This is a genomic window from Streptomyces sp. NPDC002309 (assembly GCF_053593375.1).
In genome coordinates this window covers 1-57,552 of the sequence record NZ_JBSFCI010000011.1, presented here as the reverse complement: position 1 = coordinate 57,552, position 57,552 = coordinate 1, and the positions used below count along the sequence as shown (strand labels likewise).

Annotated in this window: 48 protein-coding genes, 2 pseudogenes and 2 riboswitches; of the genes and pseudogenes, 11 read left to right on the top strand and 39 right to left on the bottom strand. The window is 71.3% G+C overall.

Annotation, left to right across the window (positions count from 1 at the left end; translation table 11 throughout):
* Nucleotides 1–225: 225 nt before the first annotated feature.
* A pseudogene (locus tag ACWCPM_RS12005) lies at nt 226–348 on the top strand (GNAT family N-acetyltransferase); the annotation flags it as partial.
* A gap of 77 nt (nt 349–425) precedes the next feature.
* Here ACWCPM_RS12005 and pruA read toward each other — a convergent pair.
* Nucleotides 426–2,057: an L-glutamate gamma-semialdehyde dehydrogenase gene (pruA, locus tag ACWCPM_RS12000; protein WP_450976022.1), complete on the bottom strand. Its 1,632-nt coding sequence runs from the start codon at nt 2,055–2,057 to the stop codon at nt 426–428.
* A gap of 249 nt (nt 2,058–2,306) precedes the next feature.
* Nucleotides 2,307–3,233, bottom strand: coding sequence for a proline dehydrogenase family protein (locus ACWCPM_RS11995; RefSeq protein ID WP_450976021.1), 927 nt, complete (start codon nt 3,231–3,233; stop codon nt 2,307–2,309).
* 165 nt (nt 3,234–3,398) lie between these two features.
* Between ACWCPM_RS11995 and ACWCPM_RS11990 the strand changes: the two genes are divergently transcribed.
* Nucleotides 3,399–4,577 (top strand): PucR family transcriptional regulator, encoded by a 1,179-nt coding sequence (locus ACWCPM_RS11990; protein ID WP_450976020.1) that lies wholly within the window; start codon nt 3,399–3,401, stop codon nt 4,575–4,577.
* Between the two features lie 30 nt (nt 4,578–4,607).
* On the opposite strand, the pseudogene ACWCPM_RS11985 reads toward ACWCPM_RS11990, so the two are convergent.
* From ACWCPM_RS11985 to ACWCPM_RS11955, 7 genes and pseudogenes are all read right to left on the bottom strand, one after another.
* Nucleotides 4,608–4,985: pseudogene (locus ACWCPM_RS11985) on the bottom strand (TetR/AcrR family transcriptional regulator); the annotation flags it as partial.
* Nucleotides 4,986–5,158: 173 nt separating this feature from the next.
* The gene (gene serA, locus ACWCPM_RS11980) at nt 5,159–6,748 is read right to left on the bottom strand and encodes a phosphoglycerate dehydrogenase (protein ID WP_450976019.1); all 1,590 of its coding nucleotides are present in this window, start codon (nt 6,746–6,748) and stop codon (nt 5,159–5,161) included.
* Between the two features lie 281 nt (nt 6,749–7,029).
* The gene (ilvC, locus tag ACWCPM_RS11975; protein ID WP_450976018.1) at nt 7,030–8,028 is read right to left on the bottom strand and encodes a ketol-acid reductoisomerase; all 999 of its coding nucleotides are present in this window, start codon (nt 8,026–8,028) and stop codon (nt 7,030–7,032) included.
* A gap of 119 nt (nt 8,029–8,147) precedes the next feature.
* Complete coding sequence (gene ilvN / locus ACWCPM_RS11970; protein WP_450976017.1) at nt 8,148–8,672, bottom strand: acetolactate synthase small subunit; 525 nt, start codon at nt 8,670–8,672, stop codon at nt 8,148–8,150.
* A gap of 21 nt (nt 8,673–8,693) precedes the next feature.
* Nucleotides 8,694–10,544 carry an acetolactate synthase large subunit gene (locus tag ACWCPM_RS11965; RefSeq protein WP_450976016.1) on the bottom strand — a complete coding sequence of 617 codons (1,851 nt, stop codon included), beginning with the start codon at nt 10,542–10,544 and terminating at the stop codon, nt 8,694–8,696.
* A gap of 238 nt (nt 10,545–10,782) precedes the next feature.
* On the bottom strand, nt 10,783–13,902 hold the full coding sequence (locus tag ACWCPM_RS11960) for a putative bifunctional diguanylate cyclase/phosphodiesterase (RefSeq protein WP_450976015.1): 3,120 nt from the start codon (nt 13,900–13,902) through the stop codon (nt 10,783–10,785).
* A 359-nt stretch (nt 13,903–14,261) separates the two neighbouring features.
* Nucleotides 14,262–15,212: a 2-hydroxyacid dehydrogenase gene (locus tag ACWCPM_RS11955; RefSeq protein ID WP_450976014.1), complete on the bottom strand. Its 951-nt coding sequence runs from the start codon at nt 15,210–15,212 to the stop codon at nt 14,262–14,264.
* 76 nt (nt 15,213–15,288) lie between these two features.
* Between ACWCPM_RS11955 and ACWCPM_RS11950 the strand changes: the two genes are divergently transcribed.
* Together ACWCPM_RS11950 and ACWCPM_RS11945 are read left to right on the top strand one after the other, a co-directional pair.
* Nucleotides 15,289–16,287 carry an aldo/keto reductase gene (locus ACWCPM_RS11950; RefSeq protein WP_450976013.1) on the top strand — a complete coding sequence of 333 codons (999 nt, stop codon included), beginning with the start codon at nt 15,289–15,291 and terminating at the stop codon, nt 16,285–16,287.
* 109 nt (nt 16,288–16,396) lie between these two features.
* Nucleotides 16,397–17,599, top strand: a complete 1,203-nt coding sequence (locus ACWCPM_RS11945; protein ID WP_450976012.1) for a PQQ-dependent sugar dehydrogenase — start codon at nt 16,397–16,399, stop codon at nt 17,597–17,599.
* A gap of 3 nt (nt 17,600–17,602) precedes the next feature.
* On the opposite strand, the gene ACWCPM_RS11940 is transcribed toward ACWCPM_RS11945, so the two are convergent.
* From ACWCPM_RS11940 to ACWCPM_RS11865, 16 genes are all read right to left on the bottom strand, one after another.
* Nucleotides 17,603–17,803, bottom strand: a complete 201-nt coding sequence (locus ACWCPM_RS11940; protein ID WP_450976011.1) for a DUF6191 domain-containing protein — start codon at nt 17,801–17,803, stop codon at nt 17,603–17,605.
* 25 nt (nt 17,804–17,828) lie between these two features.
* Complete coding sequence (locus ACWCPM_RS11935; RefSeq protein WP_450976115.1) at nt 17,829–20,891, bottom strand: helix-turn-helix transcriptional regulator; 3,063 nt, start codon at nt 20,889–20,891, stop codon at nt 17,829–17,831.
* Between the two features lie 191 nt (nt 20,892–21,082).
* On the bottom strand, nt 21,083–21,268 hold the full coding sequence (locus tag ACWCPM_RS11930) for a hypothetical protein (RefSeq protein WP_450976010.1): 186 nt from the start codon (nt 21,266–21,268) through the stop codon (nt 21,083–21,085).
* Nucleotides 21,269–21,758: 490 nt separating this feature from the next.
* Nucleotides 21,759–22,352, bottom strand: a complete 594-nt coding sequence (locus tag ACWCPM_RS11925) for a hypothetical protein (protein WP_450976009.1) — start codon at nt 22,350–22,352, stop codon at nt 21,759–21,761.
* Nucleotides 22,353–22,387: 35 nt separating this feature from the next.
* Nucleotides 22,388–22,963, bottom strand: coding sequence for a GNAT family N-acetyltransferase (locus tag ACWCPM_RS11920; RefSeq protein WP_450976008.1), 576 nt, complete (start codon nt 22,961–22,963; stop codon nt 22,388–22,390).
* Nucleotides 22,941–25,199 (bottom strand): MMPL family transporter, encoded by a 2,259-nt coding sequence (locus ACWCPM_RS11915; RefSeq protein WP_450976007.1) that lies wholly within the window; start codon nt 25,197–25,199, stop codon nt 22,941–22,943. The genes ACWCPM_RS11920 and ACWCPM_RS11915 overlap by 23 nt, the downstream gene beginning before the upstream one ends.
* Nucleotides 25,200–25,392: 193 nt before the next feature.
* On the bottom strand, nt 25,393–25,920 hold the full coding sequence (locus tag ACWCPM_RS11910; protein WP_450976006.1) for a hypothetical protein: 528 nt from the start codon (nt 25,918–25,920) through the stop codon (nt 25,393–25,395).
* An 85-nt stretch (nt 25,921–26,005) separates the two neighbouring features.
* Entirely contained in the window at nt 26,006–27,520 is a 1,515-nt protein-coding gene (gene gatB, locus ACWCPM_RS11905) for an Asp-tRNA(Asn)/Glu-tRNA(Gln) amidotransferase subunit GatB (RefSeq protein WP_450976005.1), read from the bottom strand.
* Nucleotides 27,521–27,536: 16 nt separating this feature from the next.
* Nucleotides 27,537–27,776, bottom strand: a complete 240-nt coding sequence (locus ACWCPM_RS11900; protein WP_450976004.1) for a hypothetical protein — start codon at nt 27,774–27,776, stop codon at nt 27,537–27,539.
* Complete coding sequence (gene gatA, locus ACWCPM_RS11895; RefSeq protein WP_450976003.1) at nt 27,773–29,269, bottom strand: Asp-tRNA(Asn)/Glu-tRNA(Gln) amidotransferase subunit GatA; 1,497 nt, start codon at nt 29,267–29,269, stop codon at nt 27,773–27,775. Before gatA ends, ACWCPM_RS11900 begins: the two co-directional genes overlap by 4 nt.
* 5 nt (nt 29,270–29,274) lie before the next feature.
* Nucleotides 29,275–29,571 (bottom strand): Asp-tRNA(Asn)/Glu-tRNA(Gln) amidotransferase subunit GatC, encoded by a 297-nt coding sequence (gene gatC / locus ACWCPM_RS11890; protein WP_004925108.1) that lies wholly within the window; start codon nt 29,569–29,571, stop codon nt 29,275–29,277.
* Between the two features lie 118 nt (nt 29,572–29,689).
* Nucleotides 29,690–31,945: a putative bifunctional diguanylate cyclase/phosphodiesterase gene (locus tag ACWCPM_RS11885; protein ID WP_450976002.1), complete on the bottom strand. Its 2,256-nt coding sequence runs from the start codon at nt 31,943–31,945 to the stop codon at nt 29,690–29,692.
* Nucleotides 31,946–32,205: 260 nt separating this feature from the next.
* Nucleotides 32,206–34,401, bottom strand: coding sequence for an NAD-dependent DNA ligase LigA (gene ligA, locus ACWCPM_RS11880; RefSeq protein WP_450976001.1), 2,196 nt, complete (start codon nt 34,399–34,401; stop codon nt 32,206–32,208).
* Nucleotides 34,402–34,416: 15 nt separating this feature from the next.
* Entirely contained in the window at nt 34,417–35,424 is a 1,008-nt protein-coding gene (locus ACWCPM_RS11875; protein WP_450976000.1) for a methionine synthase, read from the bottom strand.
* Between the two features lie 32 nt (nt 35,425–35,456).
* Nucleotides 35,457–36,155, bottom strand: a complete 699-nt coding sequence (locus ACWCPM_RS11870) for an SDR family oxidoreductase (protein WP_450975999.1) — start codon at nt 36,153–36,155, stop codon at nt 35,457–35,459.
* An 18-nt stretch (nt 36,156–36,173) separates the two neighbouring features.
* Entirely contained in the window at nt 36,174–36,713 is a 540-nt protein-coding gene (locus ACWCPM_RS11865; RefSeq protein WP_450975998.1) for an LOG family protein, read from the bottom strand.
* Nucleotides 36,714–36,774: 61 nt separating this feature from the next.
* Between ACWCPM_RS11865 and ACWCPM_RS11860 the strand changes: the two genes are divergently transcribed.
* Nucleotides 36,775–37,122: a DUF427 domain-containing protein gene (locus ACWCPM_RS11860; RefSeq protein ID WP_450975997.1), complete on the top strand. Its 348-nt coding sequence runs from the start codon at nt 36,775–36,777 to the stop codon at nt 37,120–37,122.
* Between the two features lie 19 nt (nt 37,123–37,141).
* Here the strand turns inward: ACWCPM_RS11860 and mnmA are convergent, their stop codons facing one another.
* A complete protein-coding gene (mnmA, locus tag ACWCPM_RS11855; protein ID WP_450975996.1) occupies nt 37,142–38,272 on the bottom strand; it encodes a tRNA 2-thiouridine(34) synthase MnmA in 1,131 nt (376 codons plus the stop codon).
* A gap of 60 nt (nt 38,273–38,332) precedes the next feature.
* Between mnmA and ACWCPM_RS11850 the strand changes: the two genes are divergently transcribed.
* The gene (locus ACWCPM_RS11850; protein ID WP_450975995.1) at nt 38,333–39,001 is read left to right on the top strand and encodes an N-acetylmuramoyl-L-alanine amidase; all 669 of its coding nucleotides are present in this window, start codon (nt 38,333–38,335) and stop codon (nt 38,999–39,001) included.
* Between the two features lie 63 nt (nt 39,002–39,064).
* On the opposite strand, the gene ACWCPM_RS11845 is transcribed toward ACWCPM_RS11850, so the two are convergent.
* From ACWCPM_RS11845 to ACWCPM_RS11835, 3 genes are all read right to left on the bottom strand, one after another.
* Entirely contained in the window at nt 39,065–40,228 is a 1,164-nt protein-coding gene (locus ACWCPM_RS11845) for a cysteine desulfurase family protein (RefSeq protein WP_450975994.1), read from the bottom strand.
* 145 nt (nt 40,229–40,373) lie between these two features.
* On the bottom strand, nt 40,374–40,640 hold the full coding sequence (locus ACWCPM_RS11840; RefSeq protein ID WP_450975993.1) for a DUF4190 domain-containing protein: 267 nt from the start codon (nt 40,638–40,640) through the stop codon (nt 40,374–40,376).
* 16 nt (nt 40,641–40,656) lie between these two features.
* Complete coding sequence (locus ACWCPM_RS11835) at nt 40,657–40,821, bottom strand: hypothetical protein (protein ID WP_450975992.1); 165 nt, start codon at nt 40,819–40,821, stop codon at nt 40,657–40,659.
* A 115-nt stretch (nt 40,822–40,936) separates the two neighbouring features.
* Between ACWCPM_RS11835 and ACWCPM_RS11830 the strand changes: the two genes are divergently transcribed.
* The gene (locus ACWCPM_RS11830) at nt 40,937–41,560 is read left to right on the top strand and encodes a TetR family transcriptional regulator (protein WP_450975991.1); all 624 of its coding nucleotides are present in this window, start codon (nt 40,937–40,939) and stop codon (nt 41,558–41,560) included.
* A 142-nt stretch (nt 41,561–41,702) separates the two neighbouring features.
* On the opposite strand, the gene ACWCPM_RS11825 is transcribed toward ACWCPM_RS11830, so the two are convergent.
* The 10 genes from ACWCPM_RS11825 to ACWCPM_RS11780 form a co-directional block, all read right to left on the bottom strand.
* The gene (locus ACWCPM_RS11825; protein ID WP_450975990.1) at nt 41,703–42,548 is read right to left on the bottom strand and encodes a thioesterase family protein; all 846 of its coding nucleotides are present in this window, start codon (nt 42,546–42,548) and stop codon (nt 41,703–41,705) included.
* Nucleotides 42,549–42,573: 25 nt separating this feature from the next.
* Complete coding sequence (locus ACWCPM_RS11820; RefSeq protein ID WP_450975989.1) at nt 42,574–43,269, bottom strand: trimeric intracellular cation channel family protein; 696 nt, start codon at nt 43,267–43,269, stop codon at nt 42,574–42,576.
* 78 nt (nt 43,270–43,347) lie between these two features.
* Complete coding sequence (locus ACWCPM_RS11815; RefSeq protein ID WP_450975988.1) at nt 43,348–44,829, bottom strand: oligopeptide/dipeptide ABC transporter ATP-binding protein; 1,482 nt, start codon at nt 44,827–44,829, stop codon at nt 43,348–43,350.
* On the bottom strand, nt 44,826–45,830 hold the full coding sequence (locus tag ACWCPM_RS11810; RefSeq protein ID WP_450975987.1) for an ABC transporter ATP-binding protein: 1,005 nt from the start codon (nt 45,828–45,830) through the stop codon (nt 44,826–44,828). Before ACWCPM_RS11810 ends, ACWCPM_RS11815 begins: the two co-directional genes overlap by 4 nt.
* 6 nt (nt 45,831–45,836) lie before the next feature.
* Nucleotides 45,837–46,793 carry an ABC transporter permease gene (locus ACWCPM_RS11805; protein ID WP_450975986.1) on the bottom strand — a complete coding sequence of 319 codons (957 nt, stop codon included), beginning with the start codon at nt 46,791–46,793 and terminating at the stop codon, nt 45,837–45,839.
* A 1-nt stretch (nt 46,794) separates the two neighbouring features.
* Nucleotides 46,795–47,799, bottom strand: coding sequence for an ABC transporter permease (locus ACWCPM_RS11800; protein WP_450975985.1), 1,005 nt, complete (start codon nt 47,797–47,799; stop codon nt 46,795–46,797).
* Nucleotides 47,800–47,906: 107 nt separating this feature from the next.
* Nucleotides 47,907–49,574: an ABC transporter substrate-binding protein gene (locus tag ACWCPM_RS11795; protein ID WP_450975984.1), complete on the bottom strand. Its 1,668-nt coding sequence runs from the start codon at nt 49,572–49,574 to the stop codon at nt 47,907–47,909.
* A 462-nt stretch (nt 49,575–50,036) separates the two neighbouring features.
* On the bottom strand, nt 50,037–50,831 hold the full coding sequence (locus tag ACWCPM_RS11790; RefSeq protein WP_450975983.1) for an enhanced serine sensitivity protein SseB C-terminal domain-containing protein: 795 nt from the start codon (nt 50,829–50,831) through the stop codon (nt 50,037–50,039).
* Nucleotides 50,832–50,989: 158 nt separating this feature from the next.
* Nucleotides 50,990–51,769 carry an enhanced serine sensitivity protein SseB gene (locus ACWCPM_RS11785; RefSeq protein WP_450975982.1) on the bottom strand — a complete coding sequence of 260 codons (780 nt, stop codon included), beginning with the start codon at nt 51,767–51,769 and terminating at the stop codon, nt 50,990–50,992.
* Nucleotides 51,770–51,841: 72 nt separating this feature from the next.
* Nucleotides 51,842–52,510 (bottom strand): AAA family ATPase, encoded by a 669-nt coding sequence (locus ACWCPM_RS11780; RefSeq protein WP_450975981.1) that lies wholly within the window; start codon nt 52,508–52,510, stop codon nt 51,842–51,844.
* Between the two features lie 222 nt (nt 52,511–52,732).
* Nucleotides 52,733–52,832, top strand: a riboswitch (glycine riboswitch).
* Nucleotides 52,833–52,950: riboswitch (glycine riboswitch) on the top strand.
* Nucleotides 52,951–52,984: 34 nt separating this feature from the next.
* Here ACWCPM_RS11780 and gcvT point away from each other — a divergent pair.
* The 4 genes from gcvT (at nt 52,985) to ACWCPM_RS11760 (ending at nt 57,316) form a co-directional block, all read left to right on the top strand.
* Complete coding sequence (gene gcvT / locus ACWCPM_RS11775; RefSeq protein WP_450975980.1) at nt 52,985–54,103, top strand: glycine cleavage system aminomethyltransferase GcvT; 1,119 nt, start codon at nt 52,985–52,987, stop codon at nt 54,101–54,103.
* A gap of 113 nt (nt 54,104–54,216) precedes the next feature.
* On the top strand, nt 54,217–54,594 hold the full coding sequence (gene gcvH / locus ACWCPM_RS11770) for a glycine cleavage system protein GcvH (protein WP_450975979.1): 378 nt from the start codon (nt 54,217–54,219) through the stop codon (nt 54,592–54,594).
* Between the two features lie 14 nt (nt 54,595–54,608).
* A complete protein-coding gene (glyA, locus tag ACWCPM_RS11765) occupies nt 54,609–55,874 on the top strand; it encodes a serine hydroxymethyltransferase (RefSeq protein ID WP_450975978.1) in 1,266 nt (421 codons plus the stop codon).
* A gap of 74 nt (nt 55,875–55,948) precedes the next feature.
* Entirely contained in the window at nt 55,949–57,316 is a 1,368-nt protein-coding gene (locus ACWCPM_RS11760) for an L-serine ammonia-lyase (protein WP_450975977.1), read from the top strand.
* The last annotated feature ends 236 nt before the right edge of the window (nt 57,317–57,552 follow it).

The window sequence follows — 57,552 nt, the reverse complement described above, 5'->3', positions numbered from 1 at the left end:
CTAGGCGAGGACGGCGCATCTGTCTCCACAATTAGTCGGGCTTCCTACTATCTGAGACGGCCGACTGCGTCACACGGCACTGAACTGCCCCTTCTCCCGGAGGACATCGCCACCGCGCCGGTCCGAGCCGGCGAAGTCGGCGGTGCGGACGGTACGCGCGGTCATGGGGCCGGTGTCAGGGGCAATTCGGTGGCCTGCCCCTCCCACGCCCGTCAGGTTGACGCGATGCCCCCACTCAGCACCGCCCGCCTGCTGCTCCGCGAGTGGCGGGAGTCCGACCTCGCGCCCTGGGCCGCGCTCAACGCCGACCCGGAGGTCCGCCGCCATCTGCCCGGCATGCCCACGCGCCCGCGCCGGACGCACGCGGGCCAGGGTGCCTCTCGGGGGAAGAGGCGCCCTGGCCCGGTCATGGGGGCGACGAGATGTCAGCCCATGTGGGGGTAGGTGTACTCGGTCGGCGGGACCAGGGTCTCCTTGATGGCGCGGGTCAGGGTCCAGCGCATCAGGTTCTGCGGGGCACCCGCCTTGTCGTTGGTGCCGGACGCGCGGCCGCCGCCGAAGGGCTGCTGGCCGACGACGGCGCCGGTCGACTTGTCGTTGATGTAGAAGTTGCCGGCCGCGTAGCGCAGCTTGTCCATGGTGTAGGCGGTGGCCGCGCGGTCGCCCGAGATCACCGAGCCGGTCAGCGCGTAGTCCGACGCCGACTCCATCTGCGTGAGCATCTCGTCGTACTTGTCGTCCTCGTAGACGAGCACGGCGAGGATCGGGCCGAAGTACTCGGTCGTGAAGACCTCGTTCTCCGGGTCGGTGCACTCGATGACGGTCGGACGGACGAAGTAGCCGACGGAGTCGTCGTACGAGCCGCCCGCCACGATCGTGCAGCTCGGGTCGGCCTGGGCCCGGTCGATCGCGGCCTTGTTCTTGGCGAAGGCACGCTCGTCGATCACGGCACCGATGAAGTTCGAAAGGTCGGTGACGTCACCCATGGTGATGCCGTCGATCTCGGCCGCGAACTCCTCCTTGAAGCCGGAGTTCCAGATCGAGGCCGGGACGTACGCGCGCGAGGTCGCGGAGCACTTCTGGCCCTGGTACTCGAAGGCACCTCGGGTCAGCGCCGTCTTGAGGACGGCGCGGTCGGCGCTCGGGTGGGCGACGACGAAGTCCTTGCCGCCGGTCTCGCCGACCAGACGCGGGTAGGTGCGGTACTTCTCGATGTTGCTGCCGACCGTCTTCCACAGGTGCTGGAAGGTCCTGGTCGAACCGGTGAAGTGGATGCCGGCGAGGTCACGGTGCTCGAGGGCGACCTTGGAGACCTCGATGCCGTCGCCGGTGACGAGGTTGATGACGCCCTTGGGCAGGCCCGCCTCCTCCAGGATGCGCATCAGCAGCACGGCGGCGTGGGTCTGCGTCGGGCTCGGCTTCCAGACCACGACGTTGCCCATGAGGGCCGGCGCGGTGGGCAGGTTGCCCGCGATCGCCGTGAAGTTGAACGGCGTGATCGCGTAGACGAAGCCCTCCAGCGGGCGGTGGTCGAGACGGTTCCAGACGCCCGGCGAGTTGGCCGGGGGCTGCTCGGCCAGCAGCTGACGGGCGTAGGCGACGTTGAAGCGCCAGAAGTCGACCAGCTCGCAGGGGGTGTCGATCTCGGCCTGCTGGGCCGTCTTCGACTGACCGAGCATGGTGGAGGCGGCCAGCGTCTCGCGCCACGGGCCGGCCAGGAGTTCGGCGGCGCGCAGGATGATCGCCGCGCGGTCGTCGAAGGACATCGCGCGCCAGGCCGGCGCGGCGGCGAGGGCCGCGTCGATCGCGTCCCGCGCGTCCTGCTGGGTGGCGTTGCGGTAGGTGCCGAGCACGGCCTTGTGGTTGTGCGGCTGCACGACCTGGAACGCCTCGCCGCCGCCCATCCGGCGCTCACCGCCGATGGTGCACGTCAGGTCAATGGGGTTCTCGGCCAGCTCCTTGAGCTTGACCTCCAGGCGGGCGCGCTCGGGCGAGCCGGGGGCGTAGCCGTGCACCGGCTCGTTGACGGGGGTGGGGACCTGGGTCACAGCGTCCATGAGTTACCTCTTCCGAGTGATTCTCGGGCTTCAGCCAGGCGAAGCTGAAGCAGTTACGTAAGGTCGACAGCGGTCAGGGCTTGACCGTCACGAACCCGCCTCGGCGGGCTCGTGAGAAGCCCCCTCAGGGGCGGAGTCACGAGTTCCGTAGCTCCTTCACGGAACCGGGTCCGGCTCAGCCGGCCGTGAGGCGGCGGCTGTCGGCCTCCGAACACTCCTCGGAGGCCGACAGCCGCCGCTCATCCAGCCTCACCTCTTGCCGACCATCGAGCGGAGGAAGAACTGCAGGTTGGCGGGCTTCTCGGCGAGCCTGCGCATGAAGTAGCCGTACCAGTCGGTGCCGTACGCGGTGTAGACACGCATCCGGTGGCCCTCGGCGGCGAGCCGGAGGTGCTCCTCGCTCCGGATGCCGTACAGCATCTGGAACTCGTACTCGTCCAGCTTGCGCCCGGCGCGGTGCGCGAGCTCCTGGGCGATGGAGATGAGGCGCGGGTCGTGGGACCCGATCATCGGGAACCCCTCGCCCTCCATCAGGGTGCGCAGGACACGCACGTACGCCTTGTCGATCTCGTGCTTCTGCTGGTAGGCGACCTCGGCTGGCTCCTTGTACGCCCCCTTCACCAGCCGGACGCGGCTGCCGTCCGCGGCGAGGCGGCGGGCGTCGGCCTCGGTGCGGAAGAGGTATGCCTGGATGACGCAGCCCGTCTGCGGGACGTCCTTGCGCAGCTCCTCGTGGATGGCGAACATCGAGTCGAGGGTGGTGTGGTCCTCCGCGTCCAGCGTCACCGTCGTACCGATCTCGGCGGCGGCCTCGACGACGGGGCGGACGTTGGCGAGCGCCAGCTCGTGACCGCCCTCGAGGGCCTGTCCGAACATCGACAGCTTCACGGACATCTCGACCCGCTCGCCCAGTTCCAGCGGCTTGAGCCGGTCGATCAGCTCCAGATAGGCGTCCCGGGCGGCGGTGGCCTGCTCACGGGTGGTGATGTCCTCGCCGACGACGTCCATCGTCAGCTCCAGGCCGCGGCCGGTGAGGCCCTCGATGATCGGGACGACGTCGTCCACCCGCTCACCCGGGATGAAACGGTCGACGACCTGTTTCGTCACCGGGGCCGCCGTCACGAGGCGTCGCATGCGGTCGCTGCGCGACGCGGCCAGAATCACGGGACCCAGCACGGGGCACCTCCAGAACACAACCCAACACAAGGCCGGTACCCGACGGTCCGGGTACGGCACGGAGAACCACCGTGAAAGCTATGGATCCCTTCGATCGTGGGCCATCGACAGCTGTCACGCATCCGTTCCACCGATCTCAGACAGATGTATGAAGACCCCTGGGAAATGGGGGAGAATGCCCGGGTGACAGCCGATTACCGGAATGACTACCAGGAGCTGGTCGACGAGATCTCCGAGCTCCTCGGCGCCCCCGCGACGCTGGAGAACCGCGACTTCGAGCTGATCGCCTTCGGCGCGTACGACAGCGAGGGCGACCTCGATCCGACCGCCCTGGACCCGGTCCGCGCCCGCTCGATCCTGACCCGCCGCTCCACGGCCGCGGTCCGCGCCTGGTTCGAGGGCTTCGGCATCACCCGCGCGACCGGCCCGGTACGGATCCCGCGCACCCCCGAGGCCGGGGTCCACCGTGGCCGCGTCTGCCTTCCGGTGCGCAACAGGGGGGTCGTCCTCGGTTACGTCTGGCTGCTCGACGGCGAGCCCGGCCCCACCGACGCCCAGCTGGCGGCGGCCATGGAGGTGACCGTCCGGATCGGCGCGCTGCTCGCCGACGAGGCGCAGGCGGGCGCCGATCTCACCAGGGAGCTGCGGGCCGTGCTGACCGCGGAGCGCGGCTGGCAGCGCGACATGGCGGTGGCCGCCCTGCGTACGGCCCTCGGCACGCGCGGCGAGGGCCCGCACGCGGTGGTGTGCGTGGCGCCCTGGCCGTCGGCGGACCCGGAGGACGCCCCGTCGGCCCGCGCGGTGCCGCACACGACGGCCCTGTGCACGATCCCGTGGGGTACGACGGGCCAGAGCCTCGCGGCGCTGGTCCGGCTGCGTTCCACGGACGTGCGCACCCCGGCCCTGACGGCGGCGCACCGGCTGCTGCGGGAGGGCGCGCGCGCCGGCGTGGGCGATCCGCTGACCGGTCTCGCCGATCTGGGCACGGCCTGGCAGGAGGCGGCTGCCGCCGCCCGGGCCGCCCTCGCCCAGCCGCACCTCGGTCCGGTCGCCGAGTGGTCCCGCATCGGCCCTTACCGCCTGCTGACCGCCCTTCCCCCGGAGACGGCCCACGACCCCGCGATCGCCCCGCTCCTCTCCCCCACCCACCAGGAACTCGCCCGCACGGCCGAGGTCTACCTGGACTGCGCGGGCCAGGCCGCCCGCACCGCCGCCGAGCTGGGCATCCATCGGCAGACGCTGTACTACCGGCTCTCCCGGGTGGAACAGCTGACGGGACTCGACCTCGACGCCGGGGAGGACCGGCTGCTGCTGCACATGGTGCTGAAGGGGACGCGGCTGTGAGCCTCGCAGGCGCCCGGGCGCGGCCGCTCGGTCCTGCCGCGCGGCCCCGGCGATCACCCGGCGCAGCCCCTCGGTGAGGTGCTCCGCCGTCGGCGCCGTCTTCGCATCGAAGGTCCACAGGGCGATGAGCCCGGTCATCACCGTGCCGTAGAGCGTGCCGAGGGTGTCCACGGCCTCGTCCGGCAGGTCGTCCTCGCGCCCGCCCATGAGCGGGATCAGTCCGCGTCCGGCCTCCCGCCGGGCCCGCGCGAGATGCTCGCGCACCTCGGGAAGCTGATCGCCCCGGACGACGATCTCCATGCTGAGCCGCCCACAGCGAAGCGGGCTCGCGCAGGGTGCCGATCATGTTCGCCCACACCTGCCGAACCGCTCCAGGGAGCCGGGCGCACCGGTGATCGGCTGCTCGCCGGGGCCGTCCTGCCGGCGGGAGCCGCGGTGCTCGCAGCGGTGGGCCTGCGGCCCGTCAGGGGCCGGACGGACGACGACGCCGGACGGGCTGACCAGCTCAGCCCGTCCGGCGTCTGACGGCATGTCCCGAAGCGGGGGTCCGGGGAGGACGGCCCTCGGACCCCTCGCCGGGCTCAGACCAGGTTCACCGACCGGGCCGACGTGGCCCCGATCTCCTCGGCGACCTCGGCGAGGACACCGGAGGGCACCGTGTCGTCGACGGTGAGCACGGCGAGCGCCTCGCCGCCGACCGCCGCGCGCGCCACCTGCATCCCGGCGATGTTGATGCCGGCCTCGCCGATGATCCGCCCGACCGTGCCGACGACACCCGGGCGGTCCTCGTACCGCAGGACGACCATGTGGTCGGCCAGCGCGAGGTCCACGTCGTACTCGCCCACCGCGACGATCTTCTGCAGATGCTTGGGACCGGCGAGCGTGCCGGACACCGAGACCTCCTCGCCGCTGCTGAGCGTGCCGCGCACGGTCACGACGTTGCGGTGGTCGGGCGACTCCGAGCTGGTCGTCAGCCGCACCTCGACGCCACGCTCCTGCGCGAACAGCGGGGCGTTGACGTAGGACACCGTCTCGTCGACGACGTCCTCGAAGACGCCCTTCAGCGCGGAGAGCTCCAGCACCTTCACATCGTGCTGGGTGATCTCGCCGTAGACCTCGACGTCCAGCCGCACGGCCACCTCGCCGGCGAGCGCGGTGAAGATCCGGCCGAGCCGCTCGGCGAGCGGCAGGCCCGGCTTGACGTCCTCGGCGATGACGCCGCCCTGGACGTTCACCGCGTCGGGGACCAGTTCACCGGCGAGGGCGAGCCGCACCGACCGGGCGACCGCGATACCGGCCTTCTCCTGCGCCTCGTCGGTCGAGGCACCCAGGTGGGGGGTGGAGACGACCTGGTCGAACTCGAACAGCGGCGAGTCCGTGCAGGGCTCCTTGGCGTACACGTCGAGACCGGCGCCCGCGACGCGGCCCTCCTTCAGCGCCGAGTACAGCGCCTCCTCGTCCACGATGCCGCCGCGCGCGGCGTTGACGATGCGCACGCTCGGCTTGACCTTGCGCAACGCCTCGGCACCGATCAGGCCGAGGGTCTCCGGGGTCTTGGGCAGGTGGACGGTGATGAAGTCGGAGACCTCCAGCAACTCGTCCAGCGACAGCACCTTGACGCCCATCTGCGCGGCCCGCGCGGGCTGCACGTACGGGTCGTAGGCGACGACCTTCATCCCGAAGGCGGACATCCGCTGGGCGACCAGCGCGCCGATCCGGCCGAGGCCCACCACACCCAGGGTCTTCTCGGCCAGTTCGACGCCGGTGTACTTGCTGCGCTTCCACTCGCCGTTCTTGAGCGCGGCGTTGGCCTGCGGGATGTTGCGCGCGGTCGCCAGCAGCAGGCCGCAGGCCAGCTCGGCGGCGGTCACGATGTTCGAGGTGGGGGCGTTGACGACCATCACGCCGGCCTTGGTGGCGGCGGCGACGTCGACGTTGTCCAGGCCGACGCCGGCTCGTGCGACGACCTTCAGCTTGTGCGCGGCGGCGATGGCCTCGGCGTCGACCTTGGTCGCGGAGCGGATCAGGATCGCGTCGACGTCGGCGAGGGCCGGGAGCAGCTCGGCCCGGTCCCCTCCGTTGCAGTGCCGGATCTCGAAGTCCGGCCCCAGGGCGTCCACGGTGGCGGGCGACAGCTCTTCAGCGATGAGTACGACGGGTTTCGAGCTCACGTGAGTCCTCACAAGTCCCATGCGGACGGCCGTCCCGACGGCCGCTGGCGGTGGAGGGGAGTGACGCCGGACAAGGGCGGTGAGGCACGTGCCCGCACTTCTCCGGTGTCGCTAAGCCGCGTGGAAGACGCACGACGCTGTGGGCCTGACGCGTATGTACACGTCAGTCTAGTGGCGCCGCCCAGGTCGTCCTGCGCCTCGGCGGAAGGATCACCCGTCCGTGGTTCGACGGGTGGGGCGGTGGGGCCGGAGCGGTCCGCTCCGGCCCCGCCGTCCGCGGCTCACGCCTCTTCGTCGACCCAGGACATGAGCTTGCGCAGCTCCTTGCCCGTCGTCTCCAGCAGGTGCTCGGAGTCCTGCTGCTTGTACTCGTTGTACTTCTTCAGACCGCCGTGGTACTCGTCCATCCACGCCTGGGCGAAGGTCCCGTCCTGGATCTCGGCGAGGACCTTCTTCATCTCGGCCTTCGTGGCGTCGGTGATGATCCGCGGACCGGTGACGTAGTCGCCCCACTCGGCGGTCTCGGAGATCGACCAGCGCATCTTCTCCAGGCCGCCCTCGTACATGAGGTCGACGATCAGCTTCAGCTCGTGCAGGCACTCGAAGTACGCGATCTCCGGCTGGTAGCCGGCCTCGGTCAGCGTCTCGAAACCGGCCTTGACCAGGGCGGCCGTACCGCCGCAGAGAACGGCCTGCTCACCGAAGAGGTCGGTCTCGGTCTCCTCGGTGAACGTCGTCTTGATGACGCCGGCGCGGGTGCCGCCGATGCCCTTGGCGTACGACAGGGCCAGCGCGAAGGCGTCGCCCGTGGCGTCCTGCTCGACGGCGGCGATGCAGGGCACGCCGCGCCCCTCCTCGTACTGACGGCGCACCAGGTGGCCCGGGCCCTTGGGGGCGACCATGCAGACGTCGACACCGGCCGGGGGCTTGATGAAGCCGAAGCGGATGTTGAAGCCGTGGCCGAAGAACAGCGCGTCGCCGTCCTTGAGGTTGTCCTTGATGGACTCCTCGTAGACCTGGGCCTGGATCGGGTCCGGGACGAGGATCATGATGACGTCGGCCTCCGCGGCGGCCTCCGCCGGGGTGACCACGCGCAGGCCCTGCTCCTCGGCCTTGGCCTTGGACTTGGAGCCCTCGTGCAGACCGACACGGACGTCGACACCCGAGTCACGCAGCGACAGGGCGTGGGCGTGGCCCTGGCTGCCGTAACCGATGACCGCGACCTTGCGGCCCTGGATGATGGACAGGTCGGCGTCGGCGTCGTAGAACAGCTCGGCCACTTTGGGTCTCTCCTTGGGGTGCAGATGTTGCGTCCCACCGTATGACGGTGGAGGGAGGGGAAGCTTCGGGATCTCGCCATACGGGCGGCCCGTGTCGGCGGGCCACCCGTCTCACATCGTCAGGCCGACCGGTCGAGCGCGCGCAGCGAGCGGTCCGTGATCGAACGCGCCCCGCGGCCGATCGCGATCGTGCCGGACTGGACCAGTTCCTTGATGCCGTACGGCTCCAGCATCTTGAGCATGGCGGACAGCTTGTCGCTGCTGCCGGTGGCCTCGATGGTGACGGCCTCGGGGGAGACGTCGACGGTCTTGGCGCGGAACAACTGGACGATCTCGACGATCTGGGAGCGCGTCTCGTTGTCGGCGCGCACCTTCACCAGGACGAGTTCGCGCTGCACGGCATGGGCCTGCTCCAGCTCGACGATCTTCAGGACGTTGACCAGCTTGTTGAGCTGCTTGGTCACCTGTTCCAGCGGCAGGTCGTCGACGCTCACCACGATCGTGATGCGGGAGATGTCGGGGTGCTCGGTGACGCCGACCGCGAGCGAGTCGATGTTGAAGCCGCGTCGGGAGAACAGGGCGGCGATCCGGGCCAGGATGCCGGGCGTGTTCTCCACCAGGACCGAGAGCGTGTGCTTGGACATGTTCTTGACTCAGCTCTCTCTTCAGTCGTCTTCGCCGTCGCCGAAGTCGGGGCGGACGTCCCGGGCGGCGAGGATCTCGTCGTTGGAGGTGCCGGCGGCGACCATCGGCCACACCATCGCGTCCTCGTGCACGATGAAGTCCACGACGACGGGCCGGTCGTTGATCGAGTTCGCCTCCTCGATCACCTTGTCGAGTTCGGAGGGGTCCTCGCACCGGATGGCGTAGCAGCCCATGGCCTCCGACAGCTTCACGAAGTCGGGGACGCGGGTGCCCCGGGCCTGCGGGTTGACGTCGTCGGGGCCGGAGTGCAGCACGGTGTTGGAGTACCGCTGGTTGTAGAAGAGCGTCTGCCACTGGCGGACCATCCCGAGGGCGCCGTTGTTGATGACGGCGACCTTGATCGGGATGTTGTTCAGTGCGCAGGTGGTGAGCTCCTGGTTGGTCATCTGGAAGCAGCCGTCGCCGTCGACCGCCCAGACGGTGCGGTCGGGTGCGCCGGCCTTCGCGCCCATGGCGGCGGGGACGGCGTACCCCATCGTCCCGGCGCCGCCGGAGTTCAGCCAGGTGGCCGGCTTCTCGTACTGGATGAAGTGCGCGGCCCACATCTGGTGCTGGCCGACACCCGCCGCGAAGATCGTGCCTTCGGGGGCGAGCCGGCCGATGCGCTCGATGACCTGCTGCGGGGAGAGCGAGCCGTCCTCGGGCTGGTCGTAGCCGAGCGGGTAGGTGTCACGCCAGCGGCTGAGGTCCTTCCACCATGCCTCGTAGTCGCCGCGGTGCCCCTCGCTGTGCTCCTTCTGCACGGCCTGGACCAGGTCGGCGATGACCTCGCGCGCGTCCCCGACGATCGGCACGTCGGCCTCGCGGTTCTTGCCGATCTCGGCCGGGTCGATATCGGCGTGCACGATCTTGGCATACGGGGCGAAGCTGTCCAGCTTGCCGGTGACGCGGTCGTCGAAGCGGGCGCCGAGGGCGACGATCAGGTCGGCCTTCTGCAGGGCGGTGACGGCGGAGACCGTGCCGTGCATACCGGGCATGCCCACGTGCAGCGGGTGGCTGTCGGGGAACGCGCCGAGCGCCATCAGGGTGGTGGTGACGGGCGCGCCGGTGAGCTCGGCGAGGACCTTCAGCTCGGCGGTGGCCTTGGCCTTGAGCACGCCGCCGCCGACGTAGAGCACCGGCCGCCTGGCGGAGGTGATCAGCTTGGCGGCCTCGCGGATCTGCTTGGCGTGCGGCTTGGTCACCGGGCGGTAGCCGGGCAGGTCCATGGTGGGCGGCCAGGAGAAGGTCGTCCTCGCCTGGAGGGCGTCCTTGGCGATGTCGACCAGGACCGGTCCGGGGCGGCCGGTGGAGGCGATGTGGAACGCCTGGGCGATCACCCGGGGGATGTCCTCGGCCTTGGTGACAAGGAAGTTGTGCTTGGTGATCGGCATGGTGATGCCGACGATGTCCGCCTCCTGGAAGGCGTCCGTGCCGATCGCCTTGGAGGCGACCTGCCCGGTGATCGCCACCAGCGGCACGGAGTCCATGTGCGCGTCGGCGATCGGCGTGACGAGGTTGGTCGCGCCGGGTCCCGAGGTCGCCATGCAGACGCCGACGCGGCCGGTGGCCTGCGCGTAGCCGGTGGCGGCGTGACCGGCGCCCTGCTCGTGCCGCACCAGCACGTGGCGGACCTTCCCGGAGTCCATCAGCGGGTCGTACGCCGGGAGGATCGCCCCGCCGGGAATGCCGAATACCGTGTCGGCGCCGACCTCCTCGAGAGAGCGGATGAGGGACTGCGCGCCCGTGACGTGCTCGGGAGCGGACTGTCCTCCGGATCGGGGCCGCGGCTGCGGGTGATGGGCCCCGGTGGCCTGCTCGGTCATCGGCATTCTCTTCTCGATGCTGAGGGTTTTTTGCGAGGTTTGTACGGTGTGCGACTGCGGTACGGAAGGTGCCTGTGCAACAAAAAACCCCTCGTGCCGTAAGGCAAGCGAGGGGAGCGCGCCGGTGTGGTCGCCAGGGGTCCCGGATCGTCCTCCGGTTGGTCCCAGCTCAGCCGACGCGCTGTCCAAGTACGAGAATTCGGGTGCGCATGGAACTGACCCTCCCCCCGGCGCGCACCCACTGTCAAGTAGGTGGGACGGGAGTCTCATCATGTGAGCGCAACGGAGTGGCGAGAGGTGTGCCCACTGGTGTGGCCACCGGTGCGCCACCGCCGAAGACGGTGGTCACCCCGGCGCTGTACCCGCCCGTGCCGCCGCCGGCGAAGGCCGGTTCGGCCGGCCCGTGCGGCACCGGACAACGGCCGGAAGTCAGCGCCCGGCGCAGCCGGTACTCGTCGAGGGGGCCGGAGAAGGCCATGCCCTGCCCGTGCGTGCAGCCCATCGTGCGCAGGGCGACGACCTGCTCCGGCAGATCCACTCCGTCCGCCACGGACTGCAGGCCGAGATCGCCCGCGATACGCAGCAGTCCGCTGGTGATCTTGTGCAGCCGCGCGGACTCGACGACGCCCTCGACCAGCCCCCGGTCGAGCTTCAGCACGTCCAGCGGCAGCTTGCGCAGCGCCGTGATGGCCGGGCAGCCACCGCCGAAGCCGTCCATCGCGATCCGGATCCCGAGCCTCCTGAGGGTGCCCAGGCGGCGCTCCAGATCGTCCAGGCAGATCTTGGCATCGATGTCGGACAGTTCGACCACCAGCCCGCCGGACGGCAGCCCGTGCCGGGTCAGCAGCGCCTCGATGGAGCCGAGGGGCATCGACCGGTCCAGCAGCCGGCGGGCGGACATCCGGACGGTGACCGGTACGACGTGGCCGGTCGCGGCGCGTTCGGCGGCCTGCTCCACTGCCTGCTCCAGCACCCAGCGGCCCAGTTCGGCCGTGCGGTCGCTGTCCTCGGCAACCCGCAGGAACTCCGCGGGCGTGAACAGCACCCCTTGGGAGGACCGCCAGCGCGCCTGTGCCGAGACCGACGTGATCCGGCCGTCCTCCAAGCGCACCACCGGCTGGTGCAGCAGCGTGAACTCGCCGTCGTGCAGTGCGGCCCGCAACCGGGTGGCCAGCTCGGCCTTGCGGACGACGTCCTGCTGCATCTGTGGCTTGTACAGCTCGACACGACCCTTGCCGGCCGATTTCGCGCGGTACATCGCCAGGTCGGCGTTGCGCAGCAACTCGCCCGCGCCGAGCCCCGGTTCGGCGAAGGCGACGCCGATGGACGCGGCGACACGGACATCGTTGCCGTCGATGAGGTAGGGCTGGGACAGCGTCACCCTGAGGCGGTCGGCGAGCTCCAGGATGTGCCGTTCACGGGCGGCCCGGTCCCGGGCGCCGTCGCCGACGATCAGGGCCGCGAACTCGTCGCCGCCCAGCCTGGACGCGGTGTCGCCCTTGCGGACCGCCTCCTGGAGTCTGCGCGCGGCCTGGACGAGCAGCTCGTCCCCGGCCTGGTGCCCGATGGTGTCGTTGACGGCCTTGAAGCCGTCCAGGTCGATGAAGAGCACGGCCGTGCCCCGCAGGGCGGCGCCGCGGTCGGTGCTGCGGCGGCCGGACAGGGCCTGCTGGACGCGCCGGGTGAACAGCGCGCGGTTGGGCAGGTCGGTGAGCGGGTCGTGCTCCGCGTTGTGCTGCAGCTGCGCCTGCAGGCGGACCCTCTCGGTGACGTCGCGACTGTTGAAGATCAGTCCGCCGTGGTGCCGGTTGACGGTCGACTCGACGTTCAGCCAGCCTCCCCCGCTCTCCGTCCCGCCCGAACGGGAGGCGCCCCCGTCGCCGGACCGGAAGCGGCACTCGATGCGTGTGGTGGGTTCCTCCTGGGGGCTGGCGGCGAGGAAGCGGCGCACCTCGTGCACCACGCAGCCGAGGTCCTCCGGGTGGATGAGCTCGGCCAGCTCGGTGCCCACCAGGTTCTCCGCCGGGCGTCCGTAGACACCGGCGGCGGCCGGGGAGACGTACCGGAGGATGCCGTTGGGTGCGGCGATCATGATGACGTCGCTGGAGCCCTGCACCAGGGAGCGGAAGTGGTTCTCCTGCTGCGCCAGTTCCTGGGTGAGGTTGATGTTGTCGAGCAGCATGATCCCCTGGCGCACCACCAGCGCGAGCACGACCGTGCCGCCGGTCAGCAGCACGACGCGGTCGACGCTGCGGCCGTTGAGCACGTTGTAGAGGATGCCGAGCGTGCAGACGGCGGCGGCCAGGTACGGCGTGAGGGCGGCGAGCGAGCCGGTGAGCGGCCGGGTCGCCGCATAACGACCGTGCTCGCCCTGCGGCGAGGGCGGGTGCGGTGGGGTGCTCCCCCGCTGTCCGGGCACATGCTCGTGCACCACGCGCGCGGGCGGCTCGTCGCCGGCCTGCACGGGGCGGTTGGTGGCCCAGGGGGCGTAGGCCAGGAGCAGCGAGCCGGCGAACCAGCCCGCGTCCAGCAGCTGACCCGAGTGGTAGTTGTTGTGCAGCAGCGGAGAGGTGAACAGGGCGTCGCACATCACGGTCAGGGCGAGGGCGCCGATCGCCGTGTTCACCGCCGAGCGGTTGGCGCCCGAGCGCCGGAAGTGCAGCGCGAGCACCATGCTGACCAGCGCAATGTCCAGCAGCGGGTACGCCAGCGACAGCGCGGCGTGGGCGACTCCGGAGCCGCCGCCCTTGGCCGCCTGGGCGAGGGCGAGGCTCCACGACAGCGTGATCAGGGAGCCACCGATCAGCCAGGCGTCCAGGGAGAGGCACACCCAGCCCGCCTTGTTCACCGGCCGCTTGGCGAGGACCAGCAGGCCCACGATCGCGGGCGGCGCGAAGCACAGGAAGAACACGTCGGCATAGCTGGGGCTGGGCACGGTCTGTCCCAGGACGACCTCGTACCAGCCCCAGACCCCGTTGCCCAGGGCGGCCATCGCCGAGGAGAGGGCGAACAGCAGCCAGGCCGAGCGGAACCGCACGCGCCGGCTGTGCGCGTAGACGAAGCACGACACCGCGGCAGCGGCGGCAGCGGCACTGAGCCCGAAGTCACCCATCACGAGGGCGAGATGAGGCGAACCCCAGCCGACCGCGGAGCCGACGGCGTAGCCCGCGCAGAGCAGGGCCAGGACGAGTTGCTGGTACACGCTCGACCCGCCGCGGGCGGCCGGCGGCCGGGGCAGCAGAGCGCCCGCCGCGGGGTGCCGCCGCAGCGCCTGGTCGAGGGTGGTCGTGGGCGGCGCGGGCGCGTTCACCGGGGCCTCCCGGTGCGTACCACTCCCCGGTCCCTCGGGTCCCGGGGCGCGCATTGTGCCTGCTTCCTGCGGCTGTTGGGCCTGCGGTGGTGGTTGTGGTGCCCGCCATGGCCGGCGTGCGGGCCGCGCCGTCGCGGGGCCGTGCGCCAGGGGCGCCGTCGGCGGCCCCGCCTCGTCGGATCGCTCGTCCATAGGCCGTGCATCGCCCGTCGCCCCCCTCGCGTCTGAAATGTCCATCCCCGGCGCCGAACGGTGCGCGGCGCAGCCCCTGTCGGGACGATACACCAGTCTCGTCACTCAGGGACATAGCTTCTCTACGCTCCGTGACCACCAGCGAGAACACGGCACGGAACGCGTCCGTACGAACGCGGAGGGTGCCCGCGTCAGGTCACACGTCGCCCACGCCGCCCGTGCTACGCACCCTTCGCGCTCGTCGTAAGGATCACGTTGCGCAACGGCTCGCGGTTCACGAAACGGTGCAACTGGTCCACGAGCAGCCTCTTCGCGCGGGGCAGGAACGCGGACGTGGGGCCGCCGACGTGCGGGCTGATCAGCAGGCCGGGCGCCTGCCACAACGGGTGTCCGGGCGGGAGCGGCTCCGGGTCGGTGACGTCGAGGGCCGCGGTGATCCGGCCGCTCTCGAGCTCGGCGAGCAGCGCCTTGGAGTCCACGACCGGCCCCCGGGCCACGTTCACGAGCAGCGCGCCGTCCTTCATCCGCTCCAGGAACTCGGCGTTCACCAGCCCCCGGCTCGTTTCGGTCAGTGGCGTGGAGAGGATCACGACATCCGCCTTGGTGAGAAGCGCGGGCAGTTCGGTGAGCGGATGCACCGGACCGCGCGCCGTGGTGCGTGCCGAGCGCGCGACGCGCACGACCCGCGCGAGTTCGAAGGGCGTGAGCCGGTCCTCGATGGCCTCCCCGATCGAGCCGTAGCCGACGATGAGCGCGGTCCGGTCGGCGAGCGCCGGCCGGAAACCGCTGCGCCACTCACCCCTGTCCTGCGCCCGGACGAAGTCCGGAATCCCGCGCAGCGAGGCGAGGATCAGAGTGAGGGCGAGCTCCGCGGTGCTCGCCTCGTGCACACCGCGCGCGTTGCACAGCCGCACCCCCGGTGGCAGGTGCGCGAGCCCCGGTTCGACATGATCGATTCCGGCGGAGAGGGTCTGCACCACCTGCACGGAGGTCATCCGGGGCAGGGGCCGTACGCCGACCTCGGATGGCTTCATGTAGGGGACGACGTAGAAGGAGCAGTCGGCGGGGTCCGCGGGGAAGGTCTCGCCCCCGTTCCAGAAGCGGTACGTCGGCCCGTCCGGAAGTCCCTCGACGTCCTCCGGCGGGATGGGCAGCCACACGTCAGCAGTCATGGTCATGAGGCTAAGCGAGGCGCGGTGCCGGACGGAGGTTAGGTTGGGGGGCCAGGAGAGGGAGGGTCACGGGCAGGTGGAGCGCAGGACGATCGGCGCGGCGGCGCTCGCGGTGGGGGCTGTCGGACTGGGATGCATGCCGATGAGCTGGGCGTACAGCACGTCACGCCAGCGGGGCGACGAGTCGCTGCGGGCCGTGCGCACGGCGCTCGACCTGGGCTCGACGCTGCTGGACACGGCCGACATGTACGGACCCTTCACCAACGAGCTGCTGCTGGGGCGGGCGCTGAAGGAACGGCGGTCCGACGCCTTCGTGTCGACGAAGGTGGGGCTGCTGGTGGGCGAGCAGCACATCGTGGCCAACGGCCGTCCCGGGTACGTGAAACGGGCCTGCGACGCCTCGCTGCGGCGGTTGCAGACCGACGTCATCGATCTCTACCAGCTCCACCGGGCGGACCCGGAGGTCCCGGTCGAGGAGACATGGGGCGCGATGGCCGACCTCGTACAGGCCGGGAAGGTGCGGGCGCTCGGGTGGTGCGCGATGGGCGCGCGGGGCGGACGCCGTTCCGGGACGCGGCTGCACGACACGACGATCCGGCAGTTGCAGCGGGCGCAGCAGGTCTTTCCGGTGAGCGCGGTCGAGGCGGAACTGTCGGTGTGGTCGCCGGAGGCGCTGGACGCGCTGCTGCCCTGGTGCGAGGTCCGCGGCATCGGCTTCCTGGCCGCGATGCCGCTCGGCAACGGCTTCCTGACCGGCACGCTGACCCCGGGCGAGGGCTTCGAACCGGACGACCTGCGCGCCCGCCATCCGCGTTTCACGGCGGAGATGATGGCATCCAACCAGCCGATAGTCGCGGGCCTGCGCCGCGTCGCCGCCCGTCACGGCGAGGACGTCACCCCCGCCCAGGTGGCTCTGGCCTGGGTGCTGGCCCAGGGACGGCACGTGGTGCCGGTGCCGGGGGCCAAGCGGGAGCGGTGGGTGACGGAGAACGCCGGGGCGGGGCGAATACGCCTGACGGCCGACGATCTGGCGGAGGTCTCGGGATTGCCGGTGGCCCAGGGGTCCTGGGACTGAGGACCGCTTCACCGAACGCGGTGGGCCGGACACGGGATTCGGGACGCGGCGGGGCTCCGGCCCCGGTTCGGGATCGCGTGATCGGGAACCTGGGAGGCGCGAGCGGTGTATGACAAGGAGAACCCGCCGCGTCGAAGGGACCATGATCGTGCAACGTCGAGCTGTGACGGCCGCTCTGGCCACGGCCACCCTCCTGCTCACGGCCGGCTGCTCCTCCGACGACGGGGCAGGTGGCCCCGCTGACGGGACCGCGACGCCGAGTCGTACCACGGCGCAGTCGTCCCCTCCCGGACAGCCCGCACAGGACGCGCCACCGGCCAAGGGCACGGTCAAGGTCGTGCGTACGGTCGCCGAGGGCCTCGACAGCCCCTGGGGCCTCGCCGCGCTGCCCGACGGCGACCTTCTGGTCTCCTCCCGTGACGAGGGCACGATCACGCGTGTCGACACGGAGACGGGAGAGAAGACCGAACTGGGCGAGGTGCCCGGGGTCTCGCCCGAGGGCGAGGGCGGTCTGCTGGGCATCGCCCTGTCGCCGGACCACGCCTCGGACCACATGCTCTACGCGTACTACACCTCCGCCTCGGACAACCGTGTGGTGCGCATGCTGTTCGACGCCGACAAGCCCCCCGGCCGGCAGCTCGGCGCCCCCGACACGATCTTCCGGGGCATCCCGAAGGGCTTCGTCCACAACGGCGGCCGGATCGCCTTCGGTCCGGACAAGATGCTCTACGCGGGCACCGGCGAGAGCGGCGAGAAGGGCCTGTCCCAGAACAAGAAGTCGCTCGGCGGCAAGATCCTGCGCATGACCCCGGAGGGCGAGCCCGCCCCGGGGAACCCGTTCCCGGACTCGACGGTGTACTCGTACGGCCACCGCAATGTGCAGGGCCTCGCCTGGGACGGCAAGCAGCGCCTGTTCGCCGCGGAGTTCGGCCAGGACACCTGGGACGAGCTGAACGCGATCGAGCTCGGCGCCAACTACGGCTGGCCCGAGGTCGAAGGCGAAACCGACGACTCGCGCTACCGCAACCCGATAGCCCAGTGGAGCACCGACGAGGCGTCCCCCAGCGGCATCGCCTACGCCGAGGGCTCCCTGTGGATGGCGGGCCTCGGCGGCGAGCGGCTGTGGCGCATCCCCCTCGACGGCACGAAGGCGTCCGCCGACCCCCAGTCCTTCCTTGAGGGCGAGCACGGCCGGCTGCGCACGGTCCTCTCGGCGGGCGGCGACAAGCTGTGGCTGGTGACGAGCGAGACCGACGGCCGGGGGTCCCCGGAGGACGGGGACGACCGGATTCTGGAACTGGAGGTGAGCTAGTGGCTAGCACCGCCCCCTCGGCTTCGGTTCCGCGTCCTCGGTGTGCTCCGGGGGCCGGACGACCACCTTCCCGGACGCGAGGTCTATCGGCCCCCGGCCCGGGTCGTTGTCGCCGACGTCCTCCCGGGTCAGTTCCAGTCGGTTCTGCTCGTCCCGGGTGTGCTTGCGGCCGGGTGCGAACAGTTCCTCGAAGAGGTTGAACACGAGGCCTCCCTCGGCCGGGTCGCTTTCAGCGTAAGCCTGAGCCCGCCCTCGGCGTGGTCCGTGAGGTGTGCGTCAGGGACGGGAACAGGCCCAGCCGATGGGCCACCGCCGCGGCCTCGCCGCGGCCGGAGACGCCGAGCTTGGCCAGGATGTTGGAGACGTGGACGCTGGCCGTCTTCGGGGAGATGAACAGTTCCTCGGCGATCTGGCGGTTGGTGCGGCCGTCGGAGACGAGGCGGAGCACATCGCGTTCGCGGGTGGTGAGGCCCAGTGCCTCGGCGGGGTCGGCGACCGGCTTCGGCCCGGGCGCCGGCGCCAGGACGAGATGGGCACGCTGGGCGAGGAGGGTGACGGCGTCCGCCAGGGGGCGGGCGCCCAGGTGGTCGGCGACGGCATGGGCGAGGCGCAGCAGCTCGGTGGCGCGGTCGCCGTGGCCCGCGGCGTCCGTGGCGAGCAGCGCCTCGGCCAGGCGGTGGCGGACGCGGGCGAGGTCGTAGGGGCGTTCCAACTGCTCGAAGGCGGTGACGACCGGGGTCCAGGTGTCGGCGGTGGCGCTGCCCTCGGCACGGTGGAGCTCGGCGCGGACCCACTGCTCGTGGGCGAGCCATATGGGTGCGGTGGTGGTGAGCGTCTTGGCGGCGGTGCGGATGCGGTCGAGCGTCCCGGCGCGGCCCGGCTCGGCGGCGGGCAGGGTGCGGGCGTCGGCCTCGGCGGTGGCGGCGGCCACCAGCAGGGGCCAGCCGTACAGCTGGGTGCCGGGCGGGGAGCCGGCGTCCAGAGCGGCGCCGAGTTCGGCGCGGGCGTCGAGGAGGCGGCCTTCCGACGCGGCGACGCCGACGGCGATGGTGGCCATCGGCAGCCACTGCTGGGGCATGGGGTCGTGCGAGCCGAACGCCGCATGAGCCGCCGCCAGCCGGCGTTTCGCCTCGGCCATGTCACCTCGGTTCAGGGCGAGTTGGGCCAGGCAAATGGCACCCGCGCCCTGGGGCTTGGCGTTGCGTCCGTGCCGGAACACGTTCTGCGCGGCCTGCTCGGCCTCCGGCCAGCGGCCGAGGCTGCTCAGCGACTCGGAGAGGTTGGACCACACCCATGCCTCGCTGTCGAGCAGGCCGTAGCACCGGGCGAAGGCGGCGCCCTCCTCCAGGATCGGCGCGGCCTCCCGGGAGCGGCCGATGGCTTCGAGCGCGGCCGGCAGGTTCACGTAGGCACGTCCGGCGACATAGGGGAAGCCCTCTTCCAGGGCCCGTTCCTTGATCTCGTACATCTCCGCGAGTCCGGCCACGGGGTCGCCCGCGTGGGCGGTGAGGCTGCCGAGGGTGAGGCGGCCGTTGAGCTCTATCTCGCGGGTGCCGACCATGCGCGCGTACTGCACGGCCCGCTCGGCGGCGGCGAGGGCTTCGGGGCCGGGCTGGTGCAGCATCGACCAGTTGGCGACGTTGGTGAGGACCTCGGCGTGCACCTCGGAGGGCGGCAGGCCGCGCAGCAGATCCTGGGCGGTGGCCAGTTCCTGCCGTCCGTCGCCCCGGGCCAGGGCCTGTACGAGCCGGGAGCGCTGGGTCCAGAACCAGGCGGCACGCAGCGGGTCGTCCTCGCCCTCCAGGATGCTCAGCGCCCGCCGGGTGATCTTCAGGGCGCGTTCGCGCTCGCCGCAGAACCGGCCGGCGACGGCGGCCTCCGCCATGAGGTCGAGATAGCGCAGCGGGGTGGTCGCGGGGTCGCAGCCGCAGGGAGGGTAGGACGCCGTGTAGTCGACGGGGCGCAGCCCGGCGCGCACGTCCGCGGGGGCGGCGTCCCAGAGCTCCATCGCGCGTTCCAGCAGTCGCAGTTGTTCCGCGTAGGCGTCGCGGCGGCGGGCGGCGACGGAGGCGGCGAGGACGGCGGGCAGGGCCTTGGCCGCGTCGTTCGCCTGGTACCAGTAGCTGGCCAGGCGGGTCACGCGCTGGTCGGCGGGGACGAGGTTCGGGTCGGCCTCCAGGGCTTCGGCGTAGCGGCGGTTGAGGCGGGAGCGCTCGCCGGGCAGCAGGTCGTCACCGACGGCCTCGCGGACCAGGGAGTGGCGGAAGCGGTAGCCGTCGCCGGAGGGGGCGGCGAGCAGGATGTTGGCGTTCACCGCCGCGCGCAGCGCCTCGATGAGGTCGTCCTCGGCGAGCCCGGCGACGGCCGCCAGCAGCTTGTGCTCGACGGTGGATCCGCCCTCGGCGACGATCCGGGCGACCCGCTGGGCGCTCTCGGGCAGCGCCTCGACTCGGACGAGCAGCAGATCCCGCAGCGAGTCGGTGAGGCCGCCGCAGGAGCCCTCGTGGGCGGCGACGGCGAGTTCCTCGACGAAGAAGGCGTTGCCGTCGGAGCGTTGGAAGATCGCGTCGACCTGGGTGGGTTGGGGTTCGGCGGCGTGGATGCCGGCGATCTGGCGGGCCACCTCCTCGCGGTTGAAGCGGGGCAGCTCCACGCGCCGGACCGTGCGCAGCCGGTCGAGTTCGGCGAGCAGGGGGCGCAGCGGGTGGCGCCGGTGGATGTCGTCGGAGCGGTAGGTGGCGAGGACGACGAGGCGGCCGGTGCGCAGGGTGCGGAAGAGATAGGCGAGCAGATGGCGGGTGGAGGCGTCGGCCCAGTGCAGGTCCTCCAGGGCGACGACGACCGGGCGGCGGGCGGCGACGCGCTCCAGGAGGCGGGCGGTGAGCTCGAAGAGGCGTGCCATGCCCTCCTCTTCGTGACGGCTCGCGCCCGCCTCACCCAACTCGGGCAGCATCCGGGCCAGTTCTTCCTCCTGACCGGCTGCGGCGGCGGTCAGCTCCTCGGGCAGTTCACGGCGCAGGGCGCGCAGCGCGCTGGAGAACGGGGCGAAGGGCAGTCCGTCGGCGCCGATCTCGACACATCCGCCGAGGGCGACGACGGCCCCCTTGCCGACGGCCGCGGCGGCGAACTCCTCGACCAGGCGGGTCTTTCCGACACCGGCCTCACCGCCCAGCAGCACCGCCTGCGGCTCCCCCGCCGCGGCTCGGGCGAGTGCGTCGTTCAGCGTGCCCAATTCCTCGGCGCGGCCGACGAACACCGGACTGACGGACCTGGTCTCCACGCCCCCGAGCATCGCACGGGGGTCCGACAACCCGGCACCGGTTTTCGGCAGGGGGCGCGGCACTCGCCGCCGCCCTTCGCGGACGCCGGTCTCCGCGCGTGCCGCGACCACGGGGCGGCGGGGGCCCGTGGCCCGGTCCTCCGCCGCCCCGTGCCGGTGCGGGCCCCCGTGTCCGGCGGCACTCATGATGCCCGGCCCCCGACTCACGCGGCCCGTGGAGAGCGGTGCCGCCGGGTGCGGCGGGTATGCGACTCGCTCTCCCCGGCACGCGGTTCGGCTTCCTGACGGGCGGCGCGGGCGAGGCGTACGGCCTCGCGGGCCGTACGCTCGTGCTCCGCCCGGCGCAGCAGTTCGGCGGAGCGCGCCTGGGACAGCTCGTACTCGAACATCTCGTCTCCCCTGGAGATCCGGTGGGTGTCATCGCTTGCCGCGATGCCTCCACCTTCGTCTCCCAGAGGGGTCCGCCACATCGGGAGAGTGCCGCATCTTGCGAGGTGGGCGGGGCCTTAGACGCGCGTGAGGGGTCTCAGGGGGCGCGTAAGTGCCTCACGCGCGCCCTAAGACCCCCCAGGAACAGCGGCCGTTCGACCCATGGCGGGCAGTCAGCGGCTCATGGCGAGCAATCACCCGACGGCGGCCATTCGGCCCGTGGCAGCCATTCGGCCCGAGCCGGGCAACCGGCGCGCGGCGCGGGCGGTCAGCTCGTGGCGGGCGGTCAACTCGTGGCGGGCGGTCAACTCGTGCCGCGGAGCCGACTCGTTGCGGGCAGCCAGTCCATACCAGGCAGCCGACTCGGCGCAGGCAGCCAACCCCGTACCGGGCAGCCGGCCCGGCGCGGGCAGACCGGCCCGTACCGGGCGGCCATCTCGGCGCAGGCAGTCAGCTCGTGGCGGGCAGGCCGAGAAGGACGCCGGTGTACTTGAGTACGGCCAGCAGCAGGCCGATCACGGCGAGGGAGACACCGCCCCAGGCGACCGACTTGATCCACGGCGCCTGCGGCCTGCCGGGAACGCCGAACGCGGGCCGGGCCAGGACCACGGCTCCGGCAATCAGCGCGGCCAGCGCGAACACACCGGCCCACAGGGCGTTGGCGGCCCAGGCGTCGCCGTAGCCCTCCTTGACCATGGTGGCGATGTCGGCGGACTGCGAGGTCCGCATCTGTCCGATCAGCGACTCGCGCGCGGAGGCGACGGTGCCGACCCAGCTGCCGGTGAGCGAGACGAGGCCGAGCGCGGCGGAGACGACGGCGCCGGCGCCCTGCGCGACGTCCGTGGGGCCGTCCTGCCCGGCCGGCACCGCGTCGGGATGTTCGTCGCCGTCCTCGGCGGCGGGGGTGGTGCCGTCCTCCGCGGCGGTGGCTCCGTCCGTCCCGGCCTGCTCCTCTTCGGTCTTCGCCACGGTCTCGGCGCCGGTACCCGCGAGGGTCTCGGCGGGGGTCTCGGCGGGGGTCTCGTCCACAGTCTTGGTTCCCATGCCCGGCACCGTACGGACGCTGTCTGAGAGGTTCCTTAACGATCGCCGTGGGCGTCCCGGGCGCGGGTTCCGGCCCACTCCGGTGCCAGTACCGCCCAGATCTCGTAGTCCTGCCGGACGCCCCGCCAGGGATAGCTCTCGCGGAGCACGCCCTCGCGGGTCATGCCGAGCCGTCGCGCCACGTTGAGGCTGGCGGTGTTGCCGGACGCCGCGTGCCATTCCACGCGGTGCATGCCGCGCTCGCCGAACGCCCAGTCGATCAGGACCGTGGACGCGCGCGTGACGAGGCCGCGCCCGGTGGCCGCCGGCTCCAGCCAGCAGCCGATCTCGCAGACGCCGGTGGCGGCGTCGAAGAGCCGGAAGAGGACACCGCCGACGAGCTTGCCGTCCAGCCAGACACCGTGCAGGGAGCCGCTGTCGGTGGCGCGCCTGTCCGCGTACGACTGCAGGAGGCCGCGGGCGGAGTCGAGGTCGGTGACCTTGGAGCCGAACGGGATGTGCTGGGTGATGAAGTCCCGCCCGCGGTCGAGGTGGGCGAGGAACTCCTCGGCGTGCCAGGGCTCCAGGGGGCGCAGCCTGGCTCCGTCGTCACCCAGGGATATCTCGTACATCCGAACGCCGCTCCTTCTCCAGTACGTCCACGACGTCAGTGAGCTTCTCACGTTCGGCCTCGACGTCCGGGAGGTTCTCCTGCGCGGCACGGCACTCGGGCGGCTCGATGCTGATCCTGGGCAGGTACTTGTCGAGCCGGCGGGGCAGCCACCAGTTCGCGCCGCCGAGCAGGTGCATGAGGGCGGGCACCAGCAGGGTGCGGAGCACGAAGGCGTCCAGCGCGACGGCCGCGGCGAGCGCGATGCCGAACATGGCGATCACCCGGTCACCGCTGAGCACGAAGGCGAGGAAGACGGAGATCATGATGACCGCGGCGGAGTTGATCACCCGGCCGGTCTCGGCGAGGCCGATCCGCACGGCCCGCCGGTTGTCACCGGTCTCCAGCCACTCCTCGTACATCCGGCTGACCAGGAAGACCTGGTAGTCCATGGAGAGCCCGAACAGCACCGACACCATGATGACGGGGAGGAAGGGCTCGATCGGGCCCGCGCGGCCGAGGCCGAGCAGATCGCTGCCCCAGCCCCACTGGAAGATCGCGACGACCACACCGAAGGAGGCGGCGACGGCGGCGACGTTCATCGCGGCGGCCTTCAGCGGGATGCCGACGGACCGGAAGGCGAGCAGGAGCAACAGGCAGCCGAGGCCGATGACGACCCCGACGAAGAGCGGCAGCTTGTCGACGATGACGTCCGCGAAGTCGTCGTAGCCGGCGGTGACGCCGCCGACGTGCACGTCGAGCGAGGTGCCGGCCTCGGCGCGCGGCAGCACGTCGGTGCGCAGCCGGTCGACGAGCTCACTGGTGCTCGCCGACTGCGGGGACGACTCGGGGACGACGGTGAGGTAGGCGATGTGGCCGCCGGAGTCGAACATCACCGGGGTCACGGCGGTTACGCCCTCGGTGCCGCGCAGGGCGCTGCCCAGGCCGTCGGCGGCGAGCCGGTCCTCGGCGCCATGGATCCTGGTGACGAGCGTGAGGGGGCCGTTGACTCCGGGTCCGAAACCCTCGGCGAGGAGGTCGTAGGCCTGCCTGGTCGTCGACGACTCGGGGTTGTTGCCCTGGTCGGAGGTGCCGAGGCGGAGGGAGAGGGTGGGCAGGGCGAGCAGGGTGATGACCGTCAGCGCGATGGCACCGAGCTTCTTGGGGTGCCGTTCGACGAAGGCGGACCAGCGGGCGGCGAACCCGCCCGGCAGCTCGGGTTCGGGTCCGCTCTCCTCCAGCCGGCGGCGTTCACGGCGGCTGAGCGCGCGCATCCCGGCGAAGGACAGCAGCGCGGGCAGCAGGGTCACGGAGGCCGCGACGGTGAGCATCACGGTCAGCGAGGCCGCTATGGCCACGCCGTTGAGGAAGCCGAGTCGGAGGATCAGCATCCCCAGCAGCGCGATGCAGACGGTCGCACCGGCGAACACCACCGCCCGGCCCGTGGTGGTGACGGCCGCGGTGGCCGCCTCGCTGACGCTCAGGCCGCGTTTCAGTCCGCGCCGGTGCCGGGTGACGATGAACAGCGCGTAGTCGATGCCCACGCCGAGCCCGATCAGCACGCCGAGCACGGGGGCGAAGTCGGCGACGGTCATGGCGTGCCCGAGCAGCGCGATCCCGGCGTACGCGGTGCCGACGCCGACCAGCGCGGTGGCGATGGGCAGCAGCGAGGCGACGAGCGAGCCGAAGGCGACGAACAGGACGACCGCGGCGACCGCCACTCCGACGATCTCGGCGACATGCCCGCCGGAGGTGTCCACGAGCCCGAGGGCGGTACCGCCGAGCTCCACCTGGAGACCGTCGGCCCTGGCGTCCTCGGCGATGTCCACGAGGGCCCTGGCCTCGGACTCGTCGACGTCCTCGGGCTGGGCGTCGAAGGCGACGGCGGCGTACGCCGTACGGTCGTCCTCGCTGATCTGGGCGGCACCCTGGCCGTCGTAGGGGCTCACCACGGTGGCCACGCCGGGCAGTTGGGATATCGACTGCAGCGCCCGGGTCATCGTCTGCTCGACGTCGGCCGCGCGGACCGACCCGGATCCGGTGTGCCAGACGATCGTGCCGGAGGCCCCGCCCAGGTCGGGGAAGCCCTCCTTCAGCAGCTGCCCTGCCGTGTCCGACTCGGTGCCGGGGACCTGGTAGTCGTTCGAGTAGGCCGTTCCCGCCACGGCGGAGACTGCGGTCACCCCGCCGAAGGCGAGGAGCCACAGGAGAACCGTGGCCAAACGGTTCCGAACACACCACCGTGCTAGGGCTGCCACGAACGTGCTCCCAAGATGCGACTTGTTGGTCTTTGATCGGGAACAGTCGTCCATGTACTGAACAGCCCGCAAAGAACACATGAGCAATGTCTGGCCACTGTTGCAGGGATAAATGATCGTTGGGCGATTTCGTGCGCTTCTTCACAGGGTGCGAGGCGGCTCACAGGGCAGCGGGGGACCCCTCACCCACCCGTCAGTCGAACTGGTCTCCGCACGCCATCACCATCACTCCCCCCACCAGCAGCCACAGGGCCCGGCGGGTCCGCCCCCGCGCCCCGAGGACCGCGGCGCCCGCGCAGACGGCCGCTCCCAGGGCGTAGGCGGCCGGTACGAGTGCCGGCGCGGGACCGATGACCCGCAGCAAGGACGCGGCCGTACCGATGACCGTCAGCAACCCGCCGGTCCCGGCGGCCGTCCAGCGGGCCCGCCGCGCCTCCCCCTCGAAATCGCCGGCGTCCTCGGCGCCCTCGGGATCCTCGCGGTCCTCGCGGTCCTCGACACCGACCGGCTTCCAGGCACTCCCGGCATCCTCGGCACCCTCGAACATCGCGGCACTCCCGGCATCCTCGGCACCGCCGGGATCCTCCGCCCCCTTCGCCTCCTCGGCGCGCTCAACGCTCTCGGCGCCCTCGGCCTCCCCGGCTCCCTCGGCGTCCTGTTCGGGCTCGACAGGGGCCTCGGCCGCCTCCGGGGGCGTCTCGGGATCAGCACGTCCGCTCATGGCGGGCGAGCGTAGCGGGCTCGCACCTGGGCAAATGAGCGGGGGGCGTGGCGAGATCGCCACGCCCCCCGCTCGACGCGATGGCTCAGCCTTCCTCGACGCCCAGCCTCTGAAGGATCAGCTCCTTCACACGGCCCGCGTCGGCCTGACCCCGGGTGGCCTTCATGACCGCGCCGACCAGGGCGCCGGCCGCTGCCACCTTGCCGCCGCGGATCTTGTCCGCGATGGCCGGGTTGCCGGCGATGGCCTCGTCGACCGCCGTACCGAGGGCACCCTCGTCGGAGACGACCTTGAGACCGCGCTTGTCGACCACCTCGTCGGGCGTGCCCTCGCCGGCGAGGACGCCCTCGATGACCTGGCGGGCCAGCTTGTCGTTCAGGTCGCCGGTGGTCACCAGCTCCGTGACGCGGGCGACCTGGGCGGGCGTGATCGCCAGCTCGTCGAGCGCCGTGCCCGACTCGTTGGCGCTGCGGGCCAGCTCACCCATCCACCACTTGCGGGCGGACGCGGCGTCGGCGCCGGCCTCGATCGTGGCGACGATCAGGTCCAGCGCACCGGCATTGAGGATCGCCTGCATCTCGGTGGCGGAGACTTCCCAGTCGTCGCGGAGCCGGTTACGGCGCACCAGCGGCAGCTCGGGAAGCCCGGCGCGCAGCTCCTCGACCCACTCGCGGGACGGGGCGACGGGGACCAGGTCGGGCTCCGGGAAGTACCGGTAGTCCTCGGCCTCCTCCTTCACGCGGCCCGAGGTGGTGGACCCGGTGTCCTCGTGGAAGTGGCGGGTCTCCTGCACGATCGTGCCGCCGGACGACAGCACGGCGGCGTGCCGCATGACCTCGAAGCGGGCCGCGCGCTCGACGGACCGCAGCGAGTTGACGTTCTTGGTCTCGCTGCGGGTGCCGAACTTGTCGGCGCCCTTGGGCATCAGCGACAGGTTGACGTCGCAGCGCATCTGGCCCATCTCCATGCGGGCCTCGGAGACGCCGAGCGCACGGATCAGTTCGCGCAGCTCACGGACGTACGCCCGGGCGATCTCGGGAGCACGCTCGCCCGCGCCGACGATCGGCTTGGTGACGATCTCGATCAGCGGGATGCCGGCGCGGTTGTAGTCGAGCAGGGAGTGGGACGCGCCGTGGATACGGCCGGTGGCGCCGCCGACGTGCGTCGACTTGCCGGTGTCCTCCTCCATGTGCGCGCGCTCGATCTCCACGCGGAAGGTCTCGCCGTCCTCCAGCTGCACGTCGAGGTAGCCGTCGAAGGCGATCGGCTCGTCGTACTGGGAGGTCTGGAAGTTCTTCGGCATGTCCGGATAGAAGTAGTTCTTCCGGGCGAAGCGGCACCACTCGGCGATCTCGCAGTGCAGCGCGAGGCCGATCTTGACGGCGGACTCGACGCCGGTCGCGTTGACGACCGGGAGCGCGCCGGGCATGCCGAGGCAGACGGGGCAGGTCTGGGTGTTCGGGTCGGCGCCGAGCGCGGTCGAGCAGCCGCAGAACATCTTGGTCCTGGTGCCGAGTTCGACATGGACCTCGAGGCCCATGACGGGGTCGTACGACGCCAGCGCGTCCTCGTACGACACCAGGTCGGTCGTGGTGGTCACGGTGAAAACTTCCCTCTCAGCCCAGCAGGACGTCGTCGTCGCCCAGCCGCTTCAGCTCGCGGTAGAGCATGGCGAGGCCGGTCACGACACCGGCGGCGGTCACGACGGCGTCGACGAGCCGCAGTGTGTCGCTCTCGGCACGGGCCTTCTTGATCTGCTTGGCCACGCCGATCGCGCCGAACGCGGTGGCGGCCATGGACAGGTACGTACCGGACTTGGACTTCTTGAAGCCCTTGGCCTTGGTCAGTGCAGTCACAGCGACGGAGCCTCCTCCAGAAGCGGGTGCCCCCACTTTTCCACGAGGGCGGCCTCGACGGCGGCACCCACCTTGTAGAGGCGGTCGTCCTGCATCGCCGGGGCGATGATCTGCAGCCCGACCGGCAGGTCGTCCTCCGGCGCGAGTCCGCAGGGCAGCGACATGGCCGCGTTGCCCGCCAGGTTGGTCGGGATGGTGCACAGGTCGGCGAGGTACATCGCCATCGGGTCGTCCGCGCGCTCGCCGATCGCGAAGGCGGTGGTCGGCGTCGTCGGGGAGACGATCACGTCGACCTGTTCGAACGACTTCTCGAAGTCCCGCGTGATGAGGGTGCGGACCTTCTGCGCGCTGCCGTAGTACGCGTCGTAGTACCCGCTGGACAGCGCGTAGGTGCCGAGCATGACGCGCCGCTTGACCTCGGCGCCGAACCCGGCCTCGCGGGTCAGGGAGGTGACCTCCTCCGCGGAGTGCGAGCCGTCGTCGCCGACGCGCAGGCCGTAGCGCAGGCCGTCGAAGCGGGCCAGGTTGCTGGAGCACTCCGACGGGGCGATCAGGTAGTACGCCGACAGGGCCAGGTCGAAGGACGGGCAGTCCAGCTCGACGATCTCCGCGCCCAGCTCCCTCAGCAGCTCGACGGTCTCGTCGAAGCGCTGGATGACACCGGCCTGGTAGCCCTCGCCGCGGAACTGCTTGACGACGCCGACGCGCATGCCCGCGACGCTGCCGTTGCGGGCGGCCTCGACGACCGGTGGGACCGGGGCGTCGATCGAGGTGGAGTCCATCGGGTCGTGCCCGGCGATCACCTCGTGCAGCAGCGCCGCGTCCAGGACCGTACGGGCGCAGGGCCCGCCCTGGTCGAGGGAGGACGAGAACGCCACCATGCCGTAGCGGGAGACGGCCCCGTACGTGGGCTTCACACCGACCGTGCCGGTGACGGCGGCCGGCTGGCGGATAGAGCCGCCGGTGTCGGTGCCGATGGCGAGCGGGGCCTGGTAGGAGGCGAGGGCCGCGGAGCTGCCGCCGCCCGAACCGCCGGGGACGCGGGTCAGGTCCCAGGGGTTGCCGGTGGGGCCGTAGGCACTGTTCTCGGTCGAGGACCCCATGGCGAACTCGTCCATGTTGGTCTTGCCGAGGATGACGACGTCGGCGTCCTTGAGACGCCTGGTGAGGGTGGCGTCGTACGGCGGGATCCACCCCTCCAGGATCTTGGAGCCGACGGTGGTGGGGATGCCCTCGGTGGTGAAGATGTCCTTCAGCGCCAGCGGTACGCCCGCCAGCGGGCCGAGCTTCTCGCCGCGCTCGCGCTTGGCGTCGACGGCACGCGCCTGGGCGAGGGCGCCCTCGCGGTCGACGTGCAGGAAGGCGTGGACCTTCTCGTCGACGGCCTCGATACGGGCCAGGTGGGCCTCGGTGACCTCGACGGCCGTCAGCTCGCCGGAGGCGATCCTCGCGGCGGTCTCGGCGGCGGTGAGCTTGATGATTGCGTCCGTCATGCGGATTACTCCTCCCCCAGGATCTGCGGCACCTTGAAACGCTGCTGCTCCTGGGCCGGGGCGCCGGACAGCGCCTGCTCGGGGGTGAGCGAGGGGCGGACCTCGTCCGGGCGCATGACGTTCGTCAGCGGGAGCGGGTGCGAGGTCGGCGGTACGTCTTGGTCGGCGACCTCGCTGACGCGGGCGACCGCGCCGATGATGTCGTCCAGCTGGCCGGCGAAGTGGTCGAGCTCTTCGGGCTTCAGCTCCAGACGCGCCAGCCGGGCGAGGTGGGCGACCTCCTCGCGCGTGATGCCAGGCATGCAGCGATCCTCTGGGGTGAGTGTGAGTGGTTTGGGCCCAATCCTATGGGGCGGCGGCGCGTACCTGTTAAACGGTTTCCCCCGGGCCCGGGGGGCGGGCCTCGCGGGCCGCCCGCCGCTACTCCTCCGAGGCCACCGCCGGCAGGGCGGCCGCGGGGCGCTGCCACCCTCGTGAGCCCCGCGCCCGCAGCCACGCCGTGGTCTCCTCCGGCGGCATCGCCGCCGCGACCAGCCACCCCTGGACGGCGTCGCAGCGCAGGTCGCGCAGGCGTTCCCAGGTCTCGTCGTCCTCGACGCCCTCGGCGACGACGAGCAGGCCGAGCGAGTGCGCGAGGTCCACCGTGCAGCGGACGATCTCCGCGTCCTGGGTGTCGATCGCCAGCCGCGCCACGAACGACCGGTCGATCTTCAGTTCGCTGAACGGCAGCCGGCGCAGATGGACCAGCGAGGAGTACCCGGTGCCGAAGTCGTCCAGGGACATCTTCACGCCGTGCCCGGTGAGCCCGGCGAGCGTGTCGGCGGCCCGCTGCGGGTCCTCCAGGAGCACATGCTCCGTGATCTCCAGCTGGAGCGCTCCCGCGGGGACCCCGTGCCTGGCGAGACGGGCCGCGACGGAGCCCGCGAAGCCGGGAGTGTGCACGTCGCGGGGGGACACGTTCACGGCGACCGGCACGAGGAGGCCCTGCGACCGCCACCGCGCCACCTGCGCCAGCGCCGTCTCCAGCACGTACTCCGTCAGATGCGGCATCAGCCCCGACGACTCGGCGATCGCTATGAACTCGTCCGGCGGCACCTTCCCGCGCTCCGGGTGCGCCCAGCGCACCAGCGCCTCCAGGCCGGCCACCTGCCCGTCGAAACGCACCTTGGGCTGGTAGTGCACCTCGACCTCGTGGGCGTCCAGCGCCCGGCGCAGATCGGCGAGGAGGCCGAGGCGGTCCGGGGTGTTGGAGTCCCGCTTGGACTCGTACACCTCCACTCCCGTGCGGTCCCGCTTCGCCTGGTACATCGCCACGTCCGCGCGCCGCAGCAGGCCCTCGGCGTCGAGCGCGTGGTCCGGGAAGACGGCGACGCCCGCGCTGGCCTCCAGCACGAGCGTGAGTCCGTCGAGGTCGAGGGGGGAGCTGAGCTCGGTGACCAGACCGCGGGCGATCCGGGTCGCGGTCGTCGTGGAGTCGGCGACCGGCAGTAAGACGGCGAACTCGTCACCTCCGAGCCGCGCGGCCTCCGCCCCGCGCGGCAGGGCCAGCCGCAGCCGGTCGGCGGTCTGCAACAGCAGCCGGTCACCGGCGAGATGACCGAGGGTGTCGTTGACCGAGCGGAACCGGTCGAGGTCTATCAGCATGAGGGCGGCACGGGCGCCGATGCGCTCCGCGTCGTCCAGCGCGGTCCAGATGCGCTCCAGGAGCCACTGGCGGTTGGGCAGCCCGGTGAGCGGATCGCGCAGCTGCTCCTCCGCACGGGCCCGGGCTATCCACAGGGTGGAGTCGAGGGCGATGAGGGGTATGGCGAACAGCGGCAGCAGGATCGGCTTGGCGACGGCGACCACGCAGATGAGGGGCGCGATGCCGAGCACCGCGACGGCGACCAGGCCGTGCCGGACGAGGGCGGTACGGGCGATGGTGGGCAGACCGCGCGTGCGGGGCGCCTGCAGGTACCACAGCAGGGTGCGGGAGACCGCGAGGTAGGCGGTGGCGACCAGGACCACCTCGGTGGCGGTGTACAGGGTCCAGGTGGCCGGGTCCCAGGGGGACTCGACCGACGGTACGCGGCCGAAGGCCGCCAGCAGGAGGGCGCCGGCGCCGATGCCGAGGATGTCCACCGCGCCGTGCAGCGCGCCCTGCCGCCAGCGGTGGCACCGGGCCACGCCGACGAGCATGACGACGGTGAGGCTGACCATTCCGGCGGGCACCCAGCCGTACAACAGCAGGACGGCGAGGGTGAGTGCGGCGCCGGAGCCGGTGCCGCCCCACCAGCGGGCGCGGCCGAGCGCGACGAGGTGGCCGACGATGATGCCCGTCAGCACGGCCAGCGCCCAGCCGGCCGTGCCGGACGGGAACAGCGCGTGGTTGCCCGTGAACGCCCGCAGGAACCCGGCGCCGAGGGCGAACCCGGCCGCCGCGACGACCGCGGCGGGCAGCGCGGGCCAGGACAGGTGCCGTTCGGCGTCCGTGTCCGGCAGTCCGACGGTCAGGGAGGCGGCGCCGTGCCCGTCCAGCGCGACGCGCCGCGGGGCGCCCAGGTCCCGTGCCGCGGCGGGACTCGCGCGCCAGGCCGAGCAGAGTCCCGCGCGCCAGGCCGAGCAGAGTCCCCCGCGCCAGGCGCCGGCCATCCGCCGCAACCGTGAGTAGGGGTCGGCGCTCTCGGTCGGTTCCATTCCCGTCCCTCTCACAGCCGGCGGTGCCCACGCCACGCGGCCCGATGCCCGACAACCCTCGACGGCACCGCGTGGGGAAGACCGTTCCCCGTGCCCACCGGGAGCAGGGGAATGCCCCGACCGCGGCTGGGCACGGCAGGTGCACACCTCAACAGTAGGCCGCAGAAGGCTTCCACGGGCAGCGGTCGTCGACGGTTGCCCGAATGCACCCCGCCCGCCCGTATGCATCTGGTATGCGCCGATCAGGTGTTCCTCAACCGCTACTCGCCGGTCGGAAGTGCCACCTCCGACGCCGCCTCAGGACCCTGCTCCAGCAGGACGTTGAACCCGTCCTCGTTCAGGACGGGCACCTTGAGCTGCATCGCCTTGTCGTGCTTCGATCCGGGGTTGTCGCCCACGACGACGAACGACGTCTTCTTCGAGACCGACCCGGTCACCTTGGCACCCCGGGTCTGGAGCGCCTCCTTCGCCCCGTCGCGTGTGAAGTGTTCGAGCGTTCCGGTGACGACGACCGTGAGGCCTTCGAGGGGGCGAGGGCCCTCGTCCTCGCCGGTGGCCTCCTCCTCCAATCGGACTCCGGCGGCCTTCCACTTGCGGATGATCTCGCGGTGCCAGTCCTCGGCGAACCACTCCTTGAGCGAGGCGGCGATGATCGGGCCGACCCCGTCGGTGGTGGCCAGTTCCTCCTCGGTGGCCTGCTCGATGCGGTCGACGGAACGGAACTCACGGGCCAGCGCCTCGGCCGCGACCGGGCCGACATGACGGATCGACAGGCCGGTCAGCACACGGGCGAGGGGACGCTCCTTGGCCGCCGCGATGTTCTCCAGCATCGCGAGCGCGTTCTTCTTCGGCTCGCCCTGCTGGTTGGCGAAGACCGTGACGACCTTCTCCTCACCGGTCTTGGGGTCGCGCTTGGGCAGGCCACTGTCCTGGTCCAGGACGTACGCCGTGATGGGCAGCAGCTGCTCGACCGTGAGGTCGAACAGATCGCCCTCGTCCTTCAGCGGCGGCTCCGCCGGCTCCAGGGGCTTGGTGAGGGCGGCCGCGGCGACGTAGCCGAACTGCTCGATGTCCAGCGCCTTGCGGCCCGCCAGATAGAACAGCCGCTCACGCAACTGTGCGGGGCAGGCACGGGAGTTCGGGCAGCGCAGGTCGATGTCGCCCTCCTTCATCGGCTTGAGCGTCGTACCGCACTCGGGGCACTCGGAGGGCATGACGAACTCGCGCTCGCTGCCGTCGCGCAGGTCGACGACCGGGCCGAGGATCTCGGGGATGACGTCACCGGCCTTGCGCAGCACCACGGTGTCCCCGATGAGGACGCCCTTGGCCCTGACGACGTCCTGGTTGTGCAGGGTGGCGAACTCGACCTCCGAGCCGGCCACCGTCACCGGCTCGACCTGCGCGTAGGGCGTGACGCGGCCGGTGCGGCCGACACCGACGCGGATGTTGACGAGCTTGGTGTTGACCTCTTCCGGCGCGTACTTGTAAGCGATCGCCCAGCGCGGGGCGCGCGAGGTCGAGCCGAGCCTGCCCTGGAGGCGGATCTCGTCCAGCTTGACGACCACACCGTCGATCTCGTGCTTCACGGAGTGGCGGTTCTCGCCGTAGTACGCGATGAACTCCCGTACGCCGCCGAGGTCGTCGACCACCCTGTTGTACGAGGACGTGGGCAGGCCCCAGGTCTTGAGCAGCTCGTACGCCTCGGAGAGCCGGGTGAGACCCTCGAAGCCCTCCAGGGCGCCGATGCCGTGCACCACCATGTGCAGGGGCAGGGTGGCCGTGACCTTCGGATCCTTCTGACGCAGCGAACCCGAGGCGGAGTTGCGGGGGTTGGAGTACGGCTTCTCCCCGGCCGCGATCCGGCGGGCGTTGAGGTCCTGGAAGGCTTCCATCGGGAAGTAGACCTCGCCGCGGATCTCGACGAGCCGAGGGACCCGGTCGCCGTTCAGCCGGTGCGGGATCTCCGCGATCGTCATCACGTTGGCTGTGATGTCCTCGCCGGTCCGCCCGGTGCCCCGGGTGGCCGCGCGGGTGAGCCTGCCGTCCTCGTACGTCAGGTTCACGGCGAGGCCGTCGACCTTGAGCTCGCACAGCAGGTGGTACTCGGACGTGCCGACGTCCTTGGCCACACGGTCGGCCCAGGCGGCGAGCCCGGCGTCGTCGAAGACGTTGTCGAGGGAGAGCATGCGCTCGCGGTGCTCGACCTCGGCGAGGTCGGTCTCGTACTCGACGGCCACCTTCTGGGTCGGCGAGTCCGGGGTACGCAGCTCCGGGTGCTCCTCCTCCAACTGCTCCAGGGTGCGCAGCAGCTGGTCGAACTCCGCGTCGCTGACGACGGGAGCGTCCTTCACGTAGTACCGGAAGCGGTGCTCCTCGACCTGCTCGGCGAGCCGCGCGTGCCGCTCCCGTGCCTCGGCGGGTACCGCTGTGGACTCCGCTTGCTTGTCGCCGGCCACCGTATCGTCCTCCCGTTACTCAGGGTTGTCCGCGAGGGATCTCGCCGCCCGGACGCAGTGGGCGAGGGCCTGGCGCGCGTACTCGGGGGAAGCGCCCGCGAGTCCGCACGCCGGCGTCACCGTGACCGCCTCCGCGAGAAGCCCCGGAGACAGCCCCAGCCTGCGCCAGAGCGTCCTGACACCCATGACGCTACCGGCAGGGTCCGACAACGGGCCGTCCGTGCCCGGCACGACACCGGTGAACAGCCGCGTACCGCCCTCCACGGCCTCGCCGATCGCATCGTCGTCACGCTCGGTGAGCAGGGAGAAGTCGAAGGAGACCGCGGCGGCCCCGGCCCGGCGCAGCAGCGCGAACGGGACGTCGGGGGCGCAGGAATGGATCACGACCGGGCCCCCGGCGTGCGTCCCGACGACCTCGCGCAAGCCGGCCTCGGCGAGCTGCCGGTCCACGGCGCGGTGGGTGCGGTAGCCGCTGGCGCTGCGGACCTGGCCGCGCAGTACGGCGGTGAGGGACGGCTCGTCGAGCTGGAGCACGAGATGGGCGCCGGGGACGCGCCGGCGGACCTCGGCGAGATGCAGGCGCAGTCCCTCGGCGAGGGAGGCGGCGAGGTCGCGGCAGGCGCCGGGGTCGGACAGGACCGCCTCGCCGTTCCTCAGCTCCAGCGTCGCGGCCAGCGTCCAGGGCCCGACGGCCTGCACCTTCAGCGGGCCCTCGTACCCCTGGGTGAACTCCTCCAGGGCGTCCAGGTCCTCGCCGAGCCACGACCACGCCCGTTTGGTGTCCCGGCCCGGCCGGTCCCCGAGCCGCCAGCCACTGGGCTCCACGCGCGCGTAGAGCTCGACGAGCATCCCGGCGGTCCGCCCGATCATGTCGGCGCCGGGCCCCCGGGCGGGCAGCTCGGGCAGGAACGGGAAGTCCTCGAAGGATCCGGTGGCGGTCTTGGCGGCCTCTCGGGCGTCCCCACCGGGCAGGGAGCCGACCCCGGTGGCCGCACCGAAGCGGAACTGGCTGTTTTCACTCACCCGGGCAGCCTACGGAACGAACGCCGCGCCTCTCACCGCCCGGGCCGCACCGTCAGGTCGTTCACCTCGGCGTCCCTCGGCAGGTCCAGTGCCATCAGGACGGTGGTGGCGACGGACTCCGGGTCGATCCACTGCGTGGGGTCGTACTCCTTGCCCTCCTGCTGGTGGACCCTGACCTGCATCGGGCCGGCGGTGCGGCCGGGGTAGACCGAGGTGACGCGGACACCGTGCGCGTGCTCCTCGTGGCGCAGGGAGTCGGCCAGGGCCTTCAGACCGTGCTTGGAGGCGGCGTACGCGGACCAGTCGGCGTGGGCGTTCAGCCCCGCACCCGAGTTCACGAACAGCACATGGCCCTGGGCGGCGCGCAGTTGGGGCAGCAGGAGGCGGGTGAGTTCGGCGGGGGCGACGAGGTTGACGTCGAGCTGGTGATGCCAGGTCTTGGGGGTGAGGTCGCCGACCGGGCCGAGGTCGACCACGCCGGCGCTGTGCAGCAGGGAGTCGACCCGGTCCGGCAGCGTCTGGTGGGAGAGCGCCCAGCTCAGCCGGTCGGGGTCGGAGAGGTCACCGACGAGGGTCCTCGCCCCGGGGAACTCGGCGGCCAGTTCCTTGGCGCGGCCGGCGTCGCGCGCGTGCAGCACGAGGTCGTCCCCGCGCGCGTGCAGCCGGCGGGCCACGGCCGCGCCGATGCCGGAACCCGCCCCGGTGATCACATGTGTAGGCATGCCCGCCATGCTCGCACCCTCGCCGCGTCAGGCGACGCCCCGGCTCTCCTCCAGGTACGCCAGCGCCCCCAGCGGCTCCTCCGCGAAGAACACCAGGTCGCCCAGCGGCCGGGGCAGGAACCCCTCGTCCTCCATACGGCGGAACTGCTCCTTCAGCCCGTCGTAGAAGCCCGCCGTGTTCAGCAGCACCACCGGTTTGTCGGTGTGGCCGTGCTTCTTCAGCTCCAGGATCTCGGTGGCCTCGTCCAGCGTGCCGGTGCCGCCCACCATGACCACCACGGCGTCGGACTTCTCCAGGAGCAGCCGCTTGCGTTCGGCGAGGTCCTCGGCGATCACCATCTCGTCGACGCCGTCGCGCGCCGTGGCCGCCAGGAACCGCACGGAGACGCCCACGAGGCGTCCGCCCGCCTCCTGCACGCCGTCGGCGACGACCTTCATCAGGCCGACGTCCGAGCCGCCCCACACCAGGGTGTGCCCGCCCTTGCCCAGCAGCTTCGCGAACTCGCGCGCGGGACGGGTGTAGCGGTCGTCGAGGTCGGCGGCGGAGAGGAAGACGCAGATGTTCATGGATCCACCGTACGAGGGAGGAACGAGGGAAGAACCAGCGCTGCGCGAGTGCTCTCCGTACATGACTCAGAACAGCACCCGAGGCCACACGATCACCATCGAGCAGGGCACGGAGCGCGTGCGCGTCGTCCGGGACGGGCAGGTGCTGGCGGAGAGCGACCGGCCGCTGCTCCTGCGGGAGACGGGCTGCCCCGTGCGCTACTACTTCCCGCCGCAGGACGTCCGGCTCGATCTGCTGACGCCCTCCGAGACGCACACCCGCTGTCCCTTCAAGGGCACCGCGTCCTACTGGTCGCTCCCCGACGCGCCGGACCTGGTCTGGGGCTACCCGGAGCCGAAGCCGGACGTGGCCGCGCTCAAGGACCACCTCTGCTTCTACGAGGTGGAGACGGTCGGAAGCGAGGCGTAGCCGGCCTGAACCGTCCGGTTCAGGCCACCCCCGCCGGCACGCGTGTGGTCGAGGCGATCGTCGCCGAGCCGACCACGCGCGTGCCGTCGTAGAGCACGATCGCCTGGCCCGGGGCCACGCCGCGGACCGGCTCGGTGAAGCGGACGCGCAGCTCGCCGTCGAGGAGTTCGGCGGTCACCTCGGTCTCGCCGCCGTGGGCGCGCAGCTGCGCGGTGTAGACGCCGGAGCCGCTGGGCGCGGTGCCGCACCAGCGGGGCTTGACGGCGGTCAGGGCGCCTACGTCCAGGGCGGACGCGGGGCCCACCGTCACCGTGTTGGTCACGGGAGAGATGTCGAGGACGTAGCGCGGCTTGCCGTCGGACGCCGGGGTGCCGATCCTGAGGCCCTTGCGCTGGCCGATCGTGAAGCCGTACGCGCCCTCGTGCGTACCGATCTTGCTGCCGGACTCGTCGACGATGTCGCCCTCGGCCCGGCCGAGCCGGTCCGCCAGGAACCCCTGGGTGTCGCCGTCGGCGATGAAGCAGATGTCGTGCGAGTCCGGCTTCTTGGCGACCGCGAGGCCCCGGCGCTCGGCCTCGGCACGGATCTCGTCCTTCGTCGTGAGGGTGTCGCCGAGCGGGAACATCGCGTGCGCGAGCTGCCGCTCGTCCAGCACTCCGAGGACGTACGACTGGTCCTTCGCCATGTCGGAGGCGCGGTGCAGTTCCCGGGAACCGTCCTCGTGCACGATCACCTGGGCGTAGTGGCCCGTGCAGACGGCGTCGAAGCCCAGGGCGAGCGCCTTGTCCAGCAGCGCGGCGAACTTGATCTTCTCGTTGCATCGCAGGCAGGGGTTGGGCGTGCGCCCGGCCTCGTACTCGGCGACGAAGTCCTCGACGACGTCCTCGCGGAAGCGGTCGGCGAGGTCCCAGACGTAGAACGGGATGCCGATGACGTCCGCCGCGCGGCTGGCGTCGCGGGAGTCCTCGATGGTGCAGCAGCCCCGCGCGCCCGTGCGGAAGGACTGCGGGTTCGCGGAGAGCGCGAGGTGGACTCCGGTCACGTCGTGTCCCGCCTCGGCCGCGCGGGCGGCGGCGACGGCTGAGTCCACACCGCCGGACATGGCGGCGAGGACACGGAGGGGGCGGAGGGGCTGCGGGGTGTCAGTCATAACCCTTCCAGGGTACGGGGAGGCGGGAACCGGGGACCGCGAGTATCCGTTCTCGATCACATGGAGCAGAAGAAGGGCGACCCGGGCCCGCGGATCGGACGGCGCGCGCTGATCGTCGGCGGGGCCGCGGCCGTGGTGGGCACGGGCGCCGTGCTGGCACGCGACGAGCTGGCGCGGCTGTGGTGGCAGGTCCCCGGCGTGGAGAAACCCCGGGTCGAGGGGGCCGTCGACTACAGGGGCGCGCGCTGGGTGGCGGCCTCGTCGGCGAACTGGCGGCGGGCGGACCGCCCGGCCGACTACACGATCGACATGGTGGTCGTCCATGTCACCCAGGGCAGTTTCGACAGCGCGGTGAAGGTCTTCCAGGACCCGGGGCACGGCGCGGCCTCCCACTACATCGTCCGTGACGACGGCCACATCGCGCAGATGATCCGCGAGCTGGACGTGGCGTACCACGCGGGCAACCGCGACTACAACGAACGCAGCGTCGGCATCGAGCACGCCGGTTTCGTGGACCGCCCGCAGGACTTCACGGACGCGATGTACGCCGCGTCGGCCCGGCTCACGGCCGGGATATGCCGGCGCTACGGCATACCCGTGGACCGCGAGCACATCATCGGCCACGTCGAGGTGCCGGGGACGGACCACACCGACCCCGGGGAGCACTGGGACTGGGACCGGTACATGCGCCTGGTACGGGAGGCGGGCCGGACCGCGACACCGGCCTGACACGGGTTCAGCGGCCCTGGTCGGGGTTCAGCGGTTCAGGTCGGCGCTCAGCGGGGCGGCGGTTCAGGTCAGCCCCGCCGCCCGGGCGCGCTCCACCGCCGGTCCGATGGCCTTGCCGACCGCCTCGACGTCGGCGGCCGTGGAGGTGTGGCCGAGGGAGAAGCGCAGGGTGCCGCGGGCCAGATCGGGATCGGTGCCGGTGGCGAGCAGGACGTGGCTGGGCTGGGCGACACCGGCGGTGCAGGCGGAGCCGGTCGAGCACTCGATGCCCTGGGCGTCGAGGAGCAGCAGCAGCGAGTCGCCTTCGCAGCCGGGGAAGGTGAAGTGGGCGTTGGCCGGGAGGCGGTGCTCCGGGTCGCCGCCGAGGATCGCGTCCGGCACGGCCGCGCGGACCACGTCGATCAGGCTGTCGCGCAGGGCGCCGACCTCGCGGGCGAACTCCTCGCGGTGCGCGGCGGCATGACGGCCGGCGACGGCGAAGGAGGCGATGGCGGGGACGTCGAGGGTGCCGGAGCGGACGTGCCGTTCCTGGCCGCCGCCGTGCAGCACCGGCACGGGGCTGCACTCACGGCTCAGGAGCAGCGCGCCGATGCCGTACGGGCCGCCGATCTTGTGCCCGGAGACGGTCATCGCGGCGAGGCCCGAGCCGGCGAAGCCGACGGGGAGCTGACCGAAGGCCTGGACGGCGTCGGAGTGCACGGGTACGCCGAACTCGGCCGCGACCTCGGTGAGTTCACGGATCGGCAGCACGGTGCCGATCTCGTTGTTCGCCCACATGACGGTGACGAGGGCGACATCGTCGGGGTTGCGGGCGATGGCCTCGCGCAGCGCCTCGGGGGCGACCCGGCCGTGCGGGTCGACCGGAAGGTACTCGACGGTGGCGCCCTCGTGTTCGCCGAGCCAGTGGACGGCGTCCAGAACGGCGTGGTGCTCGACGGGACTGGACAGGACCCGGGTGCGCGCCGGGTCCGCGGCGCGGCGGGCCCAGTACAGGCCCTTGACCGCCAGGTTGTCGGCCTCGGTGCCGCCCGAGGTGAAGACCACCTCGCTGGGACGGGCGCCGAGGGCTTCCGCGAGGGTCTCGCGGGCTTCCTCGACGGCGCGGCGGGCCTTGCGGCCGGAAGCGTGGAGGGAGGAGGCGTTACCCGTACTGCGCAGGTGGGCGGTCAGTGCCTCTGCCGCCTCCGGGAGCATGGGGGTGGTCGCGGCGTGGTCGAGGTATGCCATGGTGACGCCGATTCTACGGCGCGACCTCCCCTGGGCCACGGGTGAGGTGGGACCGGATCGCGGTCGGCGCCCGCGCGTCGCTCCCGGCCCTCCGGCGCGGGGGGCGACGCGCCCGGCCGGCGCGCCGCGTCACGCGTACGCGGCGTCAGAAGCTCCACGAGACGGAGTTGTTTACCTGCATGAACGCCGCCAGGACCACCAGGTCGGCGATGCCGAGCCCCAGGCCGAGGAAGGCGCGGAAGCGGCGCCCGGTGCCACGCCACAGGGCGACGGTCGCCAGGGCGATGGCGATGGGGCCCAGGAGGAGATTGAGGACGAGCAGGCCCAGGAGGCCGAGGACGAAGGACGCGACGGCCATGCCGTCGGGGTCGCGGACGCCGGTGCGGCGCCCGGCCTGTGCGGTCAGGTGCATGGTGGGCTCCCGGCGGTCAGTGGGTCGGGGTCCGGCGGCGGCCGTGCCGCTCGCGGAGCGTGAAGACGGCGAGCCAGGTGGCGATCACGGCAGCCATGACGAGCGTGACGCCGATCGGCGCGTGGGCCACGGTGCCCAGGACCGCGCCGAGCAGCAGAAGTGCGGCGACCAGGAAGAGCATGGGACGAGTCCCCTCCGCTTCGGTGAACGGTTGTAGGTACATCTGTTCACTGACTGGTGAGCCTAGCGCGCCCGGCGGCTTTCCAATTCCAGAGAACAGTTGTTAACTACATGGCATGAGTCACACCCTCGGTATCCGGCAGGCACAGAAGCAGAAGACCCGGCAGGCGCTCCTGGACGCCGCGTTGGAGCTGCTGGAGGAGCAGAGCCTGAGCAGCCTGGGCCTGCGCGAGGTCACCCGCGCGGTCGGTGTCGCCCCGACCGCCTTCTACCGGCACTTCCGCTCCACCGCCGATCTCGGGGTGGCACTGGTCGAGGAGGCGCTGGGCAGCCTGCACCCGACGATCCGGACCATCGTGGCCACGACCGGCGACAGCGAGGAACGCATCGCGCGCGCGGTGGAGTTGATCCACGGCCATGTGCGGGCGCACCCCGCCCATGCACGGTTCCTCGCCCGCGAGCAGCACGGCGGGGTGCAGCCGGTGCGCGAGGCCATCCGCGGCCAGCTGACGCTGTTCACCGAGGAGGTGAAGGCCGAACTGGCCAAGGACCGCGCGTCCGGCGGCTGGAGCGAGGACGATCTGCTGATGCTCGCGGGGCTCTACGTCGACCAGATGCTGGTCACGGCGGCACTCTTCCTGGAGGCCCTCGACTCCGAGGAGGAGCAGCGGCGGGTCGCCCGGGTGGCGAACAGCAGGCTACGGCTGATCAGCAGGGGCCGCGCCCACTGGCTGGACTGAGGGCCCGGCCGCCGGGCCGCGCGACCGCTCCGGAACTCGGCGCGCACGGACCGCCGCGCACCTGGAACGCGGCGCACGTCAGCGCAGCCGCACCCGGAACACGGCGCACGTCAGCGCAGCCGCACCCGGAACACGGCGCACATCAGCGCAGCCGCACCCGGGCCAGCTGCCGGGACTGCGCCACCAGCCGGTCGGCGCTGTCCCAGACCTCGGCGTCCTCCTCCAGGAACCCGCCCGCCAGATTGCGCGTGGTGACGGCCACCCGCAGCGGGCCCGGCGCCGGCCGGCACCGGATGTGCGCGGTCAGCTCGACCGTGGGTACCCAGCCGGAGATTCCGAGCTCGAAGGCGGTGGGCGGCAGGGCGTCCACGGCGAGCAGCAGCGAGAAGGGATCGGCGTCCCGGCCGTCCTTGAGGCCGAACCACGCCCGCATCTCCCCCTTGCCGGACGGAGCGCCCAGCGCCCAGCCCAGGGTGGACGGGTCGAGCTTGAGCATCAGCCGGTCGGTGATCGCCGAACTGCCGTCGACGGGGGCGGGCCCGTCGTCGGGGCCGAAGCAGTGCTCGATCGGCGGGATCGCGGGCGGCCGCGCGGACGTGCGGACGTCATCGGGCAAGGCGCCGAGGTCGCCGTAGGAGGCGAGGACGCGGATCCGCTCGACCTCGCGGCCCTGGTCGTCGTACTGGAGGAGCGAGGCCTGGCCGGTGGAGAGGGTGCGGCCGGAGCGGACGACCTCGGTACGGACGACCGCGGGGCCCGGCTGGGACGCGGTCAGGTAGTGCGCGGAGATCGTGAACGGGTCCGGGTGCGGCAGGGCGTCGGAGAGCGCCCGGCCCAGGACGGCCAGCAGATAGCCGCCGTTGACGGCGCTGATGATGGTCCAGCCCGCGGAGAGGTCGATGTCGTAGACGCCCTCGGAGCGACGGACGACGGCCGTGTCGCGGTCGAACTCGCTGTTGCCGATGGTCGCCTGGGATGCCTGAGCCATGGCGGTACGCTACAACAACAAACTACTAAGCGGTAGCTTTGGTGCCCGGGTGTCGCGGCGGCGCCTCCTCCTCGCGCACCGTAGAGCGACGGTTCCACGCGCGTGGCGCCCGCCAGTGGTAGCGCATCGCCAGCAGTCGCAGCACGAAGGCGGTGGCAGCGGCGAGCGTGCTGGTCACCGGGTTGAGGGCGTCGTAGCGGATGCACAGGGCGACCATCGTGGCACCGACGATCGCCGGGACGGCGTACAGATCGCGGTCCCAGCGCAGCAGGGACGGCACCTCGTTGGCGAGGACGTCGCGCAGGACGCCGCCGCCGACCGCGGTGGCGAGGCCGAGGGCCACGGAGGCGTGCAGGCCGAGTCCGTACTCGTACGCCTTGGTCGTACCCGCGACGCAGAAGAGGCCGAGCCCGGCCGCGTCGAAGACGTTCACGCCGGACTGGATGCGCTTCACCTGCGGATGGAGGAAGAAGACCAGGAGCGCGGCCAGCAGGGGCGTCAGGAAGTACCCCAGGTCCGTGAAGGCGGCCGGCGGTACGGCGCCGATCATCAGGTCCCTGAAAATTCCGCCGCCCAGCGCGGTGGCCTCGGCGAGGACGGCGATGCCGAAGACGTCGAAGTTCTTGCGGACGGCCAGCAGGGCGCCGGAGATCGCGAAGACGAAGATGCCGACCAGGTCGAGGGTGTGCTGGACGGACGGGGTGAACAGTTGCTGGAGCACCCTGACATTCTTACCTGCCGCGCGGCCCCTGCCTTACAAAACAAGGCAGGGGCCGCGAGGTACTCCACTCAGCGACGACTACGAGGCCTTCTCCACCTCGCCCGTCTTCACGTCGACCTCGGCGGTCACGTCCTGGGACGCCTCGCCGCTTTCCGCGGTCCCGCCCTCAGGCGCGTCGCCCGCAGGCGCGTCTTCCGTCGGCGCTTCGTCCTTCGGCGCTTCGTCCTTCGGCGCCTCGTCCTTCGGCGCCTCGTCCTTCGGCGCCTCGTCCTTCGTGGCCTCGTCCACGGACGTCTCGGCCTTCGGCGCGTCGTCCGTCGGCGTCTCGTCCGTCGGCACCTCGCCCTCAGACGTCTCGCCCTTCGGCGCCTCGTCCTCCGGCACCTCGTCCACGGACGTCTCGGCCTTCGGCGTCTCGCCCTCCGGCGTCTCGTCCTTCGGCTTCGGCTGCTCCGGTACGGTCACGGCACCGGCGACCACGGCCGCCTCGGTGTCCGCGTCGGGCCCGGGCGCGTCCACGATCTCCTCGCGCGCTGCCGAGACCACCTCTCCCGAGGTCCGCGCCAGCGTCCCCGCCGCGATCTCGGCGGCGAAGTGGCAGGCCACCCGGTGCCCGTCCCCGACGTCGGTGAGTTCGGGCCGCTCGGTCGCGCAGCGCGTCTCCTGCGCCCAGGGGCAGCGGGTGCGGAAGCGGCATCCGGTGGGCGGGTTGGCCGGCGAGGGCAGGTCACCGATGAGCAGGATGCGCTCGCGCCGGTCCTCCACCTCCGGGTCGGGAACCGGGACGGCCGACATCAGGGCCTTGGTGTACGGGTGGCGCGGTTCGGCGTACAGCGCGTCGCTCGGCGCCTCCTCCACCAGAGCGCCCAGGTACATCACGCCGATCACGTCCGAGATGTGCCGGACCACGGCGAGGTCGTGGGCGATCACGAGGTAGGTCAGGCCGAGTTCCTCCTGAAGCTCCTCCAGGAGGTTGATCACCTGCGCCTGGATGGAGACGTCCAGCGCGGAGACCGGCTCGTCGCAGATGATCACGTCGGGTTCGAGGACCAGCGCGCGTGCGATTCCGATGCGCTGGCGCTGACCGCCGGAGAACTCGTGCGGGTAGCGCGACAGGGCGTTGGCGGGGAGTCCGACACGGGAGAGGATCTTCTGGATCTTCTCCCGGCGCTCCTCCTGGGTGGCGCCGATGCCGTGGGCGAGCATGCCCTCGGACAGGATCGACTCGATGTTCTGCCGGGGGTTCAGGGAGCCCAGCGGGTCCTGGAACACCATCTGCAGTCGGCGCCGGAAGCGCCGCATCTCCTCGGCCGGCAGCTTCGCCAGGTCGGTGCCGTCGAGGACGACCTCGCCCTCGGTGATGTCCACCAGCCGCAGCACGGCCCGCCCGAGGGTGGTCTTGCCGCAGCCCGACTCACCGACCAGGCCGTACGTCTGGCCCGCCTCGACCTTGAAGGAGACTCCGTCGACGGCGTGGACGTGTCCGACCGTCTTCTCGAAGAAGACGCCCTTCTTGATCGGGAAGTGGACCTTCACACCGTCCAGTTCGAGCAGGCTCATGCGCGGACCTCCTCGGTCTTGGCGTCGTCGAGTACGGGGTGGACGCACCGCACCTGGTGACCGGCCGTGCGGGGTTCGGTGAGCTGCGGCGCGCCGGTGAGGCAGTCTGCCTCGTAGCGGTCGCAGCGCGGGGCGAAGGCACAGCCGTCGGCCCAGGCGATCCGGTCGTTGATGGAGCCCCGCACCGGGGTGAGGGGCTCGCCGCGCGGCGCGTCCAGGCGGGGGATGGAGCCCAGCAGGCCGTGCGCGTAGGGGTGGGTGGGGTGCGCGAACAGCTCACGCCGTCCGGCGGTCTCCACGGCCCTACCCGCGTAGAGGACGTTGACCTGGTCGCAGAGACCGGCCACCACGCCGAGGTCGTGCGTGATCATCAGCAGGGCGGTGCCCTCCTGGTCCACCAACTCCTTGAGGAGTTCGAGGATCTGGGCCTGGATGGTCACGTCGAGGGCCGTGGTCGGCTCGTCGGCGATCAGCAGGGAGGGTGCGCAGGCCACCGCCATGGCGATCAGCGCACGCTGGCGCATACCGCCCGACATCTGGTGCGGGTACTCCTTGAGGCGCCGGGTGGGGTCGGGGATGCCGACCCGGTCCAGCAGGTGCGCGGCCTCCTTGCGCGCGGCCTCGCCCTTGAGGCCGCGGTGCCGCTCCAGGATCTCGGTGACCTGGACGCCGATGGGGACGACCGGGTTCAGCGAGGACAGCGGGTCCTGGAAGATCATGGCGATCCGGCTGCCGCGCAGGTCGCGCAGCTTGTTCGGGGCCATGGTGAGCAGGTCGGTGCCGTCGAAGTCTGCCCGTCCGCCGACCTTGACGCCCTTGCGCGGCAGCAGCCCCATCAACGCCAGCGAGGTGACGGACTTGCCGCAGCCGGACTCGCCGACCAGGCCCACGACCTGGCCCTGGTCGACGGTGAACGAGACACCGTCGACCGCGCGGGACTCCTTGCGGCCTGGCCCGCCGCCGAAGGTGACGGTGAGTTCGTCGACTGTGAGAAGTGGCATGGTGGTTCAGCCTCGCAGCTTCGGGTCGAGGGCTTCCCGCATGGCCTCGCCGAGCAGGGTGAAGCCCAGGGCGGTGATGACGATGCCGACCGCCGGGTAGACCGCCATCATCGGCGCGTTGTCGAAGAAGCGCTGCGCCTGGGAGAGCATCACACCCCACTCGGGTACGGCCGGGTCGGGGTTGCCCAGGCCCAGGTAGGACAGGGCCGCCGCCTCGATGATCGCGGTCGCCAGCGAGAGCGTCGCCTGGACGATCACCGGGCTGAGCGAGTTGGGGATGATCTGGGTGGCGACGATCCGCCGGCGGCGGACGCCCAGCGAGCGTGCGGCCAGCACGTAGTCGGTACCGCCCTGGACCAGCATGGAACCACGCAGCAGCCGGGCGAAGATCGGTACCTGGACGACACCCACGGCGATCATCACGGTGGTCAGGGACTGGCCCATGACCGCGGCGACGGACACCGCGAGCAGCAGCGAGGGCAGCGCCAGCATCATGTCGATGCAGCGCATGATGAACGAGTCGATCTGCCGGCCGGTGGAGCCGCCCAGGGTGGCCGCGGCGCCGGAGAAGCCGCCGATCAGGAAGCCGACGGAGAGGCCGATGAGCGTCGAGACGACACCCACGAGCAGCGTCTGGCGCGCGCCGATCAGCATGCGCGAGAACATGTCCCGGCCCAAGTGGTCCACGCCGAACCAGTTCTCGGCGCGCGGCCCGACGAACTGGCCGGAGTTCACCAGTACTTCGCTGCGCCATGTCTGCGCTGTGGGGGTGTGCGGGGCGATCCACGGGCCGACAATGGCGAGGACCACGAACACGGCGATCACGGCGGCGCCGATGATCGCCATCTTGCTGGCCTTCAGCCGCTTGAAGGCCTCACGCCACAGGCTCGCGCCGGACGTCGACTCGTTGTGCGCGGTGAGCTCAGCGAGGCGCTGAATCTTGTCGATCTTGGTGGTGCTCACGTCAGTGCACCCGCACTCTCGGGTCGATGAGGCTGTATGCCACGTCCACCAGCAGGTTGATCAGGACGTAGGTGACTGCGATGAACATGATGAAGCCGACCAGCACGGGGTAGTCACGCCCGTCGATCGCGGTCCGGATGAAGGAGCCGATGCCGTTGAAGGAGAAGACGGACTCGGTGAGCACGGCGCCCGACAGCAGCGAACCGGTCAGCAGGCCGACCGCGGTGACCACCGGGAGCATGGCGTTGCGCAGCACGTGCCGGCCGCGGATCACGCCGCGCCGCAGGCCCTTGGACTCGGCGGTGCGGATGTAGTCCTCGCTGAGCACCTCCAGCACGCTGGCGCGGGTCATGCGCACGATCACGGCGAGCGGGATCGAGGCCAGGGTGATGGCCGGCAGCACCAGGTGGTGCAGCGCGTCCAGCGAGGCGTCGATCTCACCGGTGAGGATGCCGTCCAGAACGGCGAACCCGGTCACCGTGGTGGCGTCCAGGCCTGTCTCCATCCGGCCGTAGCTGGGGAACAGGCCCAGGTCGACGGCGAACGTGCCCTTGAGCAGCAGCGCGAGGAAGAAGACCGGGACACAGATCCCGATGAGCGATCCGGAGACCGCCGACACGTCCAGCCATCCACCGCGCGAGCGGGCGGCCAGGTAGCCGAGCGGGACACCGACGACCACGGCGATGAACATGGCGGTGAGCGACAGTTCGATGGTCGCCGGGAAGCGCAGGACGAACTCGTCCCACACCGGCTGTCCGGTCTGCACGGAGGTGCCGAGGTCGAGTTCGGCGATGCGCTTCAGGAAGCGCCAGTACTGAACGTACAAAGGCTGGTCGAGTCCCAGCGCGCGGTTGATCCGCGCCACTTCGGCCGCGGTGGCCCGTTCGCCCAGCATCGCTGAGGCGGGTCCGCCGGGAAGTCGGTTGAGCCAGAGGAACAGCAGAACCGACAGGCCGAGCAGGGTGGGAATGAGCTGGAGCAGTCTTCGTACGACGAGACGCAGCACCCCGCATGCCCCTTTCTTCCGTGGATACCTTCATGAACAGGTCCGTCCGGCCACCGAGTCAGCGGCCGGACGGACCCTGTGCTTACTTTCTCCGGACTACTTCCGGACTACTTGAAGGAGACCTCGGAGAAGACCTCCTGCGTCAGCGGGGAGACCGCCGGCGGGTTGACGTCCTTGCCGAAGGCGATCGCCGGCGGCGAGGAGGAGATGGGCAGACCCGGCAGGTAGTCCATGATCATCTCGTTGGCCTTCTTGTAGGCCTCGGTGCGCTGTGCGGCGTCACCCATCTTCGAGCCGGCGTTCACGGCGTCGAAGAGTGCCTTGTTCTTGAAGCCCCACTGCTTGTCGTACCCGGCGAACCAGGTGCCGATGAAGTTGTAGCCGTCGTTGAAGTCACCGGTCCAGCCCAGCATGTGCAGGGCGCAGCTGCCGGCCTCGGTGGCGTCCAGGTAGTCCGGGGCCCACTTCAGCGGCTTCGGGGTGACCTTGATGCCGGCCGCCTCCAGGTCGGCCTTCATCAGCTCGAACAGGTCCTGCGGAGCAGGCATGTACGGGCGGGCGACCTCGGTCGGGTAGCAGAACTCGATCTTCAGGTTCTTCGCGCCGGCCTTGGCGAGCAACTGCTTTGCCTTCGCCGGGTCGTGCGCGTAGGTGGTGACCTTGTCGGAGTGGCCCTCGATGGTGTCCGGCATGAACTGCGTGGCCACCTTGCCGCCCTCGGGCAGCTGGGTCTTGACCAGGTTCTCCCGGTCGATCGCGTGGGCGATCGCCTGGCGGACTTCCTTCTTCTTCAGCGCCGGGTTCTTCTCCTGGGTCATGCCGAGGTAGAAGAGGTTGAAGACGCCGCGGGTCGGGACCTGGAAGCCCGCGTCCTGGAGGGTCTTCACGTCGGCGGGCGCCACGAGGTCATAGCCGTTGATGTCGCCGGCCTGCAGGGCCTGGCGACGGCCGTCCTCGGTGTCGATGGTGCGGATGACCAGGTTCTTCACCTTGGCCTTCTCGCCCCAGTAGCCGTCGAAGCGCTCAAGGGTGACTTCCTTGTTGCCCTTGTTCCACTTCGAGATCTTGTACGGGCCGGTACCGGCGACCGTGCCGGCCTCCTGGCTGTACTTGGGGTACGTGATCGCGTCGCCCTTGGCGCTGGCGTCCTGCTGGGCGTACGCCTTGAGGGCCTTCGGCGAGTGGATCGCCAGGGCGTTCAGCGAGAAGCCGCCCGGCAGGTTCGCGGAAGGCTTCTTGACCTCGATGACGGCGGTGTTCTCGTCCTTCGCGGTGCAGGACTTGTAGTTCGCCTCCGGCGTCTCCTTGTCCTCGTTCTTCGCGAAGCCGCCCATGATGGTCTGCCAGTAGTAGGAGACCGCGCTGGACTGGTAGGTGCCCGTCCAGTTGAACCAGTGGTCGTAGTTGGCGCACACGGCGGCGGCGTTGAACGCCTCGCCGTCGTGGAACTTCACGCCCTTGCGGAGGTTGAAGGTCCACACGGTGCCCGCGGGGTTGCTCTCCCACGTCTCGGCGAGACCGCCGACGAGCTTGGAGCCGCCGGACTCGTGCTCCAGCAGAGCCTCGAAGGCCTGGCGGGTGACCCGGAAGGTCTCGCCGTCGCTGGCGAGCGCCGGGTCCAGTGAGCTCGGGTCGCCGGGGGCACCGAACACGAAGGTGTCCTTGGCACCGCCTTCGTCCTTCTGGTCACGCTCGCTGGCGCAGCCGGTGGCGATCAGACCGACCGCCAACGCGGCCGTGATCGCCCTGGCGGCGCGGGATCTGATTATGCGCATAAGGAGGCCACTCCAGGTTCCTCAAGGGGGAATGCACGCTTGACCGCCTGCACACTACAGACGCGACCGGCAGCCTAGAACAGTCCGCATAGCGGTGATACATACCTGAGATCTGAACGCCCCTCAAAACGGAAGCTTCCGGCACATCGCGGATGCCTGCACCCAAGTTGCCCGATACGGACGTTAGTTCGGCTGCGCCGCAGGTCGGACGCCTGCCTCATGCACTCACCGGCTCACGCGAGGCACTCGACATCGCTCGGCGTCGAAAGCTTTGCAGAATTCGCCGAAGCCAAACAGGCAAACGGGGAATCAGAAGCGCTGCGAAGCCGTCAGCTTCAGGGCGACACCGCGGAACGGGATCAGCGCGGACTCCGGCCGGAGCGCCCGGAGCGTGTCCGGCCGCGCCCGCGCCTCATCGGCCGCGCGGCACGGCGGTCTCGACAACCTTCGGGCGGAAAACGCTCAGCGGGAGGGGGGATATCCGTAGCCGCGGGGGGCCGTCTGCGCCGGCGCCCCGTGGGCCTCACGGTCGTAGAAGGGACGGGAGTTGGCGCGCAGCCACATCGCGACCGGGTCGAACTCGTCGGACATCGCGACCGTCGACACCGGCAGGCCGTCAGGGACGGCGCCGATGGACTGCTGCATCATCGCGCGTACCGAGTCCACGGCGGGCGGGGAGGTGTCGTACACGTCGAGACCGATGGCGAGGTACGGCGCCCCGAGCGTGGGCTGGACCCAGGCACGGCGCAACGAGCGGACCACCGGGGTGCGGTGGGCGTTTTGCGACAGCAGAGCATAGAACTGCGGGATCTGGATGCCGGGTTCGGACATCCGCAGGGGCCCGGCCGGCTGGCGGTCGAGGCCGGTGGCGATCCGGCGCAGGTCGAGCCACGGGATGCCGACGCCGCCGCCGGGGGCGTGCGGGTTCAGCCAGAGGCCGTAGTGGTCGGGATAGAGGGTGCGGGCCACGTCCAGGCCGTCGACCACCTCGTAACTGCGGTTCCAGCCGCTCGCCGAGAGCTCCTGGGCCGAGGTGACGCAGGGGGCGTAGCCGTTGCCGTCGACCTCCATGCTCCCGTACTGGGCGTCGGGGCTGCCGGCCTGGCCGTGCCACAGCAGCATCCAGATCTGGCCCGAGCCGGTGGTCGCGAGGGCGCGCAGGAGCGCCTCGTAGGCGTCGTAGCGCCCCGGCGTCACCTGGCGCAGCATGTGCTCGACCTGGCCGGCCGCGGCGGTGCCCGTGCCGCTAGCGCTCACTGTTTACGCCCCTTCGTGCAACGCCCTGTTCGAGCCGTGACCCTAGCTTAAGGGCGCCCACCGACTCAGGACCCGGTGTCTTCCCGCGAGTGCGGACAGGCGTGTGCCGGACACGCGGTTCCCCGCGCTGCTCCACGGGCGCCGGTCCTCGGGGTGTGTCACAAGACCCGCTGGTAGAACGGGCGCACCCGCTCCCGCAGCCACGAGACCACCGGGTCCTGGACGACGTCCATCAGGACCAGGTTGACCGGCCACCGGACCGGGACACGGCCGAGGGCGCGGCCGAGGGCGTCCAGCGGGGCGGCGCGCAGATCGCCCTCCCACTGGGAGAGTTCGACGCCGACGAACAGCACCGGCTGCCCCGTCTCGACGGCCGCCAGGCAGCGGCGGGCCGTGGTGACGATGCCGACGGCCTCGAACTCCGCGGACGCCGCCGTGAGGAAGTCGACCGGCTCGTCCTGCCAGTCCGGCTCGAAGAGGCGGACCCTGCCGCCGCTCGCCGCACCGTCCAGCGGATTGCGGCCGGCCCGGCCGAGTTCGGCGACCGCCGCGGGCGGCAGGGGGAGGCCGACCACGCCACCGGGGTTCACCACGATGCCCGCCTGCGGGGGCAGGCCGCGGGCGAACTCGACGGCGGGGGCGACGGTGAACGACATAGGGGAGCCGACGACCTGGCGGAACTGCTCCTCGGAGCTGAAGACCGGGACGTACGCCTGGCCGTCGATCTCCATGCCGGGCAGGTCGAGGGGGCCGCTGTCGGGTCCGCCGCCGCTCGGCAGCGGCACCCAGACGAAGCTACGGGCGAGCACCTCGACGATGCGGGCGCCGGCCGAGGGCACGCCGAGGGACGCCGAGAGCACCTCCTCCAGCTCGTTGCCGGGCCATCCGCCGTGCGGATGGGGGTGCGTCTGTGCCGGAAAGTCCCCCGGGAAGTCCATCTGCCTACCGCCTGCTCCGTACCAGTGCTACCGGCTGAAAAGGCTAACCCGCCCGCCCCGCCGCCCGTGGCGTCAGCCCGTGAAACCGATTCTGCGCAGGGTGTTCGCCGCGGACCGGTCCAGGAGGATCGCGGCGCCGCAACCACGGGGCAGGTCACCGCGCTCGGAACGGCGCACCAGGCGGGCGGCGGCGCGGCGGTGGCGCAGGAACGCGTACCGCGAGACACCCCGGCCGCGCTCGCGCTGGCCCGCCAGCGCCTGCTCGGCGGTGACGTCGAGCAGCAGCATGTGGAGGGTGCCGCCCCGACGGCGGGCCTCACGGGCCAGCCAGGCGCGCACCCATGCCTGCGTCCCGCAGTCGTGGACGACGACGCCCCTGCCGGAGCGCAGGGCGCGGCGCAGCCCCGCGTAGTGGGCGAGCCGGACGAGCGGGCGGTACACCGCGTACGGCAGCCAGTGCGGCGTCCCGGCGTCCCAGCGGTCGCGGGTGTCCTGGGAGTCGATGCGCGCGGCGCGGACCGCGCGCCGCATGAGGGTCGACTTGCCGCTGCCGGGCAGGCCGGTGATCACGACTAGGTCACGGGGGGCGAAGAGCAGGGCGTGCGGGCTGCGGCCCGCACGGTCGCGCAGGTCACGGACCACGGGGAACGGCAGGGCGCCGCACGCCTCCCGGGCCGGGGCGGTCGGCTGCTTGGGCAGTGCGAGGCCCGCGGTGGTCGCGTAGGCCGTTGTCCTGTTCACCGTGATCGTCCTCCCCTGGGGCGGTTCACGAGTCACCGTCCCCGTCGAGTGTAAAGAGAAGGTGATCGGGGGCGTCACGTGTTTCCGTCCGGTTCCGGCTACAAGCCTGCTACAACACACTGTGCCCGGTCGTGGACGCTGTGCGTCCCCTGGGGAAAGGTCCCCCTGCCGCACGCGGGCGATGCGTGCAATGATGTGGCCGCCAACTGCATACCGGCCGCTTGAATCCGCGCGGGAGAGTTCCCTGGCACATCGTGCCCGGGGCGCCGAAGGAGCAAGTCCCTCCCTTGAATCTCTCAGGCCCCGTTACCGCGCGGGCGAGGCACATCTGAAAAGCGGGCCGCTGCCGCAGTGGCTCCACCCAAGGTGCAAACCATGATCCCTCCTTCCACGGGACGGTCATGGCGAACCTCTCAGGTTCCGATGACAGATGGGGAGGAACGACCTCGCCGTCATGCCTTGGGAGACCGACCGATGAGCAGCACCGCACCCCGTCGCACCGCGCTCGATGCCCTGCATCGCTCGCTGGGCGCGACCATGACCGACTTCGCCGGCTGGGACATGCCCCTGCGCTACGGCTCCGAGCGCGACGAGCACCTCGCCGTGCGCACGAAGGCCGGACTCTTCGACCTCTCGCACATGGGTGAGATCACGGTCACCGGCCCGCAGGCCGCCCTGCTCCTGAACCACGCGCTCGTCGGCAACATCGCCTCCGTCGGCGTCGGCCGCGCCCGCTACACCATGATCTGCCAGGCCGACGGCGGCATCCTGGACGACCTGATCGTCTACCGGCTCGCCGACACCGAGTACATGGTCGTGGCCAACGCGAGCAACGCGCAGACCGTGCTGGACGCCCTCACCGCGCGCGCGGAGGGCTTCGACGCCGTCGTCCGCGACGACCGGGACGCCTACGCCCTTCTCGCCGTCCAGGGCCCCGAGTCGCCCGGCATCCTGGCGCGGCTGACCGACGCCGACCTCGACGGGCTGAAGTACTACGCCGGCCTGCCCGGCACCGTCGCGGGCGTCCCGGCGCTGATCGCGCGCACCGGGTACACCGGTGAGGACGGCTTCGAGCTGTTCGTGAAGCCGGAGCACGCCGTCGCGCTGTGGGAGGCGCTGACCGAGGCCGGCGCGGGCGTCGGACTGGTCCCGTGCGGGCTGTCCTGCCGGGACACACTGCGCCTGGAAGCCGGCATGCCCCTCTACGGGAACGAGCTGACCACCTCGCTCACCCCCTTCGACGCCGGGCTCGGCCGGGTGGTGAAGTTCGAGAAGGAGGGCGACTTCGTCGGGCGCGAGGCGCTCACCGAGGCCGCCGCGCGCTCCGAGGCCAAGCCGCCGCGCGTCCTCGTCGGGCTGATCGCCGAGGGCCGCCGGGTGCCGCGCGCCGGGTACGCCGTCGTCGCCGGCGGCGAGGTGATCGGCGAGGTCACCTCCGGCGCCCCCTCCCCCACGCTCGGCAAGCCCATCGCCATGGCCTACGTCGACGCCGCGCACGCGGCTCCGGGCACGCCGGGAGTCGGCGTGGACATCCGGGGCACCCACGAGCCGTACGAGGTCGTGGCGCTGCCGTTCTACAAGCGCCACAAGTAGACACTGGACCCGGGTCCATGTGACCCGGGGCACATTTCGCCTGCTCACGCACAGTTCGAGCGGGCGCCCCCCCTTTCCACAGCACTCCCCCGCGTACAGGAGAATCCAGGCCCATGAGCAACCCCCAGCAGCTGCGGTACAGCAAGGAGCACGAGTGGCTGTCGGTCGCCGAGGACGGCGTCTCGACGGTCGGCATCACCGAGTTCGCGGCGAACGCGCTCGGCGACGTCGTCTACGCCCAGCTCCCCGAGGTGGGCTCCCAGGTGACCGCGGGCGAGACCTGCGGCGAGCTGGAGTCGACCAAGTCGGTCAGCGACCTGTACTCCCCGGTCAGCGGTGAGATCACCGAGATCAACGAGGACGTGGTGAACGACCCGTCGCTGGTGAACTCCGCGCCCTTCGAGGGCGGCTGGCTGTTCAAGGTGCGGATCGCGGAGGAGCCCGCCGACCTGCTCTCCGCCGACGAGTACGCCCCCCACACCGCCGGCTGAGGAGTCGTAGCCACATGTCCGTCCTGAACACCCCGCTGCACGAGTACGACCCGGACGTCGCCGCCGCCGTCGACGCCGAGCTGCACCGCCAGCAGTCCACCCTCGAGATGATCGCCTCGGAGAACTTCGCTCCGGTCGCGGTCATGGAGGCGCAGGGCTCCGTCCTGACCAACAAGTACGCCGAGGGTTACCCCGGCCGGCGCTACTACGGCGGCTGCGAGCACGTCGACGTGATCGAGCAGATCGCGATCGACCGCGTCAAGGAGCTGTACGGCGCCGAGCACGCCAACGTGCAGCCGCACTCGGGCGCCCAGGCCAACGCCGCCGCGATGTTCGCGCTGCTCAAGCCCGGCGACACGATCATGGGTCTGAACCTGGCGCACGGCGGGCACCTGACCCACGGCATGAAGATCAACTTCTCGGGCAAGCTCTACGACGTGGTCGCGTACCACGTCGGCGAGGACGGCCTGGTCGACATGGACGAGGTCGAGCGCCTCGCCAAGGAGAACCGCCCGAAGCTGATCGTTGCCGGCTGGTCGGCGTACCCCCGGCAGCTGGACTTCGCCGCCTTCCGGCGGATCGCCGACGAGGTCGGCGCGTACCTCATGGTCGACATGGCCCACTTCGCGGGTCTCGTCGCGGCCGGGCTGCACCCGAACCCGGTGCCGCACGCCCATGTCGTGACCACCACCACCCACAAGACGCTGGGCGGCCCGCGCGGCGGTGTGATCCTCTCCACGGCCGAACTGGCCAAGAAGATCAACTCGGCCGTCTTCCCCGGTCAGCAGGGTGGCCCGCTGGAGCATGTGATCGCCGCGAAGGCCGTCGCCTTCAAGGTCGCCGCCTCCGAGGACTTCAAGGAGCGCCAGCGGCGTACGCTGGACGGCGCACGCATCCTCGCCGAGCGGCTGGTGCGGGACGACGCCAAGGCGGTCGGCGTGGACGTGCTGACCGGCGGCACGGACGTGCACCTGGTCCTGGTCGACCTGCGCGACTCCGAGCTGGACGGCCAGCAGGCCGAGGACCGGCTCCACGAGGTCGGCATCACGGTCAACCGCAACGCCGTCCCGAACGACCCTCGCCCCCCGATGGTGACGTCCGGACTGCGGATCGGTACGCCCGCGCTGGCCACCCGCGGCTTCACGGCCGACGACTTCGCCGAGGTCGCGGACGTGATCGCCGAGGCGCTGAAGCCGTCGTACGACGCCGAGGCGCTCAAGGCACGGGTCAAGGCCCTGGCCGACAAGCACCCGCTGTACCCCGGCCTCAACCCGGCCTGACGCAACAGATGCACCCCGTGGGCTCCACACCGGCGTGGAGCCCACCGCACCACCCCCTGCCCCAAGGAGTCACCGTGGCCATCTCGGTCTTCGACCTGTTCTCGATCGGCATCGGCCCGTCCAGCTCCCACACGGTCGGCCCCATGCGCGCGGCGCGCATGTTCGCCGGCCGACTGCGCGGCGAGGAACTGCTGGACTCGGTGGCCTCGCTGCGCGTCGAGCTGTACGGCTCCCTGGGCGCGACCGGCCACGGGCACGGCACGCCCAAGGCGGTGCTGCTCGGTCTGGAGGGCGCCTCACCGCGCTCGGTGGACGTCGAGACGGCCGACGAGCGGGTGGAGGCGATCAAGAACGCCGGCCGGCTGCAGCTCCTCGGCGAGCGCGAGATCGCCTTCGACTTCGACAGGGACCTCAAACTCCACCGCCGCAAGGCCCTCCCCTACCACGCCAACGGCATGACGCTGTGGGCGTACGACGCCTCCGGGGCGGAGCTGCTGTCCAGGACGTACTACTCGGTGGGCGGCGGGTTCGTCGTCGACGAGGAAGCGGTCGGCGCGGACCGCATCAAGCTGGACGACACGGTCCTCAAGTACCCCTTCCGCACGGGCGACGAGCTGCTGCGCCTGACGAAGGAGACGGGCCTGTCGATCTCGGCCCTGATGCTGGAGAACGAGCGCGCCTGGCGCACCGAGGAGGAGATCCGCTCCGGACTGCTCGACATCTGGAAGGTCATGCAGGCGTGCGTGGGGCGCGGCATGAGCCGGGAGGGCATCCTGCCCGGCGGGCTGAAGGTGCGCCGCCGCGCCGCCAACACCGCGCGCAAGCTGCGCTCCGAGGGCGACCCGAAGGCCCTCGCCATGGAGTGGATCACGCTGTACGCGATGGCGGTGAACGAGGAGAACGCGGCCGGCGGACGGGTCGTCACCGCCCCCACCAACGGCGCGGCCGGCATCATCCCGGCGGTCCTGCACTACTACGTGAACTTCGTGCCCGGCGCCGACGAGGAGGGCGTCGTCCGCTTCCTGCTCGCGGCGGGCGCGATCGGCATGCTGTTCAAGGAGAACGCCTCGATCTCCGGCGCCGAGGTCGGCTGCCAGGGCGAGGTCGGCTCCGCCTGCTCGATGGCCGCGGGCGCCCTCGCCGAGGTGCTCGGCGGCAGCCCCGAACAGGTGGAGAACGCCGCCGAGATCGGCATGGAGCACAACCTGGGCCTCACCTGCGATCCCGTGGGCGGCCTGGTCCAGATCCCGTGCATCGAGCGCAACGGCATGGCCGCGGTGAAGGCGGTCACGGCGGCCAAGATGGCGATGCGCGGCGACGGCAGCCACAAGGTGTCCCTCGACAAGGTCATCAAGACCATGAAGGACACGGGCGCCGACATGAGCGTCAAGTACAAGGAGACGGCCCGCGGCGGCCTCGCGGTGAACATCATCGAGTGCTAGGGAAATGGGCCCTGCGCAGCGCGTTCGTAACTTTCAGCGCTGTCAGGGCCTTCCCCCTCACGCGGCGGAAGTCCCTGGAAACGCCTGGGAACAGGCGTGAAGGTCCCTGAAGAGTCCCTGGGATGTCCCGGCGCGCAGGCCCTCGTTCAGGGCCGGGCACGGGCCGACCGACCCGACGCTCCTGACGTCGTCTCCTCCTCCAGGGTGTCCTGGAGGGAAGCCCTGGCCGCCCCCCC

Excerpts from the sequence above, each read along its gene's own strand:
- pruA (WP_450976022.1), bottom strand. The coding sequence starts at position 2,057 with ATGGACGCTGTGACCCAGGTCCCCACCCCCGTCAACGAGCCGGTGCAC.
- ACWCPM_RS11990 (WP_450976020.1), top strand. The coding sequence starts at position 3,399 with ATGGGGGAGAATGCCCGGGTGACAGCCGATTACCGGAATGACTACCAG.
- ilvN (WP_450976017.1), bottom strand. The coding sequence starts at position 8,672 with ATGTCCAAGCACACGCTCTCGGTCCTGGTGGAGAACACGCCCGGCATC.
- ACWCPM_RS11965 (WP_450976016.1), bottom strand. The coding sequence starts at position 10,544 with ATGCCGATGACCGAGCAGGCCACCGGGGCCCATCACCCGCAGCCGCGG.
- ACWCPM_RS11960 (WP_450976015.1), bottom strand. The coding sequence starts at position 13,902 with ATGCGCGCCCCGGGACCCGAGGGACCGGGGAGTGGTACGCACCGGGAG.
- ACWCPM_RS11955 (WP_450976014.1), bottom strand. The coding sequence starts at position 15,212 with ATGACTGCTGACGTGTGGCTGCCCATCCCGCCGGAGGACGTCGAGGGA.
- ACWCPM_RS11945 (WP_450976012.1), top strand. The coding sequence starts at position 16,397 with ATGACAAGGAGAACCCGCCGCGTCGAAGGGACCATGATCGTGCAACGT.
- ACWCPM_RS11935 (WP_450976115.1), bottom strand. The coding sequence starts at position 20,891 with ATGCTCGGGGGCGTGGAGACCAGGTCCGTCAGTCCGGTGTTCGTCGGC.
- ACWCPM_RS11930 (WP_450976010.1), bottom strand. The coding sequence starts at position 21,268 with ATGTTCGAGTACGAGCTGTCCCAGGCGCGCTCCGCCGAACTGCTGCGC.
- ACWCPM_RS11925 (WP_450976009.1), bottom strand. The coding sequence starts at position 22,352 with ATGGGAACCAAGACTGTGGACGAGACCCCCGCCGAGACCCCCGCCGAG.
- ACWCPM_RS11920 (WP_450976008.1), bottom strand. The coding sequence starts at position 22,963 with ATGTACGAGATATCCCTGGGTGACGACGGAGCCAGGCTGCGCCCCCTG.
- ACWCPM_RS11910 (WP_450976006.1), bottom strand. The coding sequence starts at position 25,920 with ATGAGCGGACGTGCTGATCCCGAGACGCCCCCGGAGGCGGCCGAGGCC.
- gatA (WP_450976003.1), bottom strand. The coding sequence starts at position 29,269 with ATGACGGACGCAATCATCAAGCTCACCGCCGCCGAGACCGCCGCGAGG.
- gatC (WP_004925108.1), bottom strand. The coding sequence starts at position 29,571 with ATGCCTGGCATCACGCGCGAGGAGGTCGCCCACCTCGCCCGGCTGGCG.
- ACWCPM_RS11885 (WP_450976002.1), bottom strand. The coding sequence starts at position 31,945 with ATGGAACCGACCGAGAGCGCCGACCCCTACTCACGGTTGCGGCGGATG.
- ACWCPM_RS11870 (WP_450975999.1), bottom strand. The coding sequence starts at position 36,155 with ATGGCGGGCATGCCTACACATGTGATCACCGGGGCGGGTTCCGGCATC.
- ACWCPM_RS11865 (WP_450975998.1), bottom strand. The coding sequence starts at position 36,713 with ATGAACATCTGCGTCTTCCTCTCCGCCGCCGACCTCGACGACCGCTAC.
- ACWCPM_RS11860 (WP_450975997.1), top strand. The coding sequence starts at position 36,775 with ATGACTCAGAACAGCACCCGAGGCCACACGATCACCATCGAGCAGGGC.
- mnmA (WP_450975996.1), bottom strand. The coding sequence starts at position 38,272 with ATGACTGACACCCCGCAGCCCCTCCGCCCCCTCCGTGTCCTCGCCGCC.
- ACWCPM_RS11850 (WP_450975995.1), top strand. The coding sequence starts at position 38,333 with ATGGAGCAGAAGAAGGGCGACCCGGGCCCGCGGATCGGACGGCGCGCG.
- ACWCPM_RS11845 (WP_450975994.1), bottom strand. The coding sequence starts at position 40,228 with ATGGCATACCTCGACCACGCCGCGACCACCCCCATGCTCCCGGAGGCG.
- ACWCPM_RS11840 (WP_450975993.1), bottom strand. The coding sequence starts at position 40,640 with ATGCACCTGACCGCACAGGCCGGGCGCCGCACCGGCGTCCGCGACCCC.
- ACWCPM_RS11835 (WP_450975992.1), bottom strand. The coding sequence starts at position 40,821 with ATGCTCTTCCTGGTCGCCGCACTTCTGCTGCTCGGCGCGGTCCTGGGC.
- ACWCPM_RS11830 (WP_450975991.1), top strand. The coding sequence starts at position 40,937 with ATGAGTCACACCCTCGGTATCCGGCAGGCACAGAAGCAGAAGACCCGG.
- ACWCPM_RS11825 (WP_450975990.1), bottom strand. The coding sequence starts at position 42,548 with ATGGCTCAGGCATCCCAGGCGACCATCGGCAACAGCGAGTTCGACCGC.
- ACWCPM_RS11815 (WP_450975988.1), bottom strand. The coding sequence starts at position 44,829 with ATGAGCCTGCTCGAACTGGACGGTGTGAAGGTCCACTTCCCGATCAAG.
- ACWCPM_RS11810 (WP_450975987.1), bottom strand. The coding sequence starts at position 45,830 with ATGCCACTTCTCACAGTCGACGAACTCACCGTCACCTTCGGCGGCGGG.
- ACWCPM_RS11795 (WP_450975984.1), bottom strand. The coding sequence starts at position 49,574 with ATGCGCATAATCAGATCCCGCGCCGCCAGGGCGATCACGGCCGCGTTG.
- ACWCPM_RS11785 (WP_450975982.1), bottom strand. The coding sequence starts at position 51,769 with ATGGACTTCCCGGGGGACTTTCCGGCACAGACGCACCCCCATCCGCAC.
- gcvT (WP_450975980.1), top strand. The coding sequence starts at position 52,985 with ATGAGCAGCACCGCACCCCGTCGCACCGCGCTCGATGCCCTGCATCGC.
- gcvH (WP_450975979.1), top strand. The coding sequence starts at position 54,217 with ATGAGCAACCCCCAGCAGCTGCGGTACAGCAAGGAGCACGAGTGGCTG.
- glyA (WP_450975978.1), top strand. The coding sequence starts at position 54,609 with ATGTCCGTCCTGAACACCCCGCTGCACGAGTACGACCCGGACGTCGCC.